This is a genomic window from Pseudomonas sp. TE3728, assembly GCF_056279145.1.
The window spans coordinates 3,324,915-3,382,585 of record NZ_JBWBQT010000001.1 but is presented as its reverse complement, the minus strand read 5'-3'; the positions used below and the strand labels follow the sequence as shown (position 1 = coordinate 3,382,585).

Here is a 57,671-nt window from a genome sequence, read left to right as displayed (position 1 = left end):
GCTTCCACCACCAGGTACATCACCACGGTAATCAGCAGCGGCAGCAGGAAATAGATCGCCCGATACGCGAGTAATCCCGCCACCAGACTTCCCCGTGAGGCCTCGTGTTGCAGCAACGCCACGAACACCGCCTCCAGCACGCCAAGCCCGGCCGGAATGTGGGTGATGACCCCGGCAATGGCGCTGATCAGCAACACGCCAAGCACCAGCGGATAATCCAGTTTGCTCGGTAGCAGGGTGAAGATCACCGCCGCCATCAGCGACCAGTTCAGTGCGCCGAGGGCCAGTTGCAGGACGGCCATGTGCAGCGACGGCAGGTTGATTTCCACGCCGCGAATCGACCATTCCCGTCGCCTGGAAAACCGACAGGCCGCCAGATAACCCGCGCTCAGCAGCAGCAATAACACGCCCACGCCTTGCAGGGCACCGCTGCTCAGCTTCCAGCCTGGCGGCATTCGCACCAGTCCGCTGCTGAACACCGTGCCGGCAATCACCATGTAGCCGAACCAGTTGGTCGCCAGGCTCAGCCCGAGGATTTTCGCGATGTTGCTTTTGCTCACGCCGAGCCGCGAATACAGCCGATAACGCATGGCGATGCCGCCGACCCAGGCGCTCAGGTTGAGGTTGAAGGCATAGCTGATGATCCCCACCGGCAGGATCTGTCGCCAGGTCAGATCCTGCCGGATGTAGGTGCGACCGATCAGGTCGTAACAGGCGTACACCAGAAAACTCAGCAACGTCAGTCCGGACGCGATGATCAGTGTGCGCACTTTGAAATCGGCGAGGGTATCGAACACTTCGCCCCATTCGATGCGTTGGGCGAGCATCGTGAACAGTACGATCAACGCCAGAAAAAACAGCATCGTCAGCGGCTTTTTCCAGCGGTGCCAGTGGGATTTTCGCGGCGTGTCGGAGTGAGGGGCAGGCTGCGCATCAGAATGGCTCATGCCTTATCGCTCCCGGTCGGATGAATGAAGGGTTTGAGGCGCGGTTTATGCGCCGGCAGCCAACCGGCCCATGCCGGGAAATGCTGCAGGAAGTGAAACACCAGAAAACCGATGGTCATGTGCCAGACCCGTCCGCGAGGCGCCTTGTCCGCCGACATGACCTTGCAGTGGTTGCTGCTCAATTCGTCGAGACGCTCGAACAGGTCGCGGTTGAAGGCTCGGTCGCGGATCAACACATTGGCCTCCAGGTTCAGGGCCAGGCTCAGCGGGTCGAGGTTGCTTGAGCCGACGGTGCTCCAGTCCTCGTCGACCAGGGCGACTTTGCCATGCAGGGGACGGTCGCAGTATTCGTAAATCGCTACTCCGGCTCGCAGCAGATAATCGTAGGTCATGCGCGCGGCGAGTCTGGCCACCCGCAAATCCGGCTGGCCCTGAAGAATCAGGCGCACCTCGACCCCTCGGCGCGCCGCATTGCGGATCTCTCGCAGCAGCCGATAGCCGGGAAAGAAGTAGGCGTTGGCGATCACCACGCGATGCCGGGCACTGCGCACGACCTGCAAGTACACCTCTTCGATATCGCCCGGGTGTTCGCCATTGTCGCGATACACCAGCCGCACCTGACCATCATGATCGCTGACCGCCAGTTCTGCGCGCCTCTGTCTGCGGCGTTGCCACCAGTACTTGGCCCGGGCCGGGCGACCGCTTTGCAGCAAGGCGAAATGATGAATGTCGGCCACCGCCGGGCCTTGCACTTCAACCGAATAATCCTGTTTGGCCTCGGGGCCGAAGTCGGCCAAATGGTCGGCGGAAAAGTTGATTCCGCCGAGGAACGCAATCGTGCCGTCGACCACCACAATCTTGCGGTGCAGGCGGCGGAACCAGTTGGTACGAATGCCAAAGTGACGCGGCGCGGGGTCGAATATTTGCAGGCGTACACCTGCATTGCTCAGGGCTGCGAGGTACTCCGTGCTCAGTTCGCCACAACCAAAACCGTCGAGGCTGACGGTGATGCGCACACCGCGTTGAGCCGCTTCAATCAGGATCTTCTGCAGCTCATTGCCGACCTTGTCCTCGAACACAATGAAGGTCTCCAGCAGGATTTCACTCTGGGCCTGGCGCAGCGCTTCAAACACCCGTGGAAAGTATTCCTCACCGTTCTCCAGCAATTGGACCCGGTTGTTACCGTGCCAACCGTATACGACGTTAACAACCGCCGGCTCATGTGCGGGCGGCGGTGTGGAAACGTGTTCGATCGTGGTTTTTTCCATCAATGGGCCGGTCATAGCTCGATCTCCACCGATAGCGGTGCATGGTCGGAAAGGTGTGACCAGGGCCGGGCCGCCAGTACTTGCGGATGGCTGGCCTTGAGGTTGCGCACGTAGATGCGGTCCAGGCGCAACGCAGGCAAGCGCGCCGGGAAACTACGCGCCGGTTTGCCATGCAACTCGGCAAAGACTTCACGCAAGCCGCAGGGCTTGAGCAGCGCATCAGCGCGCAGGCGCCAATCGTTGAAGTCGCCGGCGACCACCACCGGGGCATCTTCCGGCAACTCTTCCATACGTTGGATCAGCAGATTGAGTTGTGCCTTGCGATGACTTTCGCGAAGCCCCAGATGGACGCAAATGGCATGCACTTCCCGACCATCGCCGGGCATCCGCAGCACGCAATGCAGGATTCCACGGTTTTCATGGCCACTGATGGAAACGTCGAGGTTGTCGTGGCGAATGATCTGGAACTTCGACAACAGCGCATTGCCGTGATCGCCTGCCGGATAGACCGCGTTGCGCCCATAGGCAAATTGCGGCCACAGGGTATCGGCAAGAAATTCGTACTGTGGCATCGCCGGCCAATTGAGGTAGCGCTGTGGATGATGTTCGTGAGTGCCATGCACCTCCTGCAAAAACACCACGTCGGCGGACACACTGCGCACCGCCTCGCGTAACTCGGGCAGGATGAAGCGCCGGTTGAGCGCGGTGAAACCCTTGTGGGTGTTGACCGTCAGCACGGTAAAACGGCTCACGGCGCTGATAATGGGTTGCTGCTCATCCGTCGTGCCGACCGGTTCGGGAATGCTCATGGCAGCACTCCTTCGGCAACCGGCTCACCGGGTGCGGTGGCAAGGTCTTTGTCGAGATGCAAACGTTCAAGCAGACGGCGGGCATCGAAGGGCGCGCGGACTTTGATGTCGTTATCGAAATAGCAGAACACTTCACGGGATCTGCGTGTCTTGGGTTTTTGCCGAGGCGCGATCAATTGCGAATCTGCTGGTTGCTGTCCGTGATACCAGGCATCGATCCTGTCGCCCCAGCGTTTCAGCGCTTGGGGGGTATAACCGCTGGCGTAGAGTTCTTCGGCGCCGTGCAGGCGCAAATAGACGAAATCACTGGTGAGGTCTTCGCGATACGGCCATTTGCCGGCGGTGTCAGCAATGACTAGCGCGGTGTTGTAGCGTTTGAGCAGACGGACGAAAGCGGGATCGACAAAGCTTTCGTGGCGAATTTCCACGGCATGGCGCAGCGGTTTTTTACCGTAAGCCTTCATGCTGGCGTGACCGTTCAGGCGTGGCTCATGCTGGCGGGCGAGGGCGGCGGCCTGTTCCGTGTCGTGGGGTAATTGTTCGAGAAAGCTTTCGAACAATTCCGGGTCGAATTTAAAGTTGGGTGGGAATTGCCAGAGGATCGGGCCGAGTTTTTCCTTGAGTTCCAGTACCCCGGAGGCAAAGAAATTCGCCAGCGGCTTATGAATGTCCCGCAGGCGCTTGATGTGGGTGATAAAACGCGGCGCCTTGACGCTGAACACGAAGCCCGCCGGGGTTTCGGCGTACCACTGGGCGTAACGTTCGGGCCGTTGCAGGGCGTAAAACGATCCATTGATTTCGATGCTGTTCACTGCCCGTGAAGCGAATTGCAATTCGCGCTTCTGGGTCAGCCCCTTCGGGTAGAACTCCCCCCGCCAAGGCGTGTAGCGCCAGCCTGAAATACCAATATGAATCGCCGCCATGTCGCCTCCCGTCTATGTAGCCCTCGGACAGCCTCTGTCTTTTGATGACTGCCGGGCGGGCGAGAAAGTTTCGATGGGGCTACAGACGGTAAAACGAAAAGATCGCAGCCTTCGGCAGCTCCTACAGGGCTATGTGAACACCTGTAAGAGCTGCCGAAGGCTGCGATCTTTTGATTTATTAATGACTTATAACGATCCGGGTCGAACCCTCAGCCGGTTCGACATACACCGGACCCAACCGGTCAAGACGCCCACTCCAGGTGGTCAGTGCCAGTGCGACCAATACCACCAGGCCGCCGATCCACGCGGTATGAATCAGCCCCATGTGCGCCACGATCAAACCACCGCCCCACGCCCCACCGGCAATGCCGAGGTTGAACGCCGCAATGTTCAGGCCCGAAGCCACGTCCACCGCATTCGGGGTGTGATGTTCGGCCTGACGCACCACATACACCTGCAGGCCCGGTACGTTGCCGAAAGCAACGGCGCCCCAAACCAGCACGGTGGACAAGGCCAACCATGGATTTCCGGCAGTGAACGTCAGCACGAACAGCACGGCGGCGAGCAGGGCGAAGATGATTGTCAGGGCACTGATCGGACCGTGCTTGTCCGCCAATTTGCCGCCCCAGATGTTGCCGACGGCCACCGAGATGCCGTAAACCAGCAGCACCAGGCTGACAGTACTGGCGCCGAAGCCGGAAATGTCCTGAAGAATCGGCGCCAGAAAAGTGAAGGCAATGAACGAGCCGCCGTAACCGATCGCCGTCATGGCATACACCAGCAGCAGGCGCGGCTGCTTGAGCACCTGCAATTGCTGCAACAGCGAAGCCGGTTTGCTGTGGGCGATGTTTTTCGGCACATAGAGCAGGCTGCCGATGAAGGCGATCACACCCAAAGCAGACACGGCGAGAAAGGTTTCACGCCAGCCGAAATGCTGACCGATAAATGTCCCCAATGGCACGCCGGTGACCAGCGCCACGGTCAGGCCGGTGAACATGATGGCAATCGCGCTGGCGGCTTTCTCCTTCGGCACCAGGCTGGTGGCGATGATCGAGCCAATCGAGAAAAATACCCCGTGAGCCAGGCCCGTGACGATCCGCGCAATGATCAGCGACTCGTAGCTCGGTGCTTTCCAGGCCAGCAAGTTGCCGAGCGTGAACAGCACCATCAACGACAACAACAGCAATTTGCGTGGGACTTTGCCGGTAAGGGCGGTCAGCACCGGCGCGCCGATAGCCACACCGAGAGCATACAGACTGACCAGCAGACCGGCGGACGGCAGGCTGACACCGAGATCGGCGCCGATAGTAGGTAACAGGCCAACGATGACGAACTCCGTCGTCCCGATAGCGAAAGCGCTGAGGGTCAGCGCGAGCAAGGCAATGGGCATGGCTGCAACTCCGGTGGATTGATTGATGGAGCGCAGTGTCGGGGTTTGGGTCGTGCGGAAAAATACAGGGATGGGCATTTGATATTTGCGCATAGGTCAAATATTGAGCGAATGAAACCCTGTGGAGAGTCGGCTGGGCAATATGTGTGGTGTGCCAGGCATTCAATCAGCGTTTGAAAAAGCTTGTGGATAACAGCCATGGATACATTCGCGCAGACTTATCCACAGCAGGTTTTGATTCCCAAAAGGCATGTGGATGAGCCGGAAAATGACGGGCCGACACTGGAAGAATCGTCGGTGTTGTTGCCGGATCAGCCGCGTACCCAATAGCTGACTTGGTGACTGTAAGGGCCCCATCGCGAGCAGGCTCGCTCCCACATTGGCCGGTGCTGTGTCAGGCATTTCAGCATCATGCAAATCCCCTGTGGGAGGGAGCCTGCTCGCGATGGGGCCGGTCCGGACAACATCAATGCCGGATCAGTTTGCTACGCACCTCGTCACTGGCCTGCTGATCCAGCTCCAGCCAGAACTGCTGCTTGCCGGCGATCTCGGCGGCGGCCGGTATGCCGTCGCGATACACCAGTCGATTGCTCGCCAGCGCCGGCACTTTCGCGCCTGGCAACAGGGTGCCGGCGAGGTTCAGCGGATCCACCCCACACACCGCGATCAGACTTCCATCGTGAGGTCGCCGCCTGACTTCGCGCAGCAATGGAATCGCCTCGGGCAGCGCAAATTGTTCCCCCGCCAAGCCACTGACAAACCTCCCGCCACGAATCTCGCCCCTGGCCTCGAGCCGATGGAACGTGCGCAGCAATTCCCGCCAACTCGGCAACCAATCCGCCTCACGCTCCAACAAGCGCCAGAACACCACGCCATAACGGCGCAGCAAGGTCATGACGATGTGTTCCAGGGTGTCGCTGGGTGTGGGCGCCGGTCGTTGCTTATCCACAATCGGCGCGACAGCACCGCGGCGCAGCAACGCCCAGCGTCCGGCATCGTCCATCCCGCCGGAAAACGCTCCGCGCCCGCGTCGGCTGCTGCGATTCTGGCGTTTGCTGGCCGGGGTAATCAGCGCCCGCAGGCCGGCGAAGCTGTCGGCGTTTACCAGCCCGGCACCGACCAGTTCCTGCAAGGCGATTTCCAGTTCCGAGCGCAGCAGATGGGCTTCATGAATCAGCTCATCGAAAAACAGTGCGCCGTGCTGGCTGAGTGCTTCATGGACCTTTTGGGTTTTGGGCGACAGTTCGCTGACCGGCGTCTGTTCGGTCAAGCCACTCCACAATCCGACCTGACTGCGCGGCAGCAGCAGAATCGGCGTGCTGCGCAATGCGGTGCTGGTGCTCTTGTTGCGCGTGGTCAGGCGGGTCCACACCAGTTTTCCGCTGCGGCATAACTCATCCAGCCAGCTCGCCGAATAGTCTTTGAGCCGCGCCGGCAGAATGTCGCTGTCCCACGCCGAAGCGGCGGCGGGGTAGCCTTCGAACTGGCTGATAATCGCCGGCAACACCGCGCGGCCCTGGCCTTGGCTCACGGCGGAAAGATGCTGCCAGTCGAACAGAAAACGCATGAAATCCTGCAGAGCCACTGGCTCGATTTCCCGTCGCAGCCGTTTGACCGTGTAGCGATGAATCCGCGCGAGCAGATGCCGTTCGCACCATTCTTCATCAGGGGCGCCTGGGGTGAATTGCCCGCGCAGTACATAGCCTTCGCGCTCCAGTTGCGCCAAGGCCTGAGCGACTTGAATCGCCGGTAATCCAAGCGGTTCGGCAATCGCTTTCAGCGGCAACGGACCAAACGCACTGAGCCGTGCACGAATCAGTTCCAGCACTGCTTCGTCCGGCTCCCAGGTTTCATCGAAACCGGGCAATGCCTCCAATGGTGGAGCCAATGTGGCTTGTGGATAAATCGCCCTCAGGCAGGTCAGTCGTTCCAGCGCCAACCACAGCGATTGCTCAGCGTTGATCTGCAAACGGCTGGCGCGGCCACTGTCGGCCAGGGTGTTCAGCCAATCGAGCCAATTTGGATTGGCGTGGGCCTCGTTATCGGCGATGCACGCCAGGCTCATCAGCGCTTCATGCATTTCATCGATGCCGGTGGGCGTCGGCCAGGCTTCATCACGCACCGCAGTAATCGCCTCGGCGTCCAGCGCACCGAGATCATCGGTGGACTGCGGATCACTCCAGCGGCGGTTGAGCACTGCCTGAGTGCGGCGCTCTTCCAGCGGCGCATCGTCGAGAAAGGTGTAGGGGCGGGCGCTGAGGATTTCCGCCGCCAGTGGCGAAGGCGCTGGCAAGTCGCGACTGATCAGGCGGATGTCGCCCTGTTCCATGCGCCGCAATAACGCAAGCCAGCCTTCGCTGTCCATGGCTTCGTGCAGGCAATCGTCGAGGGTTTGTTCCACCAGCGGATGGTCGGGAATCTCGCGCTCGCCGGCGAGGTTTTCCACGCAGGCGATCTGATCGGGAAACACGCTGGCGATCAGGTCTTCGCTTTTCATCCGCTGGATCTGCGGCGGTACTTTGCGTCCACCGCTGTAGCGTGGCAGCGCCAAAGCGACCCCGGCGTTCCAGCGCCAGCGCACGCCGAACAGCGGGGCCTCGAGTACCGCTTGAATCAAGGTGTGTTCGGCGCTGTTGCTGTGCAGATAGCGCCAGACGTCATCCAGCTCGAAGCTATGACCGGTGGACAGCGACAAAACGATGGCGTCCTCACTGGCGGCGGCCTGCAATTCAAAGTTGAACGTGCGGCAGAAACGCTTGCGCAGGGCCAGGCCCCAGGCGCGGTTGATGCGGCTGCCGAACGGCGAATGGATGATTAGTTGCGTACCGCCGGACTCGTCGAAAAACCGCTCCATCAGCAGCGTGTCTTGCGATGGTAGGGCGCCGAGGGTCAGTCGCGCCCGGGCCAGGTAATCCACCAGTTGTTCGGCACTGGCGAGGTTCAGACCGAGGGTGTCGGTCAACCAGTCGAGGGCCGGCTGCAAGTTGCCGGGTGTGGCGCCGAGTCGCTCATCGAGTTGCGCTTGCAGGCGGGCCACGGCGAACGACAGTTCATTGCTGCGCCCCGGTGCTTCACCGAGCCAGAACGGAATGGTCGGCGGCTGCCCCTGGGCGTCTTCGACCCGGACCTTGCCGGTTTCGACCCGCAGGATTCGATACGACGTATTGCCCAACTGAAAGATATCCCCGGCGATACTTTCCACCGCGAAGTCTTCGTTGACGCTGCCGATGTTCAGCCCTTGAGGCTCCAGCAAAACGCTGTAGTCGGCGTTGTCCGGAATCGTCCCGCCGCTGGTCACGGCAGTCAGCTTGGCGCCTCGACGGCCGCGCAGGGTGCGGCTTACGGCGTCCCGGTGCAGGTAAGCGCTGCGAATACCCAGGCGCCCGTTGTAGCCCTCGGCGAGCATTTGCAGCAGTGCCTGATAGTGCTTTTCGTCGAGCGAGGCGTAAGGCGAGGCGTTGCGCAGCATTTCCAATAGCGCCTGTTCCTGCCATTCCTGACAGCTGACTTCCGCGATGATTTGCTGGGCCAGCACGTCCAGCGGTGCTTCTGGGATCAGCAACGTGTCGAGTTCGCCACGGCGCACGCAATCGAGCAGGGCGGCGCATTCGATCAGGTCGTCGCGGGTGGTGGCAAACAATCGGCCCTTGGGCGTGCCGCCGACCTGGTGCCCTGAGCGGCCGACCCGTTGCAGAAAACCGGCAATCGAGCGTGGCGAAGCGATCTGGCACACCAGATCGACGTCGCCGATATCGATCCCCAATTCCAGCGAAGCGGTAGCGATCAGCACTTGCAGTTCGCCGCGCTTGAGCCGTTGCTCGGCGTCGAGACGAAACTCTTTGGCCAGGCTGCCATGGTGGGCGGCAACGGCATCCTTGCCGAGGCGTTCGCTCAAATGTCGACTCAGACGTTCGGCCAGGCGTCGGGTGTTGACGAAAATCAGCGTGGTCCGGTGTTCACGGGCGAGGGCGGCGAGTCGGTCATAGACCAGTTCCCAGATGTCGTTGGCCATTACCGCCGACAACGGCACGGGCGGCACCTCTATATCGAGATCTCGTGGACGGGCGTGGCCGATGTCGATGATTTCGCAGTCGCGATCACGGCCAACCAAAAAACGCGCCACCGCTTCGATGGGTTTTTGCGTGGCGGACAAGCCGATACGCACCAGCGGTTGCGAGCAGAGCGCTTGCAAACGCTCCAGGCTCAGGGCCAGGTGACTGCCACGCTTGCTGGCGGCGATGGCGTGTATTTCGTCGACGATCACCGTGTGGGTGGTGCCGAGCATTTGCCGGCCGGAGTCGGAGCCGAGCAGCACATAAAGGGATTCCGGGGTGGTCACCAGAATGTGTGGCGCGGTTTTGCGCATGGCCGAACGCTCTTTTTGCGGCGTATCGCCGGTGCGAACGGCGGTGCTGATCGGCACGTCGGGCAAGCCCATCACCCGCAACTGTTCGGTAATGCCGGCCAGCGGGTTTTGCAGGTTGATCCGGATGTCGTTGGACAGGGCCTTGAGCGGTGAAACGTAGACCACCAGGGTTTCGTCCGGCAGGCCGTCCGGGCTCTCCAGGCCACGATGGACCAGATCGTCGAGCACGGCCAGAAACGCGGTGAGGGTCTTGCCGGAACCGGTGGGCGCGGCAATCAGGGTCGAGCGGCGCTGGCGGATCAACGGCCACGCCCGGGCCTGGGCAGCGGTGGCCGTTGCGAAGGTGTTACTGAACCAGGCGCTGACGGCGGGGTGAAAGCCCGACAAAGCAGCGTCCGTGGGGATGGGCAGATTCATGGAGTAATTTATGCGGGTGGGGGCGGGAAGATGCAAGTACCGCTCAGGATCTGGGTCGATCCTTATGGCCCCATCGCGAGCAGGCTCGCTCCCACATTGGATTTGTATGCGCCACACATCCCTTGTGGGAGCGAGCCTGCTCGCGATGGGGCCGGTTGCAGCACCGCAAATCCGGGCGATCTACACTTTACGGATGACGGTTGCGCACTAAACCCGCAAAATGCAACGATTCCGGCAATTATTGAGGACATCGCCTGCGGGTGCTGTCGATAAAGCCATCGTTCCAATCAGACTGGGCCTGCTGACTCTATGCGAATGCGCCTTATGTTACTGGGCGGCGGAAATGCCCTTGGGCAGGCGCTGATTCGCCTCGGTGCGGAGGAAGACATCGGTTTCCTCGCCCCCCGCCCACCACAAGACGGCTGGGACGCCGCGAGCCTGACGCAACTGCTCGACGATACCCGTCCGGATGCGTTGATCAATCTCGCCTACTATTTTGACTGGTTCCAGGCGGAAACCGTCAGCGAACAGCGTCTGGCCGGGCAGGAGCGAGCCATCGAACGGCTGGCCGAACTGTGCCAGCATCACAACATCGTGCTGCTGCAACCGTCGAGTTATCGCGTATTCGATGGCTCCCGGGCGACCGCCTACAGCGAAAAAGACGAACCGGTACCGCTGGGCCTGCGCGGTCAGGCCTTGTGGCGAATCGAGCAAAGCGTGCGCGCCACCTGTCCGCAGCATGTGTTGCTGCGTTTCGGCTGGCTGCTCGATGACAGCCCTGACGGCACCCTCGGGCGATTCCTGGCCCGGGCCGAGAAAGCTGAAGAACTGCTGATGGCCGATGACCGTCGCGGTAATCCGACGCCGGTGGACGACGCCGCCCGGGTGATCATTTCGGTGCTCAAGCAACTCGATTGCGCGGCGCCACTGTGGGGCACTTACCACTACGCCGGGCATGAGGCGACCACACCGTTGGCACTGGGGCAGGCGATTCTTACCGAAGCACGCGCCCTGCACCCGTTGGCCATCGAAGCACCGACCGCCCAGGCTCACGCCGCGCGGCCCGACGCCGCCGAAGAACCGCAACACGCGGTGCTGGCCTGCAAGAAAATTCTGCACACTTTCGGGATCAAGCCCCGCGCCTGGCGCGCGGCACTCCCGGGCTTACTGGATAGGTTTTATCGTCATGGCTGAAGGCCCTGTTTTAATCACCGGCGGTGCCGGTTTCATCGGTTCGCACCTGACCGACGCCTTGCTCGCCAAGGGGCACTCGGTGCGCATTCTCGATGACCTCTCCACCGGCAAACGCAGTAACCTGCCGCTGGAAAATCCCCTCATCGAACTGATCGTGGGCGATGTCGCCGACGCCGCATTGGTGGCGCAGGCGATGGTCGGTTGCAGCGCTGTGGCGCACCTGGCCGCGGTGGCCTCGGTGCAGGCTTCGGTGGATGATCCGGTGAAGACTCACCAGAGCAATTTCATCGGTTCGCTGAATGTCTGCGAAGCCATGCGTCAGACCGGCGTCAAACGGGTGCTGTTCGCATCCAGCGCGGCGGTCTACGGCAATAATGGCGAAGGCGAGTCGATCGACGAAGACACGCCCAAGGCGCCGTTGACGCCGTACGCGGCGGACAAATTGGCGAGCGAGCATTACTTCGATTTCTATCGTCGCCAGCACAGTCTGGAGCCGGTGATTTTCCGCTTCTTCAATATCTTCGGCCCGCGCCAGGATCCGTCCTCGCCGTATTCCGGGGTGATCAGCATATTCAGCGAGCGCGCGCAAAAAGGCTTGCCAATCACCGTGTTTGGCGATGGCGAACAGACTCGGGATTTTGTCTATGTCGAGGACTTGGTGGACGTGTTGGTGCAAGCCATCGAGAAGCCACAGGTCGAGGTTGGCGCCGTGAATGTCGGCTGGAATCAGGCGACGAGCCTCAAGCAAATGCTTGAAGCCCTTGAAGCGGTGGTCGGCAAGCTGCCACCCGTGAGCTACGGCCCGGCGCGCTCCGGCGACATCCGCCATTCACGGGCGAATAATCGGCGTTTGCTGGAGCGGTTTACCTACCCGCAGCAGACCCCGATGAGTGTTGGCTTGGCGCGGTTGCTGGGGCGCTGAGGTTTTACACAGTGTCTAGTCCTGAAAAAGGCGCCGTTGAAGGCGCCTTTTTTGTGGCCGATGCAATACCCGTGGCGAGGGGGCTTGCTCCCGTTCGACTGCGCAGCAGTCGCCATTATTGGGTCTGCTTCGCAGCCCAGCGGGAGCAAGCTCCCTCGCCACAAAAGCCGATCAAATGTTGCTTAAAATTTGTAACCCAAACCAACCATGTAGATGAACGGGTCCACATCAACGTCGACCTTGGCTCGGGTGCCCGGTGCGACGGCGTTGTTTTCCACGGTCGCAGTGGTGTCGATGTCGATGTAGCGCACCTGGGCGTTGATCATTACGTTTTCGGTCAGCATGTAGTCGGCACCGACCTGCCAGGCCAGCCCCCAGGAGTTTTCCGCCTTGAAGTTGCTGAAGCCGTTGGCGGCGGCTTCGCTGCCGACGTGCTCGTCGTAGATCCAGGTGTAGTTGATACCGCCGCCGATGTACGGCTGGAATGCGGACTTGGAATCCAGTGGGTAGTAGACCAGGCTCAGGGTCGGCGGCAGGTGTTTGAGCGTGCCGAGTTTGCCGTTGGCGGCGCCGAGGGCGGTGCCTTTGAGCTTCACGTCATGCTCGAACGGCGAGGCCGCGAGCAGTTCGATCCCCAGGTTGTTGGTGATCATGTAGGCGAAGTTCAAGCCCAGTTGGGTGTCGCTGCTCATGGTGGCCTTGCCACCCAGATCGGCGCCCTTCAGCGGGCCTTGATCGACCTTGACGCTGGAGCTGTCGGCTTCCGGGTTGACAGTGATCGCACCGGCCCGAACGATGATGTCACCGGCGGTGTGAGCATGGGCGAGCGGGGCTGCGAGCGCGAGGGCGAACAACGAAGCGCAGAGCTTGGACTTGTGCATGGGGGCTCCAAAGGACGTTAAAAATGTTCGATGTCCAATGGTAGGGATCCAACTGATACGGTCTTTTGATTCAGCTCAATGAAACAGTGATGGCCTTGATTTTTGCGGAACCTTCAAGGGCCTCATCGCGAGCAGGCTCGCTCCCACATTGGATCTGTGCATCAACACAAATCTCCTGTGGGAGCGAGCCTGCTCGCGATTGGCGGCCTGACAGCGACACAGAATTGCCGGATTCACTCCGGCAGCTCATACACATAAATCTTGTCCGCCTCCATCTGATACCCGGCATCCGCCAACTCGCTGGTGGATGCTTTCACCTGCAATGCACCTTCGATCCAGTACGGCTGATACAGCTCATCAAGCTTCACGCCGACTTCGCTTTTGACATGCACAATCTGGTTCGACGGAGGCGGCGGTACGTGGATGCAGGCGCCGAAATATGGCACCAGCAGAAACTCGGTAGTGCGGCCTTCTTCACTGACTTCCAGCGGCACGATGTATCCCGGTAAACGAATGTTCTTGCCGTCGAGGCTCTTCACCACCGGCGCATTCGGCATGTCCTGCTTGGCGGCCGGGGCCGATTCTGCGGACAACGCATCGCTCATCTTCGACAGGTCATGCAGCGGCGTCATGTTCGGCACTTCTGGCGCCGCATCCGGCGGAATCATTTCCGACCAGGTCAGGTCCTTTGGTTCGGCTGCCCACAGCGGAAGGGCAACCAGCATCAATAGCGCAAGCACAGCGCGGGGCATCATTAATGTCCTCATAGTCGGATCGACAGGCCATCGGCCAAGGATTGGCGATAAGCACGCCAGGCCGGCACGCTGCCCATCAGCAGCGCGGCGATCAGGATGCCACCGAGCAGCGTCCATTCATATTCACTCGGCCAGGCCAGCGGCAAGTACAGGCCATAATTCGCCTGCACGTAACCCTGCGCCACGGCGATGCACACATACAGCAGCGCCACACCGGCAATCACTCCGGACAACGCCAGGGCAAAGGCTTCCAGCACCAGCAGGGTCGCAATATGCCATGGCCGCGCGCCGACCGAACGCAGAATCGCCATCTCGCGGCGCCGCTCGTTGAGGCTGGTGAGGATCGCCGTGAGCATGCCGATCAACCCGGTCAGTACTACGAACAGCGAGACGACGAACAAGGCTTTTTCCGCCGTGCTCATCAAACTCCACAGCTCCTGCAATGCCACACCCGGGAGGATCGCCAGCATCGGTTCGCCACGGAATTCGTTGATCTCCCGTTGCAGCGCAAACGTCGAAATCTTGCTGTTGAGGCCGAGCATGAACGCAGTGATCGCTTGCGGCGTCAGGTCCATGTTGCGCGCCTGGTCGGCACTGATCCGGCCATTACCGCGCGCCGGCACGCCGTTGTGCCAGTCGACGTGAATCGCTTCCATCCCGCCGAGGCTGATATGCAGCGTGCGGTCCACCGGGGTCCCGGTGCGTTTGAGAATACCGACCACGGTGAACGGTTTGTCGTCGTGTTTGACCAGGCTGATCACCGCCACGCCATGGGCCAACACCAGTTTGTCGCCGAGCTTGTAGTGCAGCGCATCGGCCACTTCGGCGCCGAGCACCACTTCGAACGGATCGCTGGCGAAGGCACGGCCGTCGGCCAGTTCGAGGTGCTGTTGATGGCCGTACTGGTAATGCTCGAAGTACGCCTCGGTGGTGCCCATCACCCGATATCCGCGATGGGAATCGCCGAGGGACATCGGGATCGCCCACTTCACTTTCGGGTTGTTGGCGAAATGTTCAAAGCTGTCCCAGCGGATGTTGTTGGTGGCGTTGCCGATGCGGAACACCGAATACAGCAGCAGATTCACCGAGCCGGAACGCGCGCCGACGATCAGGTCGGTGCCGCTGATGGTGCTGGCGAAACTGGCCTTGGCCTCGGTGCGCACCCGCTCCACGGCCAGCAACAGGCAGACCGACAGGGCGATGGCGAACGCGGTAAGGATCGCGGTGAATCGACGGTTAGCCAGGCTGGCCATGGCTAGACGAAACAAATACATCTCAAACCTCGGACGGGGTGGCGGCGCGATTGAGATCGGCCAGCGACAGGTGGCGATCGAACAGCGGCGCGAGGCTCTGGTCATGGCTGACAAACAACAGGCTCGACCCGGCTTCGCGGCATTCGGCGAACAGCAGGCGAATGAAGTTCTCGCGGGCGTCGTAGTCCAGCGCCGAGGTCGGTTCGTCGGCGATCACCAGTTCCGGCTGACCGATCAACGCACGTGCGGCGGCGACCCGTTGCTGCTGGCCGATGGACAGCGAATCGGCGCGGCGGCTGAGGATGTTTTCATCCTTCAGGCCCAAGTGGGCGAGCAGGGTGGCCGCGGCTTGATCGACGCTGCCGTGGCGCTGTTTCGCCCGTTCTGCGCGCACTTTGGAGAAGTGGCAGGGCAACTCGACGTTCTCGCGTACCGAGAGAAACGGCAGCAAGTTGAACTGCTGGAAGATGTAGCCGGTGTGATCGACGCGGAAGTGGTCGCGGGCACCGGCAGAGAGTTCGGTCAGCTCCTGGCCAAGCAGGCGAATACTGCCGCGATCAGGCTTTTGCACGCCGCCGAGCAGGCCGAGCAGAGTGGTCTTGCCGCTGCCGCTGGGGCCTTTGAGGAACAGGGTTTCACCGGGTTCCAGGCGGAACGCCGGGATGTCCAGCAACGGCGGATGCCCGGGCCAGCTGAAGCTCAGGTCGGACAGTTCGATGAGTGCTTGGGTCATGGCGCCGATTTCATAAATGTTGATGACCTGTGTAGGAGCTGTGTAGGAGCTGTCGAGTGCAACGAGGCTGCGATCTTTTGATTTTAAAGATCAAGATCAAAAGATCGCAGCCTCGTTGCACTCGACAGCTCCTACAGTCCTCCCGCAGTCCCGCAGTCCCGCAGTCCCACGGGGATCGGGGTGGATCAGAATTTCAGGGCGGCCGCCTTGGCCGTCACTTCAACCCCTTGCTGCCCGCTCGGGCTGATCAGTTGTACCTGAATCTTCTGGGTGGCCGGGAATGTGTTGAAGATATTCGCCAAATCCAGGGTCTTCAGTGCGCCCGGAGCCGAGCAGCTGAATTGGTAATGGGCATGGATTTCGCTGTGGTCATGGTGATGCTCATGACCATCCTTGGCCTCTTCTTCTTCATCATGGTCATCGACATCCGGCTTGTCACCGAACAGCGGGCTTTCCAGTTCCTGAGTCGCGACCACGCAACCGGCGGCTTTTGGCAGATTGAACAGCACCAGCGGTTTTTCCAGCTGCGCGCGGACGGCGGCGACTTTGGCCTTGTCGGCGTCGGTGGTAGCGGCGTGTTCGAAACCCACCAGGTTCATCGCCGGGCTTTCCAGCTCCAGCTCCAGAGTCTGGCCATCCAGCGCCGCGTTCAGGCGACCGACGCCATGTTCGTGGGCGCTGAGGCTGCCATGTTCATCATGATCGTGATCATGCTCGACCGCTGCATGGGCGACAGCCAGCGGCAACAAGGCAAACGGCAAAGCGAGCAGCAGACGGCGCATGACGGGTCTCCAAAAAGTAAAATGAAAAGTTTGTTATGTAATCTTATAACGAAAGTGCGGAGAGTTTGACCGTCTGCTTGGCGTTGCGCAAGACCCATGGGAGCATGTGAGTCAGGTATGGGCAGGAGCAGACTCATGTTGCGAATACGCGGAAGCATCGGCGGCTGGCCGGTGGATTTGACACTGGAGCTCGATGAAGGCGACTGGGCGCAGCTCGGTGCGCAGTTGCAGGCAGCAAAACCCGAGGCCAGTGTTGCGCCCGCCAAACCGGTGAATCAGGACGATGCGCTGTGGCAGATCGCCCAAGAGTTGCTACGCAAGGCCGGACAATTGAGCGGGCCGGATTTGCTGGAGCAACTGGAAGGGTTGACGGGCAGCGCAGCGGCGGGCAAGCGTTTGTTGGTGCGCTTGCGCCACTGTGCAGACGTCAAAGTGGTGAGCGGCGGGGATACGCCGCTTTACCACTGGATCGAGCCAGCGTAGAAATCGGGTTCACACGGACGGATCGAGTAAGCCGCAAAAAAGATCGCAGCCTGCGGCAGCTCCTACGCGGGATCTGTATTTCCCTGTAGGAGCTGCCGAAGGCTGCGATCTTTTGACGTTAATAGAGAGCAGCGAACAACTTGCGACGGTACGTGGTCACCAGCGGGTGATCGTTGCCCAGCAGTTCGAACACTTGCAGCAAGGTCTTGTGCGGCAAGCCTTCGCTGTAGCTGCGATTGCGGATGAACAGCTTCAGCAAGGCATCCAGCGCCGCGTCGTATTGCTGACGGGCCAGTTGCTGGATCGCCAGTTGATAGACGGCCTCATCGTCCTGCGGATTTTTCGCCAGACGCGCTTTCAGGTCTGCCGCATCCGGCAAATCCCTGGCCTGACCGAGGAACTGGATCTGCGCCTTGGCGCCGGCCAGGGCAGCCTTGTGCTCATCGGTCTTGACCGCGTCGAGCACGATTTGCGCTTCACCCAGTTCGCCGCGCTCAGTCAGGCAGCGGGCGTAGAGGATCAGCGCCTTGGCGTTGGTGTTGTCTTCAGCCAGCAGCACTTTGAGCGTGGCTTCGGCATCGGCGAAACGGCCATCATCGAACAGCGCCTGAGCCTGTTCGAACGGGGCGGCCGCAGCGGGCGGCGGCATTTGCACGTGGGGTTCGAGCATGGTGCGCACAGCCGATTCCGGTTGTGCACCGGCAAAACCGTCCACCGGTTGACCATCCTTGAACAGCACCACCGTCGGCAGACTGCGAATGCCGAAGCGCGCAACAATGTCCTGCTCGATGTCGCAATTGACCTTGGCCAGCAGCAACTCGCCCTGATAGCTCTCGGCGATGGTTTGCAACATCGGCATCAAGGCCTTGCACGGCGCACACCATTCGGCCCAGAAATCCACCAGCACCGGTTTGTGAAAAGAGTTCTCGATCACCGACTGGTCGAAATCGGCAGTCGTGGCGTCGAAAATGTACGGCGTTTCCTGACTCATGGGGGATCTCTTTGGAAGCGTGAATATGCTCACTATAAGGGCTGGCGCAAAAGATCGCAGCCTTCGGCAGCTCCTACAGGATCGGGTTCACACGCGCACGACGCGGAACGCATACGGCCGGGGTAAAACGCGAACGGCGCAGGAGCGGCCGAAGGCTGCGACCCTTTGGCGACTTCAAGCACGCCGAGCATGGTAAAGGCTCACATGCCGAAACTCTTCGGGTTCGGCCAGATCCGGCAAGGTCATCGCTTCCAGCATTTCGATGCGCTGATACAACGGATGGCGAAAATCCCTCACGCGCGAATCCGCCACCAACGCTTCCCGGCCACGGCTGAGAAACTCGTCGAGCAACGGCAGGTTTGCCCGGTCGTACAACACGTCGGCCACCAGAATCAGATCAAACCGATCGGCCTCGGTGAAAAAGTCCGTCGAGTAGCTGAGCTGCACGCCATTGAGTTCGGCGTTCGCCCGACACGCGGCAATCGCCAACGGGTCCAGGTCACAGGCCACCACTTCCAGTGCCCCGGCTTTCACCGCCGCAATTGCGGCGACCCCTGAGCCGGCGCCGAAATCCAGCACCCGTTTACCTTCGACCCATTGCGGGTGCTCGGCGAGATAGCGAGCCACGGCCAGCCCACTGGCCCAGCAGAAACTCCAATACGGCGGTTCGTGAAGAATGCGCCGGGTTTCTTCCGGGCTGAAGGCGCGATCCATATTGTCGCCATCGATCAGCCAGAGCTTCAGCTCGGTGCCGGGTAACTCACAGGCTACAAGCTGTGCATCGCCAAGCAGTTCACCCAACGCCTGTTGCAGGTCGAGCGGTGCAATCATGGCGCTTTGACGAATTGCAGCTGACCCAATGCCTGGGTGGTTGGCTGTGTGATCATTTGCGTCGGTAGATGCAGAATCAACTGTCCGGACTGGCTGGCGCGACCACGAAGCTCGACGCGGGCACCGGCTGGAAAGGACTCGGGGTTGAAGCGCAGGCGAAATGGCAACACTTGATTGGTACCGATCAGGTTGGCACTGGCGAGCAATAGTTGCGGACGATCCTTTTCGTCGATCACCAGCAACGCCAGTTCGACTTCGGCACCGGCCGGCACGCCCTGCAGAGTGCCGCTCAATTCACGTTGATAAGCCGGCAGGGGGCCGAGTTCGGCCGACGCCTTGGCTTTCTTCTGCGCCTGTTGCGGTGCAGGGCCGGGCGTTGGCGGCTGGGGCTTGGGCGCATCGCTGCCACAGGCCACCAACAGGCTGAAAAGACTGAGCAAAATGAGTGGTCGTAAAGACATTGGCGGCTCCAGCAAGCGAAATCCATAGACAGCCAGTCTGTATACCGCAAACCCTATGGCTTGTCTTGCCACGGGGATGCGCTACCATGGCCCTCCCATTTTTTGTTGCCTGCCACCATGCACTGTCCCTTCTGCGGTGCCAACGACACCAAGGTCATCGACTCGCGTCTGGTCGCCGAGGGCGAACAGGTGCGCCGCCGGCGTGAATGCCTGGCCTGCGGCGAACGTTTCACGACGTTCGAAACCGCTGAACTGGTGTTGCCGCGCCTGATCAAAACCGACGGCAGTCGCCAGCCGTTCGACGAAGAAAAACTCCGTGCCGGCATGCAGCGGGCGCTGGAGAAGCGCCCGGTAAGTGTCGAACGCCTCGAATCGTCGCTGGTGCACATCAAACACAAGCTGCGCGCCACTGGCGAACGCGAGGTCAAATCCCTCGTGGTCGGCGAACTGGTGATGGCCGAGCTGAAGAAGCTTGATGAAGTCGCCTATATCCGCTTCGCTTCGGTGTACCGACGCTTCCAGGACCTCAACGAGTTCCGCGAAGAGATCGATCGCCTCGCCCGTGAGCCGGTGAAAGAATGACCACCTCCCCCGAACAAGCCATCCTCGACGCGCATTACATGGCCCGGGCCCTGGAACTGGCGCGCAAAGGTCATTACACGACGCATCCCAACCCCCGGGTTGGCTGCGTGGTGGTGCGTGACGGGCAGATTGTCGGCGAAGGCTGGCATGTGCGCACCGGCGAACCGCACGCTGAAGTTCACGCCCTGCGCGTCGCTGGCGACAAGGCGCGGGGCGCCACGGCTTACGTGACCCTCGAACCTTGCAGCCACCACGGCCGTACGCCACCCTGCGCCGATGCGTTGGTGAATGCCGGTGTGGCGCGAGTCGTTGCGGCGATGCAGGACCCGAACCCGGAAGTCGCCGGTCGCGGTCTGCAGCGTCTGGCCGAGGCCGGTATCGCCACCGAAAGCGGCGTGCTGGAAGGTGAGGCGCGCAAGCTCAATCAAGGCTTCCTCAAACGCATGGAACATGGTTTGCCGTTCGTGCGGGTCAAGTTGGCGATGAGCCTCGACGGTCGCACGGCGATGGAAAGCGGCGAGAGCCAGTGGATTACCGGGCCGGCGGCGCGTTCGGCGGTACAGCGTTTGCGCGCCCAGGCCAGCGTGGTGCTGACTGGCGCCGACACGGTACTGGCGGACAATGCGCGCTTGACCGTACGTGCCGACGAGTTGGGTCTGGACGCTGAACAAATGGCCTTGGCCATGAGCCGTCCGCCGCTTCGCGTGCTGATCGACGGTCGCCTGCGGGTGCCGCTGAACGCACCGTTCTTCAAGGCGGGTCCGGCACTGGTCGCCACGTGTGTCGCGGTGGAAGAACAGTACGCCAACGGCCCGGAATGCCTGATCGTGCCGGGCGACGATGGCCAGGTCGATCTGCATCGGTTACTGGTCGAACTCGCCAACCGTGGCGTCAATGACGTGCTGGTCGAGGCCGGCCCACGACTGGCTGGCGCGTTTGCCCAGCTCGGGCTGGTGGATGAGTTTCAGATCTTCATTGCCGGCAAGTTTCTCGGTTCCACGGGGCGGCCGTTGCTGGACTGGCCACTGGCGCAGATGAAGGACGCACCCGAGCTCAAAATCACCGAAATCCGCGCGGTTGGCGATGACTGGCGAGTCACTGCCATCCCTGTGCCATCGGCGAGCGTATAATTCCCGGCCATTGCTCTAGCGCTGGCTCTGTTCTCGAGGAGGACTCCATGTTTACCGGCATCATCGAATCCATCGGCAGTATTCGTGCATTGACCCCAAAAGGCGGAGATGTGCGGGTTTACGTAGAAACCGGCAAGCTCGACCTGAGCGACGTAAAGCTGGGCGACAGCATTGCCGTCAATGGCGTGTGCCTGACCGCGGTTGAATTGCCGGGCAATGGCTTTGCGGCAGACGTCAGTCGCGAAACCCTCGATTGCACCGCCATGAATGACCTGAAAAGCGGCAGCCCGGTCAACCTGGAAAAAGCCCTGACCCCGACCACCCGTCTGGGTGGGCATCTGGTCAGCGGTCACGTCGATGGCGTGGGCGAAGTGGTTGCCCGTACCGAAAATGCCCGTGCCGTGGAATTCCGCATTCGTGCCCCGAAAGACCTGGCCAAGTACATCGCCCATAAAGGCTCGATCACCGTCGACGGCACCAGCCTGACCGTGAACGCAGTCGATGGCGCCGAGTTCTTGCTGACCATCATTCCGCACACCCTGAGCGAAACCATCATGGCGTCGTACCAGCCAGGCCGCCGGGTGAATCTTGAAGTTGACTTGCTGGCACGTTATCTGGAGCGCCTGCTTTTAGGCGATAAAGCCGCAGAGTCTGACTCTTCGCAAAGGCCGTCCAGTAACATCACCGAAAGCTTTCTGGCCCAAAACGGCTACCTCAAATCCTGAAGATCAAATTTCGAAAGAAGGGGGGTGCCTTGTGGCGCTCAATAGCATCGAAGAACTGGTTGAAGACATCCGCCAAGGCAAGATGGTCATCCTCATGGATGACGAAGACCGCGAGAACGAAGGCGACCTGATCATGGCCGCCGAGTGCTGCCAGCCTGAACACATCAACTTCATGGCCAAGCACGCCCGTGGCCTGATCTGCATGCCGATGAGCCGCGAGCGCTGCGAACTGCTCAAGCTGCCGTTGATGGCGCCACGCAACGGTTCCGGTTTCGGCACCAAGTTCACCGTGTCCATCGAAGCCGCCGAAGGCGTGACCACCGGTATCTCCGCGGCCGACCGTGCGCGCACCGTGCAAGCCGCTGCCGCCAAAGACGCCAAGGCTGAAGACATTGTCAGCCCCGGCCACATCTTCCCGCTGATGGCCCAGGCTGGCGGTACGCTGGCCCGCGCCGGTCACACTGAAGCTGCCTGCGACCTGGCGCGCATGGCCGGTTTCGAGCCGAGCGGTGTGATCTGCGAAGTGATGAACGACGACGGCACCATGTCCCGTCGCGCCGAACTCGAAGCGTTTGCCGCCGAACACAACATCAAGATCGGCACCATCGCCGACCTGATTCACTACCGGATGATCCACGAACGTACCGTTCAGCGGATTGCCGAGCAGCCGCTGGACAGCGAATTGGGCCAGTTCAATCTGGTGACCTATCGTGATTCGGTAGAAGGCGACGTGCACATGGCCCTGACCCTGGGCACCGTGTGCGCCGAAGAGCCGACGCTGGTCCGGGTACACAACATGGACCCGCTGCGTGACCTGTTGATGGTCAAGCAACCAGGCCGCTGGAGCCTGCGCGCCGCCATGGCTGCGGTTGCCGAGGCTGGCAGTGGCGTGGTGCTGTTGCTCGGTCACCCGCTCGATGGCGACGTATTGCTGGCGCATATCCGCGAAACCGCGGATCACAGCGCAGTGAAAAAACCGACCACCTACAGCATCGTCGGTGCCGGTTCACAGATCCTTCGCGACCTTGGCGTGCGCAAAATGCGCCTGATGAGTGCGCCGATGAAATTTAATGCGATATCCGGTTTCGATCTGGAAGTTGTAGAATACGTGCCCTCCGAATAATGACCGGCAGTTTGCGGGCCTGTATTCGCGGTTAACACATCACTGAGGGACGCGTAGAAAACGCGTCCCGGCTCTTTAAGAGATCTAACGAATGACCCTGAAGACCATCGAAGGTACCTTCATCGCCCCTAAAGGCCGCTACGCTTTGGTAGTGGGCCGTTTCAACAGCTTCGTCGTTGAAAGCCTGGTCAGCGGTGCAGTTGATGCCCTGGTTCGCCATGGCGTGAGCGAAAGCGACATCACCATCATCCGTGCGCCTGGCGCCTTCGAAATCCCGCTGGTTGCGCAAAAAGTCGCTCAGAAGGGCGAGTTCGCGGCAATCATCGCCCTGGGCGCAGTCATTCGTGGCGGTACTCCGCACTTCGAATACGTGGCGGGCGAATGCACCAAGGGCCTGGCCCAGGTGTCCATGGAGTTCGGCGTACCGGTCGCTTTCGGCGTACTGACCGTTGACTCCATCGAACAAGCCATCGAACGTTCCGGCACCAAGGCCGGTAACAAAGGTGCTGAAGCTGCCCTGTCCGCTCTGGAAATGGTCAGCCTGCTGGCGCAGTTGGAGGCCAAGTGATTAGCGACGAAAGCGATCGTTTCAACCCGCGCGATCCAAAGCCTGCGGATGCCGGCAAGCCATCGAAAAGCGTCAAGCGTCGCGAAGCCCGTCAGCTCGCGACCCAGGCGCTGTACCAATGGCACATGGCCAAGCAGTCGCTGAACGAGATCGAAGCGCAGTTTCGGGTCGATAACGATTTCAGCGATGTCGACGGCGCCTACTTCCGTGAAATCCTGCATGGGGTTCCGGCACAGAAGGACCGGATCGACGCCGCACTGGCGCCATGCCTGGACATCACCATCGAAGAGCTGGACCCGGTTGAACTGGCGGTTCTGCGCCTGTCCACCTGGGAACTGCTTGAGCGTGTCGATGTGCCGTACCGCGTTGTGATCAACGAAGGTATCGAACTGGCCAAGGTCTTCGGTTCCACCGACGGCCACAAGTTCGTCAACGGCGTGCTCGACAAGCTGGCCCCGCGTCTGCGTGAAGCTGAAGTGAAGGCGTTCAAGCGCTAACCAGCGCTTGAATTTGCGATGGGTGAGTTTGAGCTGATCCGCAATTTCTTCGCCGCCGCGCCTTGTGCGCAGGGCGGCGAAGGCGTTGCTCTGGGGATCGGCGACGACTGCGCCTTGCTGGCTGTTCCCCCCGGGGAGCAGTTGGCGATTTCCACCGACACGCTCGTGGCCGGTGTGCATTTCGCAGACCCCTGCGACCCGTTTCTGCTCGGTCAGCGCTCGCTGGCTGTGGCGGTCAGTGACCTGGCCGCCATGGGCGCTGCTCCCATTGCCTTTACCCTTGCCCTGACCTTGCCGACGGTGACCACCGATTGGCTGGAAGCCTTCGCCCGTGGTTTGAACCTCATGGCGCAAAATTGCGGTGTGGCGCTGGTGGGTGGCGATACCACCCGCGGGCCGTTGAGCCTGACCATGACTGTATTCGGTCGGGTGCCGGCCGGTCTGGCGTTGACCCGCAGCGGCGCACAGCCGGGCGACTTGCTCTGCGTGGGCGGTGAGTTGGGGAATGGCGCGGGTGCATTGCCGTTGGTGCTCGGTCAGCGAATGGCTGACGCGGCCATCGCTGATCCGTTGCGGGCCCATTACTGGTCGCCGCAACCGCAGCTGGGTCTGGGCATGGCGTTGCGCGGCAGAGCCACTGCGGCGCTGGACATCTCCGACGGGCTGCTCGCCGACTGTGGGCATATTGCCCTGGCGTCGAAAGTCGGGGTTCAGGTGGAGCGCAGTAAACTGCCGTTGTCGAAGGCACTGCTGGCCTTTCTCGGTCAATCTGGCGCTGAGCAAGCCGCCCTGAGCGGCGGTGACGATTACGTGCTGGCCTTCACCTTGCCGCCCGCCGAGTTGCCATCATTGCTGGCGGACGGCTGGCCGATCCATGTGCTTGGGCGGGTAGTGGCGGGGCAGGGCGTGACACTGCTGGACGCCGACGGACACGACATCACCCCACCAATCCGGGGCTATCAACATTTTCGGGAGACACCGTGACAGATCATCCCAAACAGGTCCCGGCGGAGTTCGTACCGCCGTCGGTCTGGCGCAATCCTTGGCATTTCCTGGCGTTCGGCTTCGGCTCGGGCACCCTGCCAAAAGCGCCGGGCACCTGGGGTTCGTTAGTGGCGTTACCTTTCATTCCGTTGTGGCAGATGCTGCCCGATTGGGGTTATTGGCTGATGCTCGGCATCACCATGCTGTTCGGCTTCTGGCTGTGCGGCAAGGTCGCCGATGATTTGCGCGTACACGACCATGAAGGCATCGTCTGGGACGAAATGGTCGGGATGTGGATCACCCTGTGGCTGGTACCGGAAGGCTGGTATTGGTTGCTGGCGGGGTTCCTGATGTTCCGCTTCTTCGACATCCTCAAGCCCTGGCCGATTCACTGGATCGACCGGCATGTGCACGGTGGGGTCGGGATCATGCTCGACGACGTGCTAGCAGGCGTATTTGCGTGGTTGGCGATGCAAGGGCTGGTGTGGTTTTTCGTCTGAGGCGTCCAGTGAGAGAACGGGGAATGGCGCGGCGCGGGTTGCTGCTGATGGTTATTGCTGTGTTTTGCTCACTCGCCCGGGCGGAGGATGCACCGACGAAGCCGTCCGTGATTCATCTCGCCAGCGAAGCCTGGGAAGACTTTACCGCCGCCGATGGTCAGGGTTTGGGCTGGGAGGTGTTACGCAAAGTCTTCGAGCCGGCGGGCGTAAAACTGGATATTCGAACCGAACCTTATACGCGCGCCATGGGCTTGGCCCAGCGTGGGGAAGTGGACGCTTGTGTCGGTTCTTATCGGGAGGAGGCGAGCGACCTGCTTTATCCACGATGGAATTTCGATACCGACCACATCTACGCCTTGGGCTTGGCCAGCAATCCGGCGCCGACCCTGGATACCTTGGGCCGCTACCGATTGGCCTGGGTACGCGGCTACAAATATCAGGCTTATCTACCCAATGTGCAGCGCTATAACGAAGTCGTGCGGCGGACGGGAATTGTGTCCATGCTGACCCACAATCGCGCCGACTATTACATCGATGCATTGACCGAAGTCGATTACGTCCTTAGCCGAGTCACTGACACGTCGCAGTTTCGCCGCACGCATATCGCGGAATTGCCGCTTTACCTGTGCTTCGCCGATACACCTCGGGCTCGCACGTTGATGGCGCTGTTCGATCAGCGCATGGAAGTGTTGGTCAAAAATGGCCAGCTGAAACCGATTTTCGAACGCTGGAAGCAACCCTATCCGTTTGACTCGAACTGAGCACGGATCATGCGGCCGGAGAGGACTTCCCTGTGGGAGCGAGCCTGCTCGCGATGGCGGACTGTCAGCTACACAGATGTGACTGACAATCAGCTATCGCGAGCAGGCTCGCTCCCACAGAGGGGCAGGCGGATTCGATATCAAACTTTTTGATCGTTATGCCCCATAATTCAGCCTAAGCGTCTGTAGGAACGTGCTGTTACAATGCCGCCTCTGCGAATCTTCAGTACTTATAGATCAGGAGCACACCGGTGCCTGTCGTTTTTGTCGCCGCTTCCAAGCTGCCAACGCCTTTTGCGCAATTCACCATGCATGGCTTTCTCGACGAAGAGAACGGGCGCGAGCACGTAGTACTGAGCCTGGGTGAGTTTGCCGACGGTGCTCCGGTACTCGGCCGGTTGCACTCCGAATGCCTGACCGGCGATGCCTTGTTCAGCCAGCGCTGCGACTGCGGTTCGCAACTCGAGGCCGCCCTGCAGGCAATCGCCCGTGAAGGCCGTGGCGTGTTGCTTTACCTGCGTCAGGAAGGTCGCGGCATTGGCCTGCTGAACAAGATCCGCGCCTATGAATTGCAGGACGGCGGCGCCGACACCGTTGAAGCCAACGAGCGTCTGGGTTTTGCCGCCGACCAGCGCGACTACGCCATGTGCCTGCCGATGCTGGAGCACCTGGGCGTGAAGTCCCTGCGTCTGATGACCAACAACCCACGCAAGGTCAAAGCCTTGACCGACATGGGCATCGTGGTTGCCGAGCGCGTGCCGTTGCACACCGGGCACAACCCACACAACAAACTCTATCTGGCCACCAAGGCCAGCAAGCTCGACCATATGATGGGCAACGAGCATCAGGGCGAGGTTGACCGGGCGTGACCCGCGGCCAGGTACGGCGGCGACTGTCCGTCAACTGGTGGCAATACCTGGCGCTGGCTTTGGTGCCGCTGTTCGTGGCCAATGGTGTATTCGGCCAGAGCGAGGCGATTTTGCCGGTACTGGCGATGCCATTGTTCATCGCCGGTGTGGCGTCGATGTTTGTCAGCCTGAAGTTCTTTGGCGGTTATAAGCACGCACTGATCGCTACCCAGAAAACTCTCGACACTCCTGAAGAACCCAGCGCCTGGATTGCCCTGGCCGCGAAACGCCGTGCTGCGTTTCTGGTCGCCGGCCTGCCCGCCTGGATTGGTGCGCTGGCGGTATTCGTCGGTCTTGAAGCCGTTCCATTGGTGCTGCTGGCGCTGTCGACCACGGTGCTGTTCTACCTCTACCGTATCCCGCGTCAACTCGGCTGATGCGCAGCGTCTGGCTGGCGGTGTTGCTGCTGGCCGTCAGTGGTTCGGCGGCTGCAGTTGAACGGGTCGTCAGTCTGGCACCGTCGCTTTCTGAGATCGTCGTGGAGCTGAACTCGGCTGACCTTCTGGTCGGTGTGCTGGATGCTGGCGAACGTCTCGCTGAGCTCAAAGACATTCCTTCTGTTGGCAACTACGGCCAGTTGGACATGGAACGACTGCTCAGCCTCAAACCTGATCTATTGCTGTTGTGGCCGGGCAGTGTGGGGCCGGCCCAGCGTGAGCAGCTCAAACGGCTGAACATTCCCACCTATGTCGCCGACCCCCACAACCTCGAACAACTTACCGCCCAGATTGAAGTGATCGCTACGCAGCTCGGAAGACCGGAGCGTGGCGTTTCATTGGCCGAAAATCTGCGTCAACGACTCGACTCCCTGCGCCAGCGTTATCGAAGGGATGAACCGTTACGGGTGTTTTACCAAGTCTGGGACCGGCCCCTGTACACCGTGGGCGGCGGGCAGATCATCAGCGATGCTCTAGCGGTGTGCGGGGCGCGCAATGTGTTTGCCGATCTGACACAGCCTGCTCCGCAGATCAGTGTGGAGGCGGTGTTGCAGCGCAATCCCGAGGTGATTCTGGCCAGTGACCAGGCGCAGCTCGATGCGTGGAAGAGCTGGCCTCAGGTAACGGCGGTGGCGCGGGGGCAATTGCTGCTGGTGACGGACAAAGGCCTGGAGCGGCCGAGTGGGCAGATGATCGAAGCGACTGCCAAGTTGTGCCAGTTGATTGCGCCCGACCTTTAACCTGTGGCGAGGGAGCTTGCTCCCGTTGGGCTGCGAAGCGGCCCCAAAACCTGCCGGCGAGTTCTTTTCAGGTGTCCGAGTCAGCTTGGATTGCGGCTGCTACGCAACCGAGCGGGAGCAAGCTCCCTCGCCACAGTGATCGGATGATGGCTTCAAATATCCGGCGTCCAGGTCACCCCGAACATCCACGCCCGGCCTTCCTCGCGATACCCATACTGACTGCCATCATGGCTGTACAACGCCCGACTGTAGCCCTTGTCCAGCAGGTTATCGATCTTCAATTCCAGCTTGATCTCTCGATTCAGCGCCCAACTGCTGCGCAACCCCAACAACGCATACCCGCCTAACGGCTGCTGGTTGTTCTCGTCGTCATAACTGCTGCTCACCGCTTGCCAACTGGCACCGAGGCCGAGCCGGTCGAACTGCCGATCCAGGTCCAGGCTCAAAGTCCGCCGTGCACGACGGGCGAGGGTGTGGCCGCTGTCGCGATCCCGTGGGTCGATGATCGCCACGCCGAGGTTGCTCTGCCAGCCGAACAGCTCTTGTTTCAAGGCCGCTTCGAAACCGTTGATCCGCGCCGAAGCGACGTTTGCCGGGCGGTTGTTGCTGCCGAAAATAATCGCGTCTTGCAGATCGGTGCGGTACAGCGAGGCTTCCAGGCGACTGCTCTGCGTCAGCTGACTGCGCCATTGCAGCTCATAACTTTTCGAGGTCTCGGGTTTCAGGTCCGGGTTGCTGAAGTCCGGGTAGTACAGGTCGTTGAAGGTCGGCGCGCGGAAGCCTTCGCTGTAGGTCAACAGCACATCGTTGTCCGGGTTCAGCGGCAGTGTGAACGTGCCGCTCCAGCTGTTCTGGCTGCCGAACTGCTGGTTCTGGTCGCGACGCAGGCCCAGTTCGGTAGAAAAGCTGTCGGCTTGATAGCGATGCTGGATAAACGCCGCACGGTTCCAGCGGCTGTCTTCGTCGAACGCTGTGCTGCTGTTGATTCGGTCTTCGTACCAGTCGCCGCCGAGGATCAGGCTGTTGCGTTCATCCAGAGTCAGGTCGTTTTGCCAATTCACCGAATCGCGGTAGGTGTTGAACACGCTGCGCTCGTCGCTGAGCTTGTCGAGTGTATTCTCACGGTTTTCGCTATGGCCGAATTCGACGCGGGTTTTCCAAGCGTCGTTGATGCGCGCATCGACGTAACTGCTGACGCTGCTCACAGCGAACTCGCTGTAGGGCTGCTGCTGGACCGATTCAAAGGTGTTCATGTCGAAGCGGCCGAACGGATTGTCGAATGCGCTTCTGCCCTGGTTATCCAGCAGATTGGCGCCGACTTCGATGTCATCGGTGAGGGCGTGACTCAGGCTTAAGCTGACCGACTTATTGCGGTATTCATCGTGATCGCCATCGCTGGGCCAGGACTCATCAGTGCGATTGATGCCTGCCGTTTCATCAAGGCTGGCGCCCAGGTTGAAGCGGGTCTGCGCGTCACCGCCAGATACTCCGAGGCTGCGTTCCCAGGTCTGATGGCTGCCAACCCCCACGTGCATGCGTGGTTGCAGGCCTTGTTCGCCACCACGGCGGGTGAAGATCTGGATCACCCCGCCAATCGCATCGCTGCCGTAAATCACTGAACGCGAGCCGCGCAGCACTTCCACTCGCTCGACCTGTTCGATGTTGATGTGTTGCAGGTTGCTGTCGCCGGAGGTCGAGTTGCCGATGCGCTGGCCGTCGACCAGCACCAGACTTTGCGCCGACTTGGTACCACGAATGTAAACCCCCGGCAGACTGCCGCGCCCGCCGGTCTGCCCGACCTGTACGCCCGGCACCCGACGCAGCAGGTCAGTGACACTGCTCGGCTGCAGACGGTCGATGTCGTCGCGGGTGAACACGGTGTTGGCGGCGCTGCTGTCGTTGCGCGCTTCGACCTGACGGTTGGCGCTGATCAGCACGTCCGGCAGTTTCAGGGCCTGGTCGCGTTCGAAGGTGTCGGCCAAGAGTTGGCCGGCCGGCAGGAGGGTCAGCGCCAGGGCAAAAGGGGAGAGTTTCATGGATGATCCGAGATGAATTCAGATACGACGCAACCCCCGTAGGCGCTGCCGAAGGCTGCGATCTTTTGATTCTGTTTTTTCAGGTTTGGAGCCGCCGAAGATCAGGATCAAAAGATCGCAGCCTTCGGCAGCTCCTACAGGGGATCGGGTTTACAAGTTCAGCAGCTGCAGGCGCTGACGCACCGCTTCTTCGATCCCTGCCTCATCCAACCCGCATTCGGCCAGCATTTGCGCAGGCTTGGCGTGCTCGACGTAGATGTCCGGCAAGCCCAGGTGCAGCACCGACTTGAGGATATTTTCGCGGGCGAGAAACTCGCTGACCGCGCCACCGGCACCGCCCATGATGGCGTTCTCTTCGATGGTCACCAGCAGTTCGTGACTGCCAGCGATTTCGCGAACCAGTGCTTCGTCGAGCGGCTTGACGAAACGCATGTCGACCACGGTCGCATCCAGCTTCTCGGCGACTTTCAGTGCCTCGGCCAGTTGCACGCCGAACACCAGCAGGGCGACTTTGTTGCCCTGACGGCGGACGACACCCTTGCCGATTTCAATCGGTTCGAGGTCTTTCGCGATCGGCGCATTCGGGCCGGTGCCGCGTGGATAACGCACCGCCGCCGGGCCGTCGTACAGATGGCCGGTGCTGAGCATTTTACGCAGTTCGTTTTCGTCGCTCGGGGTCATCACCAGCATGCCGGGGATGCAACGCAGGAACGACAGGTCGAAGCTACCCGCGTGCGTCGGGCCGTCTTCGCCCACCAGACCAGCACGGTCGATGGCGAACAGCACGTCGAGGTTTTGCACCGCCACATCATGCACAAGCTGGTCGTAAGCGCGTTGCAGGAAGGTCGAATAGATCGCCACCACCGGTTTTGCGCCTTCGCAGGCCATGCCGGCGGCGAGGGTCACGGCGTGTTGCTCGGCAATCGCCACGTCGAAATAGCGCTCCGGGAAGCGCTCGCTGAAGGCCACCAGGTCGGAGCCTTCCTTCATCGCCGGGGTAATCCCGACCAGACGCGGATCGACCGCGGCCATGTCGCACAGCCATTCACCGAACACACCGGAATACTTCGGTCCGCCGGCTTTCTTCGGCGGGTTGGCCGGGGCGTCCAGGGGTTCGAGTTTGGTGATGGCGTGGTAACCGATCGGGTCGACTTCCGCCGGAGCGAAGCCTTTGCCTTTTTTGGTGACCACGTGCAGGAATTGCGGGCCTTTCAGATCGCGCATGTTGCGCAGGGTGGCGATCAGGGTCGGCAGGTCGTGGCCATCGATCGGGCCGATGTAATTCCAGCCCAGCTCTTCGAACAGCGTGCCGGGGACCAGCATGCCTTTGGCGTATTCTTCGGTACGACGGGCGATTTCCCAGGCGCCGGGCAGGCGCGACAGGACCTTTTTGCTGCCTTCGCGCATGCTCGCGTAAGTGCGGCTGGAAAGGATTTTCGCCAGATAGTTCGACAGCCCGCCGACGTTGCGCGAAATCGACATGTCGTTGTCGTTGAGGATCACCAGCATGTTGGCGTCCACTTCCGGCGCGTGGTTCAGCGCCTCGAAGGCCATGCCGGCGGTCAGTGCGCCGTCGCCGATCACCGCGATCGCCTTGCGATCACTGTGTTGCAGGCGGGCGGCAATCGCCATGCCCAGCGCAGCGCTGATCGAGGTGCTGGAGTGGCCGACGCCAAAGGTGTCGTACTCGCTCTCGGAGCGACGCGGGAAGGCGGCAACGCCGTCCTTCTGGCGCAGGGTGCTCATGCGCTCGCGACGGCCGGTGAGGATTTTGTGCGGGTAGGCCTGATGACCCACGTCCCACACCAACCGGTCATCCGGGGTGTCGAAGACGTAATGCAACGCGATGGTCAGCTCGATGACACCCAGGCCGGCACCGAAATGCCCACCGGTCTGACCGACCGTGTAGAGCAATTCCAGGCGCAACTCATCAGCCAGGGTTTCCAGCTCGGCTTCGCCTAACCGGCGCAGGCCGTCCGGCGTGTTGGCACGGTCGAGCAGGGGCGTGGTCGGGCGCTTGCGGGGAATCTCATGAAACGTCGTGGGCATCAGGCGAATCGTTATAGGTATAAAAGATGCGGCAGTTTACCTGATGCATCGCCCCCTGCCCACGCGTTGGTTTTTTTTGGCGGATACGCCGTCAGCTGCGGCGATCGACGATGTACCGGGCCAGATCGCGCAATGGCTCAGCCGCCGCGTCAAACGGTCGCAGCGCGTGCAGGGCCTGATCGCGCAGTTCCAAGGCGTAGGCCTTGGCCGCGTCGAGACCGAGCAGTGCCGGATAGGTCGGCTTGTCCCTAGCGATATCGGCGCCTTGGCGTTTGCCGAGGGTTTCGGTGTCACTTTCAACGTCGAGAATGTCGTCCTGGACCTGAAATGCCAGGCCAATGGCCTGTGCATAACTCTGCAGGGACTTCAGTTCGTCCTTCGCGGCATGACCGCTGGCCAGGGCGCCGAGCTTGACGCTGACTTCGATCAGCGCGCCGGTCTTGTGCCGGTGCATGTATTCAAGGGCTTTTTGATCGAGCTTCAGACCCACCGAGCCCAGATCGATGGCTTGCCCGCCGACCATGCCCGCCGGGCCCGCCGCCAACGCCAGGGCGCTGACCATCTGCAGACGGGTTTCGGCGTCGCAACTGTTCAGGCGCGGGTCGAGCAGGGCGCTGAAGGCCAGGCTCTGCAAACCGTCACCGGCGAGGATTGCGCAGGCTTCATCGAATTTTTTATGCGTAGTTGGCTGGCCGCGACGCAGATCGTCGTCGTCCATGGCCGGCAAATCATCGTGCACCAGCGAATAGGCGTGGATCAGTTCAACCGCACAGGCCGCGCCGTTGGCTTGCTCGGCCTTGCCGCCCAACGCCTCACACGCGGCGTAGGCCAGCAATGGACGCACGCGCTTGCCGCCGTTCATCACGCTGTAGCGCATGGCTTCGTAAAGGCGGGCGAGCTCAGGGCTCGGCGCGTTGAACAGGGTTTCCAGTGCAGAATTGACGCGAGCCTGGCTGGTGGCCGAATACGCCGCAATCATTCTGGCTGATCCGCGTCGAAGGGTTCCTCGGCCAGCTCACCATCACGCTCAAGCAGCACTTGAACCTTCTGCTCGGCCTGAGCCAATGCCGCCTGGCAATCGCGAGTCAGCCCGATGCCCTGCTCAAAAGCGGTCAGCGAGTCTTCCAGCGACAATTCGCCGTTCTCCAGACGCTCCACCAGCGTTTGCAGGTCAGCGAGGGATTGTTCGAAATCCAGTGCAGCTTTTTTGCGGGCCATGGCGGCTATTTCCGGTTGACGTTAAACCGGCGCGACACTAGCAGACATAGGGGTTATGGGCAAATGAGTGGGGCCTTTGACACCACAGTTTCCGGGTGAAAACACACCCTGTGGCGAGGGGGCTTGCTCCCGCTGGGGCGCGGAGCGGCCCCTAAACCAGACACCGCGTTTCTTCAGGCATACCGCATCCAGCAATTTGCGACGGCTTCGCAGCCGGACGGGGCGATGCGGCTGACTGAGCCGATTAAAAATGCTATTCGGCTCATGTGGTGAGCCGAATATGGCGCCTATTCGGCTCACCGCCCAGCCACCTCCGTGATTTCAGGTTGATCGGAGTGACAGGCGACACGGTGCTGACGGCGAGGATCAGATAGAGCAGTAGGCATTTGGTACGAGGTCCAGGGTCTATCCGATTCTTACAGTCATGACCTCCCTTAGCAGGTAGCCATCTCAGGCCTGAAACTACTGGAGGTAAGACGTTTGAGCGCAATATCTAGCGCCTGATCGTCGAACAGCTTGCTTTTGCGAGCGGCAGCAGCGGCTCCACCATCCCAATGCCTCAACGCTTCACGCACGGCAGGAACGGTCGGGGCAACCTCTTCCTGACTCAACAACCAATCGACCGTCGCTAACAACTCCATACCGAAGGGCGACTCGAAGCCGTCAATCAACTCGGCGGTGTGCTCCAAGGCCTGGGAGTACTCTTTGGCCTCTGTCTTTAGATAGGTTTGCAGAAAGGCTTTGCGGTCTTCGTCAAACCAGATCACATCATTAATACCCGCATCACTGATGCGTTTGTCGCAGTGCAGATAGCTGCCATCAAGATTATTAAGCAGATGCTCCAACCGATTGGCATACGGTCCATATTTATGTGCAACAAACTTAAGATTCAGCGGGTTTTCGGTGTCCGGCAGCTTTTCTATAGCGCGTTCAAGGAACCAGGCCAGCTTCTGAATCTCAAGCAGGCTGCATTCCATGCCTAAAACCCAATAGCGTCGAACCAATTCTGCAATGAGCGCGCGAGCAGGCGTGAGCTTCTCCACGCCGCTACGTTTGGCGACATTCAGATACTGATTGGAAGGTTCGAACACCAGCACATCTACATCCAGATCACTCAAAACTTCAACAATCTGTTCGCGGACCTCAGGCCATTTCAAACCACCATTGCCGGCACCTAGCGGTGGAACCGCAACGGACTTCACATGGTTTTCAATCAAAAAGCGACGCAGATCGTGTAAGCCTTCCGTTATCCATGCCATCTGCGACGGCGATCGCCAGTGACGCTTGGTAGGGAAATTTACGATCCAGCGAGGACCTTCCAGTTCGTTGACTGCCGTTACGTGAACCTTGCCTGTCTCTACCTCGCCAGCCTTGCAGGCCGCCGAATACAGACGGTAGTTCTCCGCGAAGCGCTCTTTGAACATCAGCGCGATACCTTTGCCCATCACACCGACGGTATTGACCGTGTTGACGAGGGCTTCGGTGTTGGCTTCCAGAAGGTTGCCTTGGGTAAATCTGATCATTGGAAATACCATCCCGGACGCGCATGAACAGATAACGTCAGGCCTCTAGCGGCCACGTCCTGCTCTATGCGTTCTTTCATTGCATCGTTGTAGCACATGATGCCAAGGAGTCCTGTAATCGGTAAGTGATGATGAATCAGCGCTTCGGCCTGATAACGCTCCATCTTTCGAGGGTCATCAGGGTCACGTTTGAAGTCGCGTCGTTGAAGGATAGACCAATCGATTTCGCCGAGATTCGCCAGATCGCTGTAATAGTCTGTCCAATCCGGGTAGGCATGTGCGTTTGTGAAGACAAACGGTAGGCCAAGCTGTTCGACGCGGTACAGGCTAGAGACCAGAATCACGATCTCGTCGTTGCTGCGCTGCTGAACACTCCACCCGGAGTGAATATTTTTCATCATCACAGAGAAGGGTGTGAAATAGAAGGGGACGTAGTCGGCCAGCACGCCTTCAGGTGGGATGAGTACACGGCGAGTTCGGCGCTTGTCGATCAGGTCAACGTTGCCAATATTCACGTACTGCGGTGCCTGCACATCCGAGTTTGCGCAATGCAGACCGTTGTCCAGAATCCAGGGCAGGTTATCGCGATGGACGATACGCCAAATCAGAGCCTTCTCTGGATTCAGACTGGTGTAGTTCATTGATAAAACATTCTCTGATTCGCGCCGGTGAGTACATTAACACCGGCCTCTCGCATTTTAGCCACGCAGAGTGCTTCGACCTCCTCGTTAGGCGTGAAGATTTTGAAGAAGGCGTTTGGTTTCACAACGCCAGGCGCCAGGCATTCCGCCATGCAGATGCTTTTGCAGTACGCGTCGTGATACTCCCGGCTGTTCATGACCTCCCACTCGATGGCTTCAAAACCCTCGTCGTAATCGAGTAACTGGATTGAATCGTTTGCCAGAGGGTGGCGAGGAATGACTTTCCAACCGTTTTGTTTCGCAATAGTCCTGTAAACGGAGATCAGGACGAAATTCACATCAGGGTTGTTACGTTGCACACTTCCGTCAAATGGATTTGCAGCAAACCAGTGAAAGGGCACATAGCTGTCAAGCTCAAGGGTTTTGCGCTTCTTCAGAATTTCACTGTCAGCTACATCTTTGAAGTCGGTGAGTTCAGCGCGAGGCTTTAGACCTCCCTGAAAAATGCCATCCAGGTTTTCAACCGAAGTGAGGTGGTATAAAAGCTTTTGTTCCTTGATATTTCTGACGTCTGGCATCGTGGTCTCCTTGACCTGCACAACTATCTAAACCCGCTTTAGCCCTATCTCTTCTGTGCGTTAACTGCGACCTTCCAAGTCGGGTGTACTTCGTGATTCTAGTGTGCCATCAACTTAAGCCATAAGCGTTGCAGGGGGAAGTGGCCGGTTTGCCCAAAACCGATCTCTCACTCTTCGTCAAAATAATCACGATCCAGCGCAGGCAACCGCAGCAATCGCGATGTAACACCCACCTCATGATCCATCATCAGATGCACCAGTCGCGTGCCATCCACCAACACAATCCCGTCCACCGATTTGGCAAAGTCGACAGCGTGTGCCGTGAAACCAGAGGTCGTGATGAATACTCCGCGTTTGGCTTTTTGCCCGGCGAGTGCACCGTAGAATGCCTGCAGCTCAGGACGACCCACTGTGTTCTGCCAGCGCTTGGCTTGAACGTAAACCTTCTCCAGTCCCAGCTTATCGAGCGAAATGATGCCATCAATACCGGCATCCCCAGACCCACCGACACGCTGCAGGTCATTGCGGCTAGCGCCGTATCCCAGGCGATGAAGCACATCCAGTACGATCACTTCGAAGCGGTTGGGGCTGACCTGTAACAAGTTATCCAATAGATCGGCCGCTGTAGCGTCGCGCAATTCCTGGAGGGCTTGTTCAAGTCGATCATCCGGGCTGGCGGTGGCGGAGGTGATGTCAGGTTCAACAGGTGTTTCGTCATCAAGCGGTGCGGCGTCGGCGGCGACCTTCAGCTTCACATTCATATAGCCAATGGCTAAATGTTCCACTGCGCCGGCCGGCAGAGGGGCTGGATGTTCCTTGGCGTAGGTCACACCGGCATCAGTCAATTTCCAATACCCGCGTTTGGCACAGCTGGAAAGGCCGGCACGCTTGAGCCGATCGTGTGCCCAGCCCGCTCTGTTCTTATAGGTCGTTTGCCCACTGGCGATCAGTTCTTCACGCTGCTCTAAAGTCAGTTGCAACATTTTTGCTGCAGCTTCATAGGCATCCCTGGCGGGAGCTCCATCGGGTTTCGTGGCGAGAAACCGCAGGATGGGCTCGATGAACTGATCGTAAGTTGGTACGGACATGGACGCTTCCCTGTGATGGCTACGGTTTTGTGCTGATTGGCGGGCGAGTATAAATTAACGGTCATTCAGGTATCCCCTGCGGGGATGACGTTGGCGCTGATAAAACGTAAGCCACTGTGTATAGAAAGGCCTTTGTCCTACAGAACATCCCTGCGCAATAAATTCCGCCGTCTGGCATACGCAAGCTTTGCCCAGACGTTATCATCCCCCACTTTTTAGCGCCTGCTCAGCGGGCGCGTGAGCTATGGAGCAACACACGGTGATCACCGGCGAACTCAAGAGCAAAATCGACGCTATCTGGAATGCCTTCTGGTCGGGTGGTATTTCCAACCCGATGGAGGTCATGGAACAGCTGACCTACCTGCTGTTTCTGCGTCGTCTGGATGAGTTGCACATTCTGGAAGAGAACAAAGCCAATCGCCTGAAACAGCCGATGGAGCGCCAGATATTCCCGGAAGGCCTGGATCCGCGCGGCTGCAATTACAACGACTACCGCTGGTCGCGCTTCAAGCATTTGGCCCCGGCGACTATGTTTGAAGTGATTGCCGACCACGTGTTTCCGTTCCTGAAAACCATCGGCAGCGACGACTCCACCTACAGCCACCACATGCGCGATGCGCGCTTTACCATTCCCACGCCCGCGTTGCTGGCCAAAGTGGTGGACCTGCTCGACGGCATCCCTATGGACGACCGCGACACCAAGGGCGACGTCTACGAATACATGCTCGGCAAAATCGCCAGCGCCGGGCAGAACGGGCAGTTCCGTACGCCACGGCACATCATTCAGTTGATGGTGGAACTGACCGCGCCCAAGCCTAACGATGTGATCTGCGACCCGGCCAGCGGCACCTGCGGCTTTTTGGTGGCGGCTGGTGAATACCTGCGCGACACCTATCCAAGCTTGCTGCTCGACGCCACTCAGCGTCAGCACTTTCACCACGGCATGTTCCACGGCTTCGACTTTGACAACACCATGTTGCGCATTGGCAGCATGAACATGCTGCTGCATGGCGTGGAGAACCCAGATGTTCGTTATCGCGATTCTTTGGCCGAAAACACTGCAGGGGAGGCTGAGCATTACAGCCTGATCCTGGCCAACCCACCGTTTGCTGGCAGTCTGGATTACGAAAGTACGGCGAAAGATCTGCAGCGCATCGTTAAAACCAAGAAGACAGAGCTGCTGTTTTTGGCGCTGTTTCTGCGCTTGCTTAAGCCGGGCGGTCGGGCAGCGGTGATTGTGCCGGACGGTGTGATGTTTGGCTCCAGCAAGGCCCATAAAGAGCTGCGTCGTATGATCATTGAAGATCATAAGTTGGATGGCGTCGTTAAGTTGCCGAGTGGGGTGTTTAAGCCTTATGCAGGAGTTGCGACTTCGATTTTGCTGTTCACCAAAACCAATTCTGGTGGTACTGACAACGTTTGGTTCTATGATTTGCAAGCTGATGGCATGAGCTTGGACGATAAGCGCCTTCCATTACTAAGCGAAGAAAAACTAGGAGTTGCACCGAGTGCTGAGCTGAGCGATGAGGAGCATGCAAAAAACAACTTGCCTGATGTGCTTGCCCATTGGAATGAGCGGAACGGAGCAGAGATTGACCGCCCGCGTACGGCGCAAAGCTTCTGTGTACCTAAGGCAGAGATAGTTGCTCAAAAATATGATCTCAGTCTCAGTCGTTATAAAGAGGTAGAGCATGAGGAGGTGCTACATCGTAGCCCCCAAGAGATCCTCGCTGATCTGAGCGTACTCGAAAATCAAATCCGTCAGGGGATGAATGACTTGCGGGAGGTTTTTAGATGACTCGTTTGGCCTCGGTTGAACTAAAGAACCTGCTTGAATCTATACAAACATGGAGTCCGCTCGCCGCAAAAGGTACAGAAAAGTTTACTTATATTGATTTAAGTGCGGTCGATCAAAGGCGCAAGAAGATAGTTGGTGCAAGAGAACTTTTTTGTAAGGATGCTCCAAGTCGAGCAAGGCAGCTGGTGAACTCAGGTGATGTTCTTGTTGCAACGGTGCGACCAAACTTGAATTCTGTCGCGAGTGTTCCGTCAGTACTATCTGGGGCAACAGTATCTACTGGTTTTTGCGTTTTACGTCCATTATCCGGGGTGCTAGATTCCCGTTATCTATTTCATTGGGTAAAGACCAAAGTATTTGTCGATAATATGGTCAGGCAGGCTAGTGGGGCTAGTTATCCAGCTGTGAGCGATCGAATAATTTTAAATTCGGAGATTCCTTTTACGGACCTTTCGGAGCAAAAAAGGATTTCTTCTGTTCTTGATCAAGCTGAGTTGCTGCGCGTTAAGTGTCATGAAGCCATTGAGGGGCTTGAAGCACTAATTCAATCAACATTTATTGATTTGTTCGGTCAGCATAAACAAACTCCTGTAACTATAGGAGACTCTCTTGAGATGCATTCAAGTGGATGGCAGTGGGAATTATTGACCGATGTCGCACGGTTGGCAACGGGTCACACTCCAGATAGACAGAATGCCAAATATTGGAATGGCGATATACCGTGGTTGTCATTGACAGATATTCGAGGGCTTGACTTATCTACTGCTCAGCAAACAGGGGAGTTTACTACTCAGGCCGGAATAGATAATTCGTCTTCCGTCAAACTTCCCAAAGGAACGGTTTGTTTTTCTCGAACAGCTTCTATTGGCTTTGTTACCTTGATGGGGCGAGAGATGGCAACCTCTCAAGATTTTTTTAATTGGGTTTGTAGTGATAGATTGGATCCGGTATATCTGATGTACTCTTTATTTATGTCCCGTTCAAGACTTCGTTTGTTGAGTAATGGTTCTACACATAAAACTATTTATTTTCCTACTGCTGAAAGTTTTCGTTTGTTAGTTCCGCCAATTGAGTTGCAAAAAAAATTCGCGCTCCAAGTAGTCGCTATTGAAAAAATAAAAGCTATTCAGCAACTACGATTGTCGGAGCTTGACTCCCTATTCGCCTCCCTCCAACACCGCGCCTTTCGAGGCGAACTCTAATCCATGCGAGGCTCCCTGCTCCCAGTCTGGTCTCGAACCTGGCGCGAGCTCTGGAGCCCCTTGGCGCGACACGGATCGGCGCCTGCCGATCTGTTCTGCGAGTTGTATCGGGCGCTGATGCCCGCCTTAAAAACACCACCGTCCCTGGCGGTCCTGGCCGAAATCATCGACGACCCTCCCCAAAGTGTTCGAGCCTTCCGCCGAATCACCACCGATGATCTGATCGACGAATCGGCACTGCTAGGCTTTCTACAAAACGCCTACGACGTACTCGATGAGTTGGCAGGGGATGCGCTGGCCAATGCGTACTTCAATCGCCTGGCCAACTTCATCGATACCTACAACCTACGTTACGAATTACGCCGCCCGTGTCAGCTGTACCCGACCATATCTGGCCTGTTCGCCAACCTGGTTCAAGGCTTGCGCGACAGCAACGCCAAACACCCGCACCTCCACACCCTGCAACGGGATTTCGACGAAGCCTTTCGTGATCTGCACGACAAGGGCGGCGAAGGGCGGATCAAAACCTGCCTGCAAAAACAGATCAATCTGCTAGAGGCGTTAGGCCGCGACAACCCTCGAGTCAACGAATACGCGCTGTCGAGCATCTGCGATCAACTCCCTCATTGGCCCCACGCCAAGGTGCGCAATGCGCTGAAAAGCCTCTATGGTTTCACCTGTGACTATCCGGGCATTCGCCACGGCGGCAAACCCGGCAGCGTGGAAGGCAATATAGAGATGCGCGATATGCTGGCACTTTGTATCCTGTTCACCGGATTCACTCCGTACCTGACCGACCGGTTAGACGTGGCCGCCATATTTCAAGGACGTTGATATGAGTAACTTTGCCTTCCTGCGTACTGAATGGCCCGGCCTCCATGCCGAAGCGGTTAAGGCGGAGGCGAACGTCTTGGCGGACCCTCGCTCCTCTTGCTTTTATGCCCGGCGCACTCTGGAGTTGCTGGTGGCGTGGCTGTTCCAGGCCGATCGTAGTTTGAAGCTGCCCTACAAAAGTGATTTGTCGGCGTTCCTGTTTGAGCCCAGCTTCAAGACCCTGACCGGGCCGATGCTCCACGCCAAAATGGAAGTCATCCGCAAGCGCGGTAACGACGCCGTACACAGCGCCCGTCAGGTCCGTGAGCAAGACGCCCAGGCCGTGCTCAGCGAGCTGTTTCACGTGGCCTATTGGCTGGGGCGGCATTACGCACGCAGTGCCGCTGGTAAGCCGGATGGTGCGTTGCGCTTTAACCCGGCGCTGTTGCCGAAGCCGGCAGTAACCGCTGCGACTCAAAGTCTGGCTCAGTTGCAAAAACTGGAAAGTGAACTCGCCCAGCGAGACGTCGCACTCGCTCAAGCACAAAAGAAAAACGCTGCTCTGGATCAAGAGCTCGCTTCGCTGCGCGCTGATGTCGCCGCTGCGAAAGTGGCGAATGCCGTTCAACCCGATACTCACGATTACAACGAAGCGCAAACCCGCGATCTGTTTATCGATCAGTTGCTGCACGAAGCAGGTTGGCCACTGGATGCCGCCCGTGATCGTGAGTTTGAAGTGGCGGGCATGCCGAACACGCAGAGCCAGGGCTTTGTCGATTACGTGCTCTGGGGCGACGACGGCAAGCCGATGGCCCTGATTGAAGCCAAGCGGACTCAGCGCGATGCCCGCGCCGGGCAACAACAGGCCAAGCTGTACGCCGATTGCCTGGAATCGATGTACGGCCAGCGACCACTGATTTATTGCACCAATGGTTACGAGCACTGGCTTTGGGACGACACCTCGTACCCGCCGCGCTTGATTCAAGGCTTCCATAAGAAGGCCGAGTTGGAACTGCTGATTCAGCGCCGTAGCAGCCGCAAGGCCTTGGGGCAGGCGACGATTGATCCGTTGATTGTCGAACGGCATTACCAGCTCAGGGCCATTCGCCGCATCGGTGAAACCTTCGAACAGGATCGTCAACGTAAAGCCTTGGTGGTCATGGCCACCGGCGCTGGCAAGACTCGCACGGTAATTGCCCTAAGCGATCTGTTGATGCGCTGCAATTGGGCCAAACGCATTCTGTTTCTGGCGGACCGTGTGGCATTGGTCAATCAGGCGGCTAATGCCTTCAAAAGCTTTTTGCCCAGCGCCGCGCCAGTGAATCTGGTCACCGAGAAGAACACCGAAGGGCGCATCTACGTTTCAACCTATCCAACGATGATGGGGCTGATCGACGAGAAGCAGGACGGACAGCGCCGTTTCGGTGTTGGTCATTTCGATTTGATCATCATCGATGAGGCTCACCGTTCGGTGTATCAGAAGTACCGGGCGATTTTTTCCTACTTTGATGCGTTGTTGGTGGGGCTGACCGCCACGCCTAAAGATGAGATCGATCGAAACACTTACAGCCTGTTTAACCTCGAGAGCGGCGTCCCGACGGATGCCTACACTTTGGAAGATGCGATTGCCGAGGGGTATCTAGTCAGGCCGCGCGGGGTGTCGGTGCCGTTGAAATTCCAACGTGACGGTATTACCTACGACCAGCTTCCCGAAGATGAAAAAGATCAGTGGGACGAACTGGAGTGGGGCGAAGAGGAAGAAGTACCGGATGAGGTGAGTGCCGACGCGGTGAACCGCTGGCTCTTCAACACCGACACAGTAGACAAGGTGTTGCAGACCCTCATGGAGCGTGGCCACAAAGTGGCGGGTGGTGACCGCTTGGGCAAGACCATCATCTTTGCCAAGAACAACGCTCACGCTCAGTTTATTGCTGATCGCTTCGATGAGAGCTATCCCGATAAAAAAGGCGCCTTTGCTCGGGTCGTGACCTATAAAACGGAGTACGCGCAGTCGTTGATTGATGATTTCTCAATCAAGGATAAGGCGCCGCACATTGCTATTTCCGTCGACATGCTCGACACCGGGATCGATGTGCCAGAAGTGGTCAACCTGGTGTTTTTCAAGATCGTTCGCTCCAAAGCTAAGTTCTGGCAAATGGTCGGACGAGGTACGCGGTTGTGCAAAAACCTCTTCGGCCCAGGGCACGACAAAGAAGATTTCTTCATTTTCGATTTCTGCCAGAACCTGGAGTTTTTCAACCAAAACCCTGAGCCCACCGAGGGAACGCTGAGCGAGCCGCTGGGGCAGCGCTTATTCAAAGCCCGTTTAGAAATGTTGGCGGCCCTGGATCGGCGGCGTAGCAGTGTCGAACTCAAGGAGTCTCGTGGCACCTATTCGGTGGTGTTCAGCGATGATCAACTGCGTGAAGATATTGCCTTGTCGCTGCATGAGCGGGTGTGCTCAATGACACTGGACAACTTCGTTGTTCGCCCTAAACGACGTTGGGTCGAAATCTATTCCGCTGCAGGCATTTGGAAAGACATCGGAGAGACTCAATTACGCGAATTGGCCGAACATGTTTCAGGTTTGCCGACCACCTTGGCGGAAGAAGATGAAGAGGCTAAGCGCTTCGATCTTCTGTTGCTGCGATTGCAACTGTGCATTCTCAACGCGGAACCAGGTTTTGCCCGTTTGAGTGAGCAGGTTCAGGACTTGGCTCAGGCGCTGTTGGGTCAAACCAACATTCCAGCGATTGCCAAAGAAGTGCTAATGATTGAAGCCGTAGCGGGACCGGAATGGTGGGAAGACGTCACCGTTTCGATGCTGGAACAGGCTCGCCGCAAATTGCGCGGTTTAATCAAACTGTTGGAAAAAGGGCACGGCGTTACCGTTTATACCGACTTTGAGGATGAGCTGGGGCCGATCGAGGAGGTCGTAATGCCTTCGATGGTGAACCCTGCGAGTTTCGAACGTTTCCGCGAAAAGGCTCGTGTTTTTCTGCGTGCACATCAGGATCACTTGTCGTTGCAGAAGCTGCGGCGCAATCAACCGCTGACAGCTTCGGACCTTGAGGCTCTAGAGCAGATGCTGGTTGAAAGTGGTGCCGGTGCGGGAGAGATCAATCGTGCTAAAGAACAGGCCAAGGGATTAGGATTGTTTATTCGTTCCTTGGTTGGGTTAGATCGTGATGCTGCTTCTGATGCGCTGTCGGGGTTTTTGGCAGGTAAAGCTCTTAACGCCAGCCAGATCGAGTTCAGCAATTTGGTGATTCAACATCTGACCGAGCACGGCGTTATGAGCGCGTCTTTACTTTATGAGTCGCCATTCACTGATATCACCCCAAGTGGCCCGGATGGTTTGTTCGAGCCTAAGAAAGTTGATGAGTTGATTTTGGCATTAAGAAATATAGAGTCGATGGCTTTAGTTGCGTAGTTGCAGGTGTTTTGGTCTGGAAGATTTATTTTGAATAGCTGTTGCAGGTGAGGGCATATGAAAGGAATTAGTGAGAATGTAATTCGGGATTTTCTGAAAGAAAATTTGTCTGTGCTGGAGTCTGGACTCAGTCTTGTTCAAGATGAATTTTATATGAGAGGTCGTGAAGGTTCAGGTGGCTATATTGATATCCTTGCCAAGGATAAATATGGTCACTATGTATTTATTGAGTTGAAGCGGGCGGAATCGTCAGCTCGAGAAGCTTTGCATGAGGTGACGAAGTATCTTCAGTTGAGTAATTTAGCTGCCCACGAATGTCGGGTTTTCATCGTGTCGACTGCTTGGGGTGAGTTATCGTCATCACTGTCATTGTTTCAAAAAGAAATGGAGTATCCAATAGAGGGATATTTACTTGTTGTTGATGAAAGCGGCGTTCCGTTAAGCTCGACAAAATTCGACCCTGGGAAAGTGAAAGTCTGTCGTTTGGACTATCACAAAGAGCACTTGCAAGTCGTTTATGAGGAGTTGGATAAAGCGCGTGGTGCTTTTGCAAAACTAAAAAGGCATGTCGATCAATTTGCCGTTCCTGTAGCCGTTGCAATTTTTGTAAATCCAAATGAATTCGAAGAGGTAAAAGCTCGGCTATACCTCGCGGCCATTCGAGATTGGGATGACGCTACCGTTGTTGAAGCTGAAAAGCTAATTAAACAGACTGGCATCAACGCTGACAGAAAAGCAATAGACGGCCCGTGTAATGTCTATGAAGACTACTTGCGTGCATTAACCTGCGTGCTTGGTCGAGATTTTCTGGAACTGGATAGAGGTACTCCGAACAAACTGGCTACGTACAACTCAATTTGGGGTGTTGACGAGGTTTATTTCTCAAAAGAGCTCCTTCGGCATTTTCCTATCCACTCTCCCTCAGATTTTATTGAGAGCGCTTCACTAAAAAAAACAGGTGGGAAGGATTGGTTGGATATTGTTTTTAGTACACGGCAAGCACCTTCATATAAGAAAAATATAGAAAATATTGAGAGTTTTATTCGCCATCGACCATCATGGTATGAATTTATTTTGAGAAGTATAAGCGCGCTCGAAAGCGATCGGGATGGTATAGAGGTTGATTTGCAGATTTTTGATCCGCGGAATGTTGTGGCAAGCTTGGTAGGCTTTCATCAGACTCAAGATGAGTCATATCTTCCTCGATATTCTCTGACCGTGAGGGATTTGGATGGTAGTGACTTGATCTCAGTGATGGGTAGTTATGTTTGGAATGGCGCGGTGATTAAAAGCTCTCCCGAAGAGTTATTTTCGTCGTTGAATGTCAAGTATATTACGCACCTCGCGTTTGGATATGCAGGAAGTGTCGACTCACACATTTGTGATGCACTTGGTCTCTCCTATGCGACCTTTCAGGTTTTTCCTGAGCCGGTTTTATATACCGAAAAGGGGGCATGCGAAGATTTTGATAGTTTTTATAAGGCTCATGTTGAGTGGATTGAAGAAATTACCGCTGACGTAGCGCTGTTTAACTACAACTAAGATTTTGCGCGCTAACCATATACTTCAGAGTGTCACTTTCTTCCAGGCATTAAAAAGCCGGCTTGTGGTTAGCTTTTTATTAATATAACTGTTTGAAACTAAATAAGTTATCCAGCTTTTTTAACCTTAAGTTCCCCCATCTGTTCCCCCACTTTTTGGTGATTTTGCTAAATTTTTTTCCGGCAAAGACCGGCTTTTTTTGAGCCGATTTACCTGAGTTTTTTGTTGTTAAAAATTGAGTGGTCGCCACCAATGCCCATAAATCTTGCCTCCCGGAGGTATTAGGTGCGGGATAGCTCGGCTATCGTGGCTGTGCGTAAAGTACAGCTATTTCCCAGGAACGCTGATTCTCACCATGCGGTCACCCTCCCAGCAAAAATCAATACCGTCAAAAACGACTCGTCGCAAATGCCCAATGATATGATCTGCTTTTGGTTCTCCGTAAGCGGTGATAACCATGTTGACTGAAGAGCTCCAATCTATACCTTTCTCAGTAACAACGTTTGCGGTGGAGAATTTTTTGTAGCCGGACGCTTTGTTGTAAAAATGAATGGCAACAGCTTTTTTGTCTTTGTGTGTATAAGGTATTTGTATTCCGTCATATGTGTAGTTTTTGAAATAAACATCATCAAGGCTCGGCCCGTTCTGGCCTATTATAAGTTCTAAATCTATATCTTCTTGGTGTGCGCCGATTTGGACTCTCCCTATGCCTTTGTTCGCAACAATAAAAGGATCTGAAGGAACTCCAATGCTTACCAGGCGATCGCTTTCCCAGCGAAAGTCAATGCCGTCGAAAACAATTCTTCGCCGGTTATCGTCAATGTAATCTCTTATTGGCTTGCCATAAGCTCTAATTATAATGTCTGCTGTTGAGTTCCAGTCAATATGTTTGTCGGTTATGAAAGGGGCTGTGGAAAATTTTTCGTAGCCGTGCGGTTTGTTGAGAAAAAATATGGCTTGTATTTTTTTCTCTTTGTTTGAGTAACTTATTTGAATTCCACTTCCTATGTAATTCTTGAAATAGACGCTTTTGTATGTGCCACAAAGCTCGCCCTCTCCGAGAATATTCTCAACTGTTTTTTCTTTTGCTCCAACCTGGATTACCCCTAAGCCCTTTTTTGCAGTGATTGAGTTTTTTGAGTTGAGTTGTTGTTTTTTTTGGAAGAAGAGAAATAAATATTTTCTAGTTTTTTCTAAAAGTTCGCTTGGTTTCATGGGGCGTACTCTCGATTCTTATGAACCATGTTGATGTACTGAATCAGATCTATCAGTCCCGACAGTAGGCTAAGAGTAGTTGCTCAATACAGACTCATCCACCCTATATAGGCTTTCGGTCCAGAGCGTGTGAAAGCGCACCCGTGGGGTGTTTCAGATAAGGGGTTTGGAAATGAGAATCAACCTGAAACCGAGTTTTTCAATAAGTGTAGGGGGATTTACTGACCAATCGTCGAGGAAACGGGGATTTGTGCGACGTCAAGGCACTTTGCCTTTACCTTGCACCGAGTGCTGGATATTGTGACATCCATCAAACTCTAGGGCAGACCGCTGTTTCCCAAGGATGGCATCTTGAGCGCACCGAAAAATCGGCAGCGCCCCTACAAAGCCTCTCTTGTTATCGCGGCCAGCCGAAGCTGAGCATCGGTTTACCGTGCGCAGAAAAAACTCATCAGGCAGTTGCCCCAAAAAATAGCGGTGATCGACGTGAACTCAGGCCCTGAAGCATTGGCTATCCAGCGGTATGAACTTGTTCTGCAATGGATACTGGAACTGGTCCCCGCAGACGGGACGGCCGTTGGCAACAAGTCACTCAGGGATCGGATCGATCGGCGAGCTGAGCTTCAGAATTTTGCCGTCTCTGAGGAAGAGTACTGGAGCCTGCGCGACGAGCTCATTACCCAGGGACTGCTCAATAAAGGCGGCGGCCGGGGAGGGTCGGTTTATCGGTTCGATACCGAGTCCAAGGGACGTTCAAAGTCCATTGATCCAGCGCCTCTTACCGATTGGGATGACCTTGATACACCCCCAAGCGAGATACCGGAAAGCCTGGAGAAGCTGAGAAGCAGGCTTCTTGACCTCAGCGCCCGCAATCGGCTGCTGAACTTTTCACATGCACGCTCCAAACGTTTCGTACGGATTATTGATGAGTTGCCGGATCACCTGTTCGATACCTTGGCAGATGAAAAATCCATGCGATTTGCTGCTGTGCCTGAACCAACGGAAAGGCAGCTTCTTACCCATGGCTTTTTAAAGCTGGACGAAAAGACAGGCGCAGTTGTTGAGTTAAAGAAACAGCCTACGGCAGACGTCTGGGCGCAGATCCTGGGTATGGCGACCAGCTATGAGCTACCACTGCCTCCTGAAAGCGGGCAAACCGGTAAGCATTCTGACGACGCGATTCAGACGCTCTATTACCCCGCGGAGATGGAGTCGCGGCTACAGATTCTGTATACCCAGTCACGATCAGCTCTCGAGGAAACGGGGGCGAACATTCTTTATCTTGCGCTCGGGTTCCTGGAGTGGGATGACTCGGTCGCAGGTAAAGACAGCAGCCGACTGGCGCCGCTGATGTTGGTACCAGTAAACCTGGAGAAAGGTAAGCTCAATCCTCAAACCGCGACATTCGAATACCGCGTACATCCTACTGGCGAAGACATTCTTACCAACCTGTCATTGCGGGAAAAGCTTCGCGTTGATTTTGGGATCGCACTTCCGCGGATCACCGACGACAGCACGCCTGAGGAATACTTCGAACGCATTGTTGAAACGGTGCTGAAGGTCAAGCCTGACTGGAAAGTTCATCGTTATGCCTCGCTTGGCTTGTTCGAGTTTGGCAAGTTGATGATGTATCTCGACCTTGATCCAGGCCGTTGGAAAGACCAATCATTGCTGGATCATGGTCTGGTTAAACGGCTTACGGGAATGGACGGTTTGCCGGCCGATTCGTCAGGAAAACAAGGCGCATTTTGTGTCGAGCATTCAATCGACGACATTGATCAGGTTCACCTACAGTTTCCTCTAATAGATGACGCTGACAGTTCTCAGCACAGCGCATTGATAGACGTGATTCGCGGGGATGACCTTGTGATCGAGGGGCCGCCCGGTACCGGTAAGTCTCAGACCATCACCAACATGATTGCTGCGGCGCTGGCCCAAGGCAAAAAAGTGTTGTTCGTTGCGGAGAAGCGCGCAGCGCTTGAGGTGGTCAAGACTCGACTGACAAGAGCAGGCTTGGGCGATTTTTGTCTGGAGTTGCATAGCCATAAGAGTCAAAAGAGCGCTGTTATCGACAGCATCCGGCAGCGGATTCAGAACAGCGGTGGCTTTCGCTCGCCCAAGCAGCTGACGGATCTCATTGCCAACTATGAGCGATTGAAGCAGCAACTCAACAAGCACGTGCATCACTTGCATGCCCAATTCAAAGAGTCGGGGATGAGTGTTCACGAAGTGCTAATGCAGGCAACTCGTTTGCGTGAGGCATTGTCGATTAAACCTGCCGATATGCACCCACAGTCGGAGGTGCGAATCGATAGAACGCATTTGCAGGAGCAGGCCGGCTTTTATGCACACATCTATCGCAAGACGGCTGAGGAAGCTGGTCACACTGGCAAACTTGAAACGCACCCATGGTTTGGTAGCACAAAAACTCGCGTGACTGGCGCTGAGCGCTCCGCACTTCTAGAAAACCTCTCCCAGGCTCAGCAGGCGCTCAATCGTCTAGCCGCGTTCCGCCCTCAATTAGCAGAACAGCTGCAGGTATCTGTTCTGGAAACCTACAGCCCAGATCAGCTGCGAGGCTTAGCAGCTTCAATTCCGGTACTGGCATTACCTAAAGGTGATGAGGACTGGGATCTGTTGGGACGACTGGATATCGAGTCCTGTGAGGCATTGAAACTGTGGCTGCAAGGTATGGACTCCTTGTTGGACGAACAAGGCGTACTAGCTCGATCGTTGCGCGCGGATGTCATTGGCTCTGGGCAAGCGATAGCCTCTATCAAAAAAGCCTGTGCGGCCATACGTCTGCATAACGGCGATGAGGCCCTATCCCTCAATGCCTTGCTGGAAGTGATCGAAGAGGCTGAGGAGTTACTGGAACTGGCCCCACGCGTTCAAATGCTAATTCGGCTGTTAGCGGAGGGGGCTGCGGTTCAAGGCTTACGAAGCGATTTTATCGGTATTGAGCAAGTAGTGCTCTTTCTGCAAATGCTCGCGGCGATGCCTGAGGATTTGGCATCTCTTCGCCATAAACGCTTCGAAGACGAGGCCTTGGACAGTTTGCTCGTAGAGTTGGACAATGACATCCCTGTCATCAGGCAGTTGCAGGAGCTGGCTGCGAACCATTTCACTCTGGATCGATTGCCTGGTCATACGCGACTGGAAGACTTGAGTCGGGTTCTGGCAGATAAATCACTTTTTCGTTGGTTCAAGGGGCAATGGCGCTCTGCTAAAGCCGAAATCTTGGCTATGGCGCGACCAGGGCTCAAGTTGAACTCGCTTCTGGCGGTCTTGCCAGATGTCATCGCTTATCTGAAAAAACACAGTCAACTGAATGAAAGCAAAGTGCTCACCGAAAAGCTGGGTGAACACTTCCAAGGGCTTGATACTCCGATCGACGCACTCAAGCGTTTGCGGGGTTGGTACAAGTTCCTGCGTGCAGAATGCGGACGAGGGTTCGGTGCAAAAGTATGGGTTGCGGAGTACCTGCTTAAGGCAGATGGGGCACTACTGGCCGGCATTTCAAGCGATAGCGCAGAGCTCGAGCCCTATTTGTTGGATGTTCTGGAGCATCGACTGGACCTGGAAGAACTGTTGCCCTTTGACAGTCATGATTTGCGTTCGGAAGATTTGCTCGCTCCAGAGGGCCTGTATGCTCGCCTTATCAACGACATCGGAACCGCGCTACGTTCTTTGTTACCCGTAATCAGCGAAGAGAAGCCCACGATGGGGCAATTGCTGCAGCTGATTCAGACGGTGGAAAGTTGGCAGGCCCGCTCGGCAGCACTGCAAAGCGACTCGGTGCTACAAACCTGTTTGCTGGGCGAAGAGCTTCCTCGGATAGACAATCTTTCAGCTGCCCGACCTCGCTTGACGACTTGGCGGCATACCGTTGCCTTCGTTCAGCCCATTTTGGCGTTGCCGATTCGAGATCTTCTTATTCCGCAGTTGACCGCGTGTACGCCAAAAGAAGCCGAGGCGCTGATTCTCCATTGGCATCAAGAAGGTGCGGCACTCGCGCTAGCTGTAGAGGCCTGGGAGCAATCTTTGGAAGCTTTTTTCCACGGTGCTGCGGCTATTGCCGGTCAGTGGTGGCAGTCTATTGAGAAAGCAGATTTCGAGCCCATGGTCAGCCGTCTGGCCTGGGCGGCTCAGAACCCCGATTTGCTCGACCATTGGTTCGAGTACCGCCGTTTACGTTCGCACTTGGTTGAGCTGGGGTTCGAGACTGTCGTAGAAGCAATCGAAACGCAGAACCTGGTTTCTGAGCGCTGCATCGATGCCTGTCTGCTGGGGCTTCTTGATAGTTGGGCCTTGCAAATCCTTGAGCTTAATCCCGCACTGGGGCAGTTTTCGGGCAAAGAACAGGAGGCCATTCGCTCTCGGTTCGCTGATATCGATGAGCAGCTCAAGCATCTTCAACGTGAGCAGGTTTCGTCACGTATCAGTCAGAACAAAATTCCTGTCGGAAATAGTCATGGTGCGGTCAGAGACTTTACACAATTGGCCTTGCTGCAGCGCGAGGCTGAGAAAAAGACACGGCATGTCCCGATCCGTAGCCTGATGAACCGTGCAGCTGAAGCGCTGCAAGGCCTCAAACCCTGCTTCATGATGTCGCCAATGGCTGTCGCTCAATACTTGCCGGCAGGGCACGTCGAGTTCGATTTGGTCGTAATGGATGAAGCATCCCAAATGCGCCCGGAAGAAGCATTGGGTAGCATCGCACGGGGTAAACAGCTAGTGGTCGTGGGTGACCCGAAACAGCTGCCGCCGACGAACTTCTTTTCCCGCAATGGTGGCGATTCGGATACCGATGAAGCTGATGTTTCATTGGCCGAGGACTCGGAAAGCATTTTGGAAGCCGCCATGCCGCTGTTCAAACTGCGACGTCTGCGTTGGCACTACCGTTCCCGTCACGAGAGCCTGATTGCCTTCTCGAACAAAGCCTTCTATGAAAGCAATCTGGTGGTGTACCCATCTCCGCACCGTGAGTCCGCAGAGTTCGGTGTCAAGTTTGTCAGAGTGCCCCGCGGGCGTTTTGTCGAACAACGCAACATTGAAGAGGCCGAGGTTGTCGCCAAGGCCATTGAGCACCACGTAATTCACCGCCCCGATGAGTCGCTGGGTGTGGTGGCCATGAACGTCAAACAGGCTGATCAGATCGAGCGAATGCTTGAACAGCTGGCCAAACAAAGCCCACAGCTACAAGTCGCATTGGACCGTAATCAAAGTCAGGATGAGCCGCTGTTCATCAAGAACCTGGAAAACGTCCAGGGTGACGAGCGAGATGTTATTTACATCTCCGACCTACGGCCCTATGGAAGTGGGCGGTACTGTTCCTCAGCGTTTTGGCCCGATTAACGGTGCCAGTGGATGGCGACGTTTGAACGTGCTGTATACCCGCTCCAAGAAGCGCATGCAGGTGTTCTCCTCGTTTAGCTCGACTGATGTAGTGGTGACCGGTACTTCCAGCAGAGGCGTGCAGGCACTGCGTGATTTTCTGCATTTCGCTGAGTCCGGCCGCATGCCGCACATCAAAGAGTCTGAACGTGCTCCCGACAGTGATTTCGAGGTGGCTGTTATTGAGATGCTGTCTCGTCATGGCTATCAATGCGAGCCCCAGGTTGGTGTTGCTGGTTTCTTCATTGATCTGGCGGTACGTGATCCAGGGCAGCCCGGTCGCTACCTGATGGGGATTGAATGCGACGGTGCGGCATATCATTCGGCCAAGTCAGCGCGTGACCGTGATCGTCTGCGTCAAAGCGTGTTGGAGCAATTGGGCTGGAATATTCGGCGCATCTGGTCCGTGGATTGGTTCCGTAATGCCCGTGTGCAAATCGAACCCATCCTTCAAGAGCTTGCGCGGTTACGAACTGAGCCGGTCGAAGAGGCCGAAGAGCTGATTGAGAAGCCTGAAGAGCTGGCAATCCAGCAGGTAGCCGACGAGCAAAACGAGCATGCCGAGCGCATCACCGTAGACGGTAGCCATAGCCTGCGTGAAAAGCTTATCTGGTTGGACCAGAAGGTGATTCGCCCTGAGCTGCCTCACATACCGGATAATCAGCGTTTGCTTCGCTCCGCCATGGTGGAAGCCTTGCTGGAGTTCATGCCAGAGGATCGGGCCGAGTTTCAACAGCTGATCCCTGGTTATCTGCGTACGGGAACCAATCCGGCGGAAGGCAAATACATTGATGACGTGCTCACCTTGATTAGTGAGCACGAATAATTTGAAGTCCCAGCAACGCGGGGGGCGCTGGAGTAGTAAATGACGGATATCCCCACCCTTCGCGAGGCACTCCTCGCGGTGGTGCCTGCCGATGGCAATACCATTGGCAACCAATTACTTCTAGAGCGTCTGCATGGACAGTTTCCGCTGCCGACCGAGGAGAAGTTTTGGATTGTTCGCGATGGGTTGATCGAAGAAGGTGGACCACGATCGCAATGCGGGACGTTCAATCTCTTATGTCCTTACGGCAGCGTCCATGATCTTCCAAGTCGAGACATGATCAACTGGACTGTAAGGCGGTAGTAATAACGTGTTGCTTCACTGTGGTTTTCCACGTAGTGGCTCAGAAACCATGCCAGATGTTTTTGCTGCCACGTCCACGGATTGTCTCGTTGCCAGCGATCGCTAATGGCTGCCTGGATGATCTTCGCTTGTCGAAGATGCCGAAGGCGGGTGGTGTGCGAGCCGACCAAAATTCCATTAAGGAACAGCTTCATGTCGAATGGTTTGCTCATCTCCTGCCCCCTATGTAGGCAGAGACCACATCGATCCTGCCATGCCCCAGTTCGTGGCTGATTTGTTGACGAGCTTTTTTATCGAGGGCTCGGTCTTGTCGGTAGCCATCGCCACCATTGATTGGGGCTAGATAACCGGTGATTCGTTCATAGCGTTCACAGGCATAGACCGCGCGCAGTTCGTGAAAACCCTTAAGGTTAAGGTTATGCAGGATGTCCCTCGCTGGACGTACCGTTTGCCATGTGAACTGTGCGTAGCTTTCATTACGTGCCAGCAGGTTACGGCTGCCGATGGGGGAGGCGTCGTGAGCAATCTGCAGCGCCGTTCTGACTTGTTCAGTCACCGCAATCCAGCGTGGTGCGGAAGCACCGGATCGACCGCCTTTGGTGCCGTCCTGAATGTTGATCCGACCAAACCTTTCCGCCTCACGTTGCAGTCTCGGCAGGTTGGCTAGTATCGCTTCACGAAGGCGCATGCCGGTTACACGAGCCAAGTGCACGATGGCGCAGGCACGGTGTAGCTGTTTATCGCTGAGCGCCTGAGTAATGCGCTCAATGTGCTGCCGATCCTGCCCTTGTGGCGCGACGGTGCGGATCGTCGAGCGCTGCCGCCCTAATGCCTGGCTCGGGCTCGGGACTTTCACATGCTGATCACCGCGCAGCGCCGCCAGTGTTCGGTTAACGCTGGACAACCGGTTTTGCGCGGTGGCGATGCGGAGGTCGCCGTGGTCGATTTGCTGGCGAAGGTACTGGACATAGTTGAGTAGCGTCTGCCGATCGATTTGCCGCGCATCGTTGTAGCCAGGGCCTTGCTCGGAACGGCACCACTTAACGAACGCCAGCCAACGATCACTGTGGGCTTTGACCGTGGCGAAATGGCCGCCGCCGAACAGATCCTTGAGCGCCTGCGGACCGGCGTAGCTCAGTTGGCGTCCATAACCAAAGTTGCGACCGTCACGCCTGCCGATCAGGGCCATCTTGGAACTCCTTCTCATGTTGGAGCAGGTAAGCCAGCAGCTCGCGCCAGTGGCAGCTCACGAGGTGTAGTTGGCCCCAGTCACTGGGACGAAAACACAGTCGGTTGTCCAAGCAGAACAACTTGGCACCTTCCTGGTGTAGGCGCTCAACCAGATCGCTGATGTGTGAGTTGTTCCCTTGGTTTTTGGCGACAGCGGCGACAGTGGCGACAAGCCCCGTGGTACCTGGCGTGGAGCGTGGCGACAAAGTGGCGACAGTGGTGGCGACAAGTTGTAAATGATGAGCGTTTTTCGCCTGGTCGCGCCGGTTGCGTAGGGCTTCATTGAGTCGAAACATGGCGCACCTCGAAGTGGTGTCCGTCGGTGCCCAGCCATTGATGAGTGATCAACTCGACCAGCAGGGCCAACGTGTGATGGCTGCTTTTGCGGGCGAAGCGCGGGCCGTTGCGCAACAGATCTCGAACCGTGAAACGGCACCACTGTTTTTCCTGCAGCCAACGCAGCAGCCGATCGGCTTCTTCCCGCTGGGTGTTGATCGGTTCCTGCTCGGTCAGCCGTTGGATCTCGGTCAGGTAGTAATCCATCAGCGAGGAAGCGCGCTGGATGTGGGTGACCTCGATCAGGTCGCTGTCTTCCAGTACCGCAAAGACGCCGGCGATCCGTAGCAGATTGTCCGCGGCCTTGGAGGCACTGGGGCGCACGTTGGCCAGTTCGTCGAACTCGCCCAGTTGGGTTTCGATAGTGTCGTGCAGGTTGATCCAGGTTTGCCGGGCCAAGCTTCTCAGGGGCAGGGCTTTGGGGTGTAACGCGCCATCGCTGCCAATTGCCCAAGGACGTTGTAGCAGGTCGGTGATTCGTTGGGAGTAGCGTTTGAGGTTGATGTCTTGGGTGAGATCCACCGGCTGGTAAAAGCGCTGTCCGGCCAAGCTCTGTGGCCAGGTGATCAGGCAGCGGGCGAAGATGCCTTGGCCGTTGAGCAGCGGATCCTTGAGCAGTTGTCCCGCTAAATATGGTTGCAGCATTAGATGCAGGCTCAAGCGTCGGTCGTAGGCGCGTAGGCTTTCTCCGGCCATGGAGCGAGAGCGATCGATGGGGTTGCCGTCCCACAGCGAGGACAGAGTGGTCACGGCCTTGAGGCGGTTGTCCCGGCTCATAGTGCTGCTGCCGAGGAATTGGCCGCCCTCATCGCTGAACAGCCCCATGCTGGGCAGACCCAAGCACAGGCTTTTGGTCAGGGCTTCGATGGTCGGTTCGCTGCTGATCAGCCTTGGTGCTACGGGCTCTGGCTCTATCTGGATTGGCGTGTCGGTGTGGCCATCGATCGTTGCCATCTGCTTCTGAGATTGCGCAAGTGTGGCGCGATAGCGACTGAGTTTTTCGCGGTAGGCCTGCCATTGCAGGCGTTCCCATTCGCGGGCTGGCTGCAAGGCCAGCTTATCTACCGCCGTCTTGCGATCACCGGAAGCCGCAATAGTGAGCAGGTACAATGACAGCGGATAGACCCGGCCATCCAAATGCACATTGGCATGCCCCTGAGTGGCCAAGGCCGAGGTGGCCAGCACCGATTGCGCCGCCATGGCCTGCGGCACACCCATCACTTCGGCCATGCGCTCGACGGCCGGTCCCAGCAGATCACCGAGGGCAGCCACCGGATAATCTAATGGCGTCGGGTTGGCCTCCAGCAAGGGTTGCGGCGGCAAGCTCCAAGTTGATTGCAGCATCATCTGTCTCCTGTTCAGCAGTTGTTTCCCTCACGCTCCCGCCATGGATGTTGAGTGTTCTCAGGGATAAAGGCCCCTGCGACCTGTGAGGGTGTTCACTGACGCGGAACGAACGGCTCTGTACGACCAAGAGCGCGGGCATTTCCCATGAATCTGGCCTCCTGAACGCATCCGAGGATGCGGGCGGGTGGAGGCTGCACCGGCTGACGGGGCCGGTGCCGCGAGATCATGGGCGGGAGGAGGGCATCATCGTTGCAAACGCGGCATGCCTGACTGTCAGTCAGGTGCAGCCTGTCCTGTGCTGCGGCACCGTCGCCAGCGTAAATGCGAGACGTGTCGAATCGGTTTTGTCACGCCGATTGTCACGCGGTGAAGTGCCGCAAAGCCCGATCAGACGTGGGCTGCAGCAGTGTGATGAGCGCCCGTCTCTTTCCAGAAGAAAGAGACGGGCGCAGTCTGGCGCAGCGAGGTGGGCCAAGGGAGGAGGTTGCTGCAGAGCAGAAGTGACGAAGCAGGCAGTCTGCGGCACAGACACACAGGAGGGGTAGGCATCCATCACAAGGGGATTGTGACCGTGCGAGCCACCGGACGCTGATCGCACTTAGGATTGAACCACCACTGTGTGGCGTAGCCTCGAAGGTTCGGGCTACCTGGGCTGGTGCTGTCAACGACAGCGATCCATGCGCCAGTATCTACGCCTGTGAATAAAGTCGGTCAAGCCTTTAACCGACGCCGGCG

General features: G+C 57.6%; 49 protein-coding genes and 1 pseudogene (1 of these 50 only partly in view). 23 read left to right on the top strand and 27 right to left on the bottom strand.

Going from position 1 to position 57,671, the window contains the following annotated elements:
• The 5 genes from ACZ89R_RS14565 to ACZ89R_RS14545 all read right to left on the bottom strand — a co-directional run.
• Positions 1–947 carry the 5' portion of a lysylphosphatidylglycerol synthase domain-containing protein gene (locus tag ACZ89R_RS14565; RefSeq protein WP_429545407.1) on the bottom strand. The gene continues 43 nt to the left of window position 1, outside the view, so the window shows 947 of its 990 coding nt (coding positions 1–947); it begins with the start codon at positions 945–947; the stop codon falls past the left edge of the window.
• Positions 944–2,230, bottom strand: a complete 1,287-nt coding sequence (gene clsB / locus ACZ89R_RS14560) for a cardiolipin synthase ClsB (protein ID WP_429545408.1) — start codon at positions 2,228–2,230, stop codon at positions 944–946. The genes ACZ89R_RS14565 and clsB overlap by 4 nt, the downstream gene beginning before the upstream one ends.
• Positions 2,227–3,024, bottom strand: a complete 798-nt coding sequence (locus ACZ89R_RS14555) for an endonuclease/exonuclease/phosphatase family protein (RefSeq protein ID WP_429545409.1) — start codon at positions 3,022–3,024, stop codon at positions 2,227–2,229. Before ACZ89R_RS14555 ends, clsB begins: the two co-directional genes overlap by 4 nt.
• Positions 3,021–3,947: a DUF72 domain-containing protein gene (locus ACZ89R_RS14550; protein WP_429545410.1), complete on the bottom strand. Its 927-nt coding sequence runs from the start codon at positions 3,945–3,947 to the stop codon at positions 3,021–3,023. The genes ACZ89R_RS14555 and ACZ89R_RS14550 overlap by 4 nt, the downstream gene beginning before the upstream one ends.
• A gap of 178 nt (positions 3,948–4,125) precedes the next feature.
• Positions 4,126–5,337 (bottom strand): MFS transporter, encoded by a 1,212-nt coding sequence (locus tag ACZ89R_RS14545; protein WP_429545411.1) that lies wholly within the window; start codon positions 5,335–5,337, stop codon positions 4,126–4,128.
• Between the two features lie 149 nt (positions 5,338–5,486).
• Here ACZ89R_RS14545 and ACZ89R_RS14540 point away from each other — a divergent pair.
• Positions 5,487–5,667 (top strand): annotated as a pseudogene (locus ACZ89R_RS14540) (hypothetical protein); the annotation flags it as partial.
• 136 nt (positions 5,668–5,803) lie between these two features.
• Here ACZ89R_RS14540 and ACZ89R_RS14535 read toward each other — a convergent pair.
• Complete coding sequence (locus ACZ89R_RS14535; RefSeq protein ID WP_429545412.1) at positions 5,804–10,120, bottom strand: DNA glycosylase AlkZ-like family protein; 4,317 nt, start codon at positions 10,118–10,120, stop codon at positions 5,804–5,806.
• Between the two features lie 309 nt (positions 10,121–10,429).
• Here ACZ89R_RS14535 and ACZ89R_RS14530 point away from each other — a divergent pair, with 309 nt between their 5' ends.
• Together ACZ89R_RS14530 and ACZ89R_RS14525 are read left to right on the top strand one after the other, a co-directional pair.
• Positions 10,430–11,314, top strand: a complete 885-nt coding sequence (locus ACZ89R_RS14530; protein WP_032830563.1) for a sugar nucleotide-binding protein — start codon at positions 10,430–10,432, stop codon at positions 11,312–11,314.
• Positions 11,307–12,236, top strand: a complete 930-nt coding sequence (locus tag ACZ89R_RS14525; protein ID WP_429545413.1) for an NAD-dependent epimerase/dehydratase family protein — start codon at positions 11,307–11,309, stop codon at positions 12,234–12,236. The genes ACZ89R_RS14530 and ACZ89R_RS14525 overlap by 8 nt, the downstream gene beginning before the upstream one ends.
• Before the next feature lie 182 nt (positions 12,237–12,418).
• Here the strand turns inward: ACZ89R_RS14525 and ACZ89R_RS14520 are convergent, their stop codons facing one another.
• The 5 genes from ACZ89R_RS14520 to ACZ89R_RS14500 form a co-directional block, all read right to left on the bottom strand.
• Positions 12,419–13,117 (bottom strand): OmpW/AlkL family protein, encoded by a 699-nt coding sequence (locus ACZ89R_RS14520; RefSeq protein ID WP_218398888.1) that lies wholly within the window; start codon positions 13,115–13,117, stop codon positions 12,419–12,421.
• A 233-nt stretch (positions 13,118–13,350) separates the two neighbouring features.
• On the bottom strand, positions 13,351–13,869 hold the full coding sequence (locus ACZ89R_RS14515) for a DUF3299 domain-containing protein (RefSeq protein WP_123720598.1): 519 nt from the start codon (positions 13,867–13,869) through the stop codon (positions 13,351–13,353).
• An 11-nt stretch (positions 13,870–13,880) separates the two neighbouring features.
• Positions 13,881–15,146 (bottom strand): ABC transporter permease, encoded by a 1,266-nt coding sequence (locus tag ACZ89R_RS14510; RefSeq protein ID WP_007906845.1) that lies wholly within the window; start codon positions 15,144–15,146, stop codon positions 13,881–13,883.
• Position 15,147: 1 nt separating this feature from the next.
• Complete coding sequence (locus ACZ89R_RS14505) at positions 15,148–15,858, bottom strand: ABC transporter ATP-binding protein (RefSeq protein ID WP_429545414.1); 711 nt, start codon at positions 15,856–15,858, stop codon at positions 15,148–15,150.
• 185 nt (positions 15,859–16,043) lie between these two features.
• Positions 16,044–16,640 (bottom strand): DUF2796 domain-containing protein, encoded by a 597-nt coding sequence (locus ACZ89R_RS14500; RefSeq protein ID WP_429545415.1) that lies wholly within the window; start codon positions 16,638–16,640, stop codon positions 16,044–16,046.
• 135 nt (positions 16,641–16,775) lie between these two features.
• Between ACZ89R_RS14500 and ACZ89R_RS14495 the strand changes: the two genes are divergently transcribed.
• The gene (locus tag ACZ89R_RS14495; RefSeq protein WP_429545416.1) at positions 16,776–17,123 is read left to right on the top strand and encodes a hypothetical protein; all 348 of its coding nucleotides are present in this window, start codon (positions 16,776–16,778) and stop codon (positions 17,121–17,123) included.
• A gap of 118 nt (positions 17,124–17,241) precedes the next feature.
• On the opposite strand, the gene trxA is transcribed toward ACZ89R_RS14495, so the two are convergent.
• From trxA to ACZ89R_RS14480, 3 genes are all read right to left on the bottom strand, one after another.
• Positions 17,242–18,114 (bottom strand): thioredoxin, encoded by an 873-nt coding sequence (trxA, locus tag ACZ89R_RS14490; protein WP_429545417.1) that lies wholly within the window; start codon positions 18,112–18,114, stop codon positions 17,242–17,244.
• A 174-nt stretch (positions 18,115–18,288) separates the two neighbouring features.
• Complete coding sequence (locus ACZ89R_RS14485; RefSeq protein WP_429545418.1) at positions 18,289–18,945, bottom strand: class I SAM-dependent methyltransferase; 657 nt, start codon at positions 18,943–18,945, stop codon at positions 18,289–18,291.
• Positions 18,942–19,406, bottom strand: a complete 465-nt coding sequence (locus ACZ89R_RS14480; protein WP_429545419.1) for a YbaY family lipoprotein — start codon at positions 19,404–19,406, stop codon at positions 18,942–18,944. The genes ACZ89R_RS14485 and ACZ89R_RS14480 overlap by 4 nt, the downstream gene beginning before the upstream one ends.
• 117 nt (positions 19,407–19,523) lie before the next feature.
• On the opposite strand from ACZ89R_RS14480, the gene nrdR reads away from it, so the two are divergent.
• From nrdR to ACZ89R_RS14420, 12 genes are all read left to right on the top strand, one after another.
• Complete coding sequence (gene nrdR, locus ACZ89R_RS14475) at positions 19,524–19,988, top strand: transcriptional regulator NrdR (protein ID WP_007906838.1); 465 nt, start codon at positions 19,524–19,526, stop codon at positions 19,986–19,988.
• Entirely contained in the window at positions 19,985–21,118 is a 1,134-nt protein-coding gene (ribD, locus tag ACZ89R_RS14470; RefSeq protein WP_429545420.1) for a bifunctional diaminohydroxyphosphoribosylaminopyrimidine deaminase/5-amino-6-(5-phosphoribosylamino)uracil reductase RibD, read from the top strand. Before nrdR ends, ribD begins: the two co-directional genes overlap by 4 nt.
• Positions 21,119–21,165: 47 nt before the next feature.
• On the top strand, positions 21,166–21,843 hold the full coding sequence (locus ACZ89R_RS14465; protein WP_123498508.1) for a riboflavin synthase: 678 nt from the start codon (positions 21,166–21,168) through the stop codon (positions 21,841–21,843).
• Between the two features lie 31 nt (positions 21,844–21,874).
• Positions 21,875–22,966 carry a bifunctional 3,4-dihydroxy-2-butanone-4-phosphate synthase/GTP cyclohydrolase II gene (gene ribBA, locus ACZ89R_RS14460; protein WP_007906834.1) on the top strand — a complete coding sequence of 364 codons (1,092 nt, stop codon included), beginning with the start codon at positions 21,875–21,877 and terminating at the stop codon, positions 22,964–22,966.
• A 91-nt stretch (positions 22,967–23,057) separates the two neighbouring features.
• The gene (ribH, locus tag ACZ89R_RS14455) at positions 23,058–23,534 is read left to right on the top strand and encodes a 6,7-dimethyl-8-ribityllumazine synthase (protein ID WP_003228649.1); all 477 of its coding nucleotides are present in this window, start codon (positions 23,058–23,060) and stop codon (positions 23,532–23,534) included.
• Complete coding sequence (gene nusB, locus ACZ89R_RS14450; RefSeq protein WP_007906833.1) at positions 23,531–24,031, top strand: transcription antitermination factor NusB; 501 nt, start codon at positions 23,531–23,533, stop codon at positions 24,029–24,031. Before ribH ends, nusB begins: the two co-directional genes overlap by 4 nt.
• A gap of 18 nt (positions 24,032–24,049) precedes the next feature.
• Positions 24,050–25,015, top strand: a complete 966-nt coding sequence (gene thiL, locus ACZ89R_RS14445; RefSeq protein WP_429545421.1) for a thiamine-phosphate kinase — start codon at positions 24,050–24,052, stop codon at positions 25,013–25,015.
• Positions 25,012–25,515, top strand: coding sequence for a phosphatidylglycerophosphatase A family protein (locus ACZ89R_RS14440; RefSeq protein WP_008073949.1), 504 nt, complete (start codon positions 25,012–25,014; stop codon positions 25,513–25,515). Before thiL ends, ACZ89R_RS14440 begins: the two co-directional genes overlap by 4 nt.
• 23 nt (positions 25,516–25,538) lie before the next feature.
• The gene (locus tag ACZ89R_RS14435; protein WP_429545422.1) at positions 25,539–26,276 is read left to right on the top strand and encodes a substrate-binding periplasmic protein; all 738 of its coding nucleotides are present in this window, start codon (positions 25,539–25,541) and stop codon (positions 26,274–26,276) included.
• A gap of 251 nt (positions 26,277–26,527) precedes the next feature.
• Positions 26,528–27,145: a GTP cyclohydrolase II gene (gene ribA / locus ACZ89R_RS14430; RefSeq protein ID WP_007906827.1), complete on the top strand. Its 618-nt coding sequence runs from the start codon at positions 26,528–26,530 to the stop codon at positions 27,143–27,145.
• Complete coding sequence (locus tag ACZ89R_RS14425; protein ID WP_429545423.1) at positions 27,142–27,561, top strand: MFS transporter; 420 nt, start codon at positions 27,142–27,144, stop codon at positions 27,559–27,561. Before ribA ends, ACZ89R_RS14425 begins: the two co-directional genes overlap by 4 nt.
• A complete protein-coding gene (locus tag ACZ89R_RS14420; protein ID WP_429545424.1) occupies positions 27,561–28,361 on the top strand; it encodes a cobalamin-binding protein in 801 nt (266 codons plus the stop codon). Before ACZ89R_RS14425 ends, ACZ89R_RS14420 begins: the two co-directional genes overlap by 1 nt.
• A 152-nt stretch (positions 28,362–28,513) precedes the next feature.
• On the opposite strand, the gene ACZ89R_RS14415 is transcribed toward ACZ89R_RS14420, so the two are convergent.
• The 8 genes from ACZ89R_RS14415 to ACZ89R_RS14380 form a co-directional block, all read right to left on the bottom strand.
• A complete protein-coding gene (locus tag ACZ89R_RS14415) occupies positions 28,514–30,397 on the bottom strand; it encodes a TonB-dependent receptor domain-containing protein (protein WP_429545425.1) in 1,884 nt (627 codons plus the stop codon).
• Between the two features lie 150 nt (positions 30,398–30,547).
• Entirely contained in the window at positions 30,548–32,446 is a 1,899-nt protein-coding gene (dxs, locus tag ACZ89R_RS14410) for a 1-deoxy-D-xylulose-5-phosphate synthase (RefSeq protein ID WP_123498518.1), read from the bottom strand.
• A 91-nt stretch (positions 32,447–32,537) separates the two neighbouring features.
• The gene (gene ispA, locus ACZ89R_RS14405; protein ID WP_429545426.1) at positions 32,538–33,425 is read right to left on the bottom strand and encodes a (2E,6E)-farnesyl diphosphate synthase; all 888 of its coding nucleotides are present in this window, start codon (positions 33,423–33,425) and stop codon (positions 32,538–32,540) included.
• Entirely contained in the window at positions 33,422–33,664 is a 243-nt protein-coding gene (locus tag ACZ89R_RS14400; protein WP_007894317.1) for an exodeoxyribonuclease VII small subunit, read from the bottom strand. Before ACZ89R_RS14400 ends, ispA begins: the two co-directional genes overlap by 4 nt.
• Before the next feature lie 434 nt (positions 33,665–34,098).
• Positions 34,099–35,187, bottom strand: a complete 1,089-nt coding sequence (gene darG / locus ACZ89R_RS14395) for a type II toxin-antitoxin system antitoxin DNA ADP-ribosyl glycohydrolase DarG (RefSeq protein ID WP_429545427.1) — start codon at positions 35,185–35,187, stop codon at positions 34,099–34,101.
• Entirely contained in the window at positions 35,184–35,828 is a 645-nt protein-coding gene (gene darT / locus ACZ89R_RS14390; RefSeq protein WP_429545428.1) for a type II toxin-antitoxin system toxin DNA ADP-ribosyl transferase DarT, read from the bottom strand. Before darT ends, darG begins: the two co-directional genes overlap by 4 nt.
• Positions 35,825–36,406 carry a DarT ssDNA thymidine ADP-ribosyltransferase family protein gene (locus ACZ89R_RS14385; protein ID WP_429545429.1) on the bottom strand — a complete coding sequence of 194 codons (582 nt, stop codon included), beginning with the start codon at positions 36,404–36,406 and terminating at the stop codon, positions 35,825–35,827. The genes darT and ACZ89R_RS14385 overlap by 4 nt, the downstream gene beginning before the upstream one ends.
• A 167-nt stretch (positions 36,407–36,573) precedes the next feature.
• A complete protein-coding gene (locus ACZ89R_RS14380) occupies positions 36,574–37,494 on the bottom strand; it encodes a restriction endonuclease (protein WP_429545430.1) in 921 nt (306 codons plus the stop codon).
• 259 nt (positions 37,495–37,753) lie between these two features.
• On the opposite strand from ACZ89R_RS14380, the gene ACZ89R_RS14375 reads away from it, so the two are divergent.
• The 5 genes from ACZ89R_RS14375 to ACZ89R_RS14355 are packed head-to-tail and all read left to right on the top strand — an operon-like array spanning position 37,754 to position 46,282.
• A complete protein-coding gene (locus ACZ89R_RS14375) occupies positions 37,754–39,292 on the top strand; it encodes a type I restriction-modification system subunit M (protein ID WP_429545431.1) in 1,539 nt (512 codons plus the stop codon).
• Positions 39,289–40,494 carry a restriction endonuclease subunit S gene (locus tag ACZ89R_RS14370; RefSeq protein ID WP_429545432.1) on the top strand — a complete coding sequence of 402 codons (1,206 nt, stop codon included), beginning with the start codon at positions 39,289–39,291 and terminating at the stop codon, positions 40,492–40,494. Before ACZ89R_RS14375 ends, ACZ89R_RS14370 begins: the two co-directional genes overlap by 4 nt.
• 60 nt (positions 40,495–40,554) lie before the next feature.
• On the top strand, positions 40,555–41,328 hold the full coding sequence (locus tag ACZ89R_RS14365) for a hypothetical protein (RefSeq protein WP_429545433.1): 774 nt from the start codon (positions 40,555–40,557) through the stop codon (positions 41,326–41,328).
• A gap of 1 nt (position 41,329) precedes the next feature.
• On the top strand, positions 41,330–44,740 hold the full coding sequence (locus ACZ89R_RS14360; RefSeq protein WP_429545434.1) for a DEAD/DEAH box helicase family protein: 3,411 nt from the start codon (positions 41,330–41,332) through the stop codon (positions 44,738–44,740).
• A gap of 57 nt (positions 44,741–44,797) precedes the next feature.
• Positions 44,798–46,282 carry an endonuclease NucS domain-containing protein gene (locus tag ACZ89R_RS14355; protein WP_429545435.1) on the top strand — a complete coding sequence of 495 codons (1,485 nt, stop codon included), beginning with the start codon at positions 44,798–44,800 and terminating at the stop codon, positions 46,280–46,282.
• Between the two features lie 327 nt (positions 46,283–46,609).
• Here ACZ89R_RS14355 and ACZ89R_RS14350 read toward each other — a convergent pair whose 3' ends face one another.
• Complete coding sequence (locus ACZ89R_RS14350) at positions 46,610–47,497, bottom strand: hypothetical protein (RefSeq protein WP_429545436.1); 888 nt, start codon at positions 47,495–47,497, stop codon at positions 46,610–46,612.
• 477 nt (positions 47,498–47,974) lie between these two features.
• On the opposite strand from ACZ89R_RS14350, the gene ACZ89R_RS14345 reads away from it, so the two are divergent.
• On the top strand, positions 47,975–52,855 hold the full coding sequence (locus ACZ89R_RS14345) for a DUF4011 domain-containing protein (RefSeq protein WP_429545437.1): 4,881 nt from the start codon (positions 47,975–47,977) through the stop codon (positions 52,853–52,855).
• 28 nt (positions 52,856–52,883) lie between these two features.
• Positions 52,884–53,720, top strand: coding sequence for a hypothetical protein (locus tag ACZ89R_RS14340; protein ID WP_429547855.1), 837 nt, complete (start codon positions 52,884–52,886; stop codon positions 53,718–53,720).
• Between the two features lie 242 nt (positions 53,721–53,962).
• Here the strand turns inward: ACZ89R_RS14340 and ACZ89R_RS14335 are convergent, their stop codons facing one another.
• From ACZ89R_RS14335 to ACZ89R_RS14320, 4 genes are read right to left on the bottom strand one after another with little or no spacing between them, the layout of a single operon-like run.
• The gene (locus tag ACZ89R_RS14335; protein WP_274074429.1) at positions 53,963–54,235 is read right to left on the bottom strand and encodes a hypothetical protein; all 273 of its coding nucleotides are present in this window, start codon (positions 54,233–54,235) and stop codon (positions 53,963–53,965) included.
• Positions 54,232–55,212 (bottom strand): integrase domain-containing protein, encoded by a 981-nt coding sequence (locus tag ACZ89R_RS14330; RefSeq protein ID WP_429545438.1) that lies wholly within the window; start codon positions 55,210–55,212, stop codon positions 54,232–54,234. Before ACZ89R_RS14330 ends, ACZ89R_RS14335 begins: the two co-directional genes overlap by 4 nt.
• Entirely contained in the window at positions 55,190–55,549 is a 360-nt protein-coding gene (locus ACZ89R_RS14325) for a hypothetical protein (RefSeq protein ID WP_274074431.1), read from the bottom strand. Before ACZ89R_RS14325 ends, ACZ89R_RS14330 begins: the two co-directional genes overlap by 23 nt.
• Positions 55,533–56,933: a YfjI family protein gene (locus ACZ89R_RS14320; protein ID WP_274074432.1), complete on the bottom strand. Its 1,401-nt coding sequence runs from the start codon at positions 56,931–56,933 to the stop codon at positions 55,533–55,535. Before ACZ89R_RS14320 ends, ACZ89R_RS14325 begins: the two co-directional genes overlap by 17 nt.
• Positions 56,934–57,671: the final 738 nt, after the last annotated feature.

Bases quoted from the DNA above. Each gene is read 5' to 3' on its own strand.
- ACZ89R_RS14330 (WP_429545438.1), bottom strand. From the start codon at position 55,212: ATGGCCCTGATCGGCAGGCGTGACGGTCGCAACTTTGGTTATGGACGC.
- darT (WP_429545428.1), bottom strand. From the start codon at position 35,828: ATGAACTACACCAGTCTGAATCCAGAGAAGGCTCTGATTTGGCGTATC.
- ACZ89R_RS14545 (WP_429545411.1), bottom strand. From the start codon at position 5,337: ATGCCCATTGCCTTGCTCGCGCTGACCCTCAGCGCTTTCGCTATCGGG.
- ACZ89R_RS14420 (WP_429545424.1), top strand. From the start codon at position 27,561: ATGCGCAGCGTCTGGCTGGCGGTGTTGCTGCTGGCCGTCAGTGGTTCG.
- nrdR (WP_007906838.1), top strand. From the start codon at position 19,524: ATGCACTGTCCCTTCTGCGGTGCCAACGACACCAAGGTCATCGACTCG.
- thiL (WP_429545421.1), top strand. From the start codon at position 24,050: ATGGGTGAGTTTGAGCTGATCCGCAATTTCTTCGCCGCCGCGCCTTGT.
- ACZ89R_RS14495 (WP_429545416.1), top strand. From the start codon at position 16,776: ATGTTGCGAATACGCGGAAGCATCGGCGGCTGGCCGGTGGATTTGACA.
- ACZ89R_RS14530 (WP_032830563.1), top strand. From the start codon at position 10,430: ATGCGAATGCGCCTTATGTTACTGGGCGGCGGAAATGCCCTTGGGCAG.
- ACZ89R_RS14520 (WP_218398888.1), bottom strand. From the start codon at position 13,117: ATGCACAAGTCCAAGCTCTGCGCTTCGTTGTTCGCCCTCGCGCTCGCA.
- ACZ89R_RS14400 (WP_007894317.1), bottom strand. From the start codon at position 33,664: ATGGCCCGCAAAAAAGCTGCACTGGATTTCGAACAATCCCTCGCTGAC.
- ACZ89R_RS14555 (WP_429545409.1), bottom strand. From the start codon at position 3,024: ATGAGCATTCCCGAACCGGTCGGCACGACGGATGAGCAGCAACCCATT.
- ACZ89R_RS14355 (WP_429545435.1), top strand. From the start codon at position 44,798: ATGAAAGGAATTAGTGAGAATGTAATTCGGGATTTTCTGAAAGAAAAT.
- ACZ89R_RS14370 (WP_429545432.1), top strand. From the start codon at position 39,289: ATGACTCGTTTGGCCTCGGTTGAACTAAAGAACCTGCTTGAATCTATA.
- ACZ89R_RS14385 (WP_429545429.1), bottom strand. From the start codon at position 36,406: ATGCCAGACGTCAGAAATATCAAGGAACAAAAGCTTTTATACCACCTC.
- trxA (WP_429545417.1), bottom strand. From the start codon at position 18,114: ATGAGTCAGGAAACGCCGTACATTTTCGACGCCACGACTGCCGATTTC.
- darG (WP_429545427.1), bottom strand. From the start codon at position 35,187: ATGATCAGATTTACCCAAGGCAACCTTCTGGAAGCCAACACCGAAGCC.
- ACZ89R_RS14435 (WP_429545422.1), top strand. From the start codon at position 25,539: ATGGCGCGGCGCGGGTTGCTGCTGATGGTTATTGCTGTGTTTTGCTCA.
- ACZ89R_RS14325 (WP_274074431.1), bottom strand. From the start codon at position 55,549: ATGTTTCGACTCAATGAAGCCCTACGCAACCGGCGCGACCAGGCGAAA.
- ribH (WP_003228649.1), top strand. From the start codon at position 23,058: ATGACCCTGAAGACCATCGAAGGTACCTTCATCGCCCCTAAAGGCCGC.
- ispA (WP_429545426.1), bottom strand. From the start codon at position 33,425: ATGATTGCGGCGTATTCGGCCACCAGCCAGGCTCGCGTCAATTCTGCA.
- dxs (WP_123498518.1), bottom strand. From the start codon at position 32,446: ATGCCCACGACGTTTCATGAGATTCCCCGCAAGCGCCCGACCACGCCC.
- clsB (WP_429545408.1), bottom strand. From the start codon at position 2,230: ATGACCGGCCCATTGATGGAAAAAACCACGATCGAACACGTTTCCACA.
- ACZ89R_RS14500 (WP_429545415.1), bottom strand. From the start codon at position 16,640: ATGCGCCGTCTGCTGCTCGCTTTGCCGTTTGCCTTGTTGCCGCTGGCT.
- ACZ89R_RS14525 (WP_429545413.1), top strand. From the start codon at position 11,307: ATGGCTGAAGGCCCTGTTTTAATCACCGGCGGTGCCGGTTTCATCGGT.
- ACZ89R_RS14535 (WP_429545412.1), bottom strand. From the start codon at position 10,120: ATGAATCTGCCCATCCCCACGGACGCTGCTTTGTCGGGCTTTCACCCC.
- ACZ89R_RS14360 (WP_429545434.1), top strand. From the start codon at position 41,330: ATGAGTAACTTTGCCTTCCTGCGTACTGAATGGCCCGGCCTCCATGCC.
- ACZ89R_RS14550 (WP_429545410.1), bottom strand. From the start codon at position 3,947: ATGGCGGCGATTCATATTGGTATTTCAGGCTGGCGCTACACGCCTTGG.
- ACZ89R_RS14485 (WP_429545418.1), bottom strand. From the start codon at position 18,945: ATGATTGCACCGCTCGACCTGCAACAGGCGTTGGGTGAACTGCTTGGC.
- ACZ89R_RS14320 (WP_274074432.1), bottom strand. From the start codon at position 56,933: ATGCTGCAATCAACTTGGAGCTTGCCGCCGCAACCCTTGCTGGAGGCC.
- ACZ89R_RS14515 (WP_123720598.1), bottom strand. From the start codon at position 13,869: ATGCCCCGCGCTGTGCTTGCGCTATTGATGCTGGTTGCCCTTCCGCTG.
- ribD (WP_429545420.1), top strand. From the start codon at position 19,985: ATGACCACCTCCCCCGAACAAGCCATCCTCGACGCGCATTACATGGCC.
- ACZ89R_RS14510 (WP_007906845.1), bottom strand. From the start codon at position 15,146: ATGTATTTGTTTCGTCTAGCCATGGCCAGCCTGGCTAACCGTCGATTC.
- ACZ89R_RS14505 (WP_429545414.1), bottom strand. From the start codon at position 15,858: ATGACCCAAGCACTCATCGAACTGTCCGACCTGAGCTTCAGCTGGCCC.
- ACZ89R_RS14465 (WP_123498508.1), top strand. From the start codon at position 21,166: ATGTTTACCGGCATCATCGAATCCATCGGCAGTATTCGTGCATTGACC.
- ACZ89R_RS14335 (WP_274074429.1), bottom strand. From the start codon at position 54,235: ATGAGCAAACCATTCGACATGAAGCTGTTCCTTAATGGAATTTTGGTC.
- ACZ89R_RS14380 (WP_429545430.1), bottom strand. From the start codon at position 37,494: ATGTCCGTACCAACTTACGATCAGTTCATCGAGCCCATCCTGCGGTTT.
- ACZ89R_RS14480 (WP_429545419.1), bottom strand. From the start codon at position 19,406: ATGTCTTTACGACCACTCATTTTGCTCAGTCTTTTCAGCCTGTTGGTG.
- ACZ89R_RS14415 (WP_429545425.1), bottom strand. From the start codon at position 30,397: ATGAAACTCTCCCCTTTTGCCCTGGCGCTGACCCTCCTGCCGGCCGGC.
- ACZ89R_RS14350 (WP_429545436.1), bottom strand. From the start codon at position 47,497: ATGAAACCAAGCGAACTTTTAGAAAAAACTAGAAAATATTTATTTCTC.